The following is a 57,671-nucleotide window of genomic DNA, read 5'->3' as shown; positions in this document are numbered from 1 at the left end:
CGGCGTCGGCCGCGTCGACGGATGCCGGTCACGAGTGGGCGAGAAGCCGACTCCGCGTCAGCCCCGTCCGGTCCAGGTTGAGCGCCGGTTCGGGCGAAATCACCCAGCTGTGGTCCGGCCATGCCGGTGTGCCGAGATAGGTGGGACGGTCGAGCAATGCCGTCCCGGGCGGGGGTCCGACTCATGAGATCTATGACCGAAGCGTCCAGTCACGGGCTTGTCGACTGCCGTTGCGGGATGGTGCCTGCTGTCACCGAGCCACAGGGCGTGTCCCCATAGGGGCCTTGCCGAGTTTCGGGCACCGTCACGGTTCAGACCGCCCAAGCGGGCCGGTGCCATTCCACCCAGCACGTCACGCGCGGGAAAGGCGAACCACCGACCAGGCGTCCTACTTCCTGTCGAAGATCGACCTCCGGCGGGGCAAGGCGCCGACGACGGCGCCCTGGCCCAAGCGGCTGTTCATCGCCACCTCCTGCATCACGGCCGACGCCGCCGAGTACCTCGGCCTGCCCCGTGACCGCACGGTCATCATGGGCTCACACATCGAGGTACAGACGCCCCGGTCGTCCGGAGACGCACGCCTCCAACGCGGCCAGGGCGGCGGGGATGCGGGACGGCGCCCTGGCACGGTGGCCAGGGAGACGCCGGCGATGCCGCAGACGCCGCGCAGGGGGCGTGCGGAGAAGCACGGTGGTCCCCTCGACGGTGCGCGTCGACGGCTCGGACTCGACGCGGTGCGCGCATGTCACCCCTGGCATGCGTAAGCGCCTCGTGCTCGGGCTGACCGAGCAGGGGGAGGTGTCGCTCGACGCGCGGCGGAAGAAGCGTCCCCGATCGTCTGGCGTCGTCTTGGACCGACTCCTCCGTGCCTGGTCAGGAGAGACCTGATGCCCGGAGGACCGCCTGCAGTGACTCGTCGTCGATGCGGTGGCCCAGCCGGTCCAGGACACCCGCCCCCTGCCGCAGCGTCCCGCGCTCCAGTGAGCGGCGCACACCCGTGTCGAGCTCGTGCCAGAGCAAGGGGTTGTCCGCAAGGATCCGCGGATCGAGTTCCAGGCGGTGGCCGTGGATGTCCCGCAGGACCAGGTGGGAGGAAGGGCCGTCGTACTGCCGTACCGCCGTCAGCGCGTCCGTGCGGACGACGTGCCGGCGCCAGGTTGTGCGTACCGCGAGCCAGCCGGGGCCCGCGCTCACCCGGGGCGGCAGCAGGACGGCGCCCACCGCCGTGGACAGGCTGACCCACAGCAGGGCGCGCAGGGCCGTGAGGCTCCCCGCGTCCCAGTCGACCAGCAGGGCCATGGCGCAGAACAGCAGGGCACAGCTCACCGCGAGCCGGGCGCTGCCACGCCAGTGGCGGTCACCGGCCGGGTCCGTCGGGCCGCTCCGCTGCATGGAGCCGACGCTAGAAGGCCCTGCCGACTCCGGCGACCGACGCTGACGGGGCCCTGACGCCGAACGGTTGAATCTTGACGGGATCCTGACGCCGCCGTCTGCTCAGCCGGTGTGGACGCGGGGGCGCCGCTCCCGGTCCGGTTCCGCCTCGCGCAGGACCTCGCGGGTGACCGGGGCGACCTCGCCCTGGCCGAAGAGGAAGAAGCGCAGGAAGTTGGCGAAGGGGCCGCCCTCGGTCCATTCGAAGTAGATGTGCGGCGTGCAGCCGGTGCTGTCGCGGACATGGAGGACAAGCGCGGCCAGGGCGTTGGGGATGGAGGCGGACTCCAGGGTCAGCACGCGGTAGCGGTCGTGCAGGACCTCACCGCGCACCGTCAGGCTCGCCTCGAACTCGGAGGGGTCGGTGACCGTGACCTCGACGAAGACGAAGTCCTCCTGCTCGGGCATGTCGTTGTCGGCCCGGATCTGCTCGATCTTGTCGCGGTACTCGGCCTTGTCCCGCAGGCCCGGGTCGTTGGCGATGAAACGGATCCGGCGGTGGGCCATGTCCCGGACGAACCGTTCTGCCATGTCGTCCAGCTCGACATGGGTGACGCGCAGTTCGAAGGCGCGGGCCAGGCGGGACAGCAGCGAGACCAGGATGATGCCCGCGATGAAGCAGGCACCGATCTTCACGCCGTCGGGGCGCTCGATCACGTTCACGACGGTCGTGTAGAGGAACACCGCCGAGATCACGCCGAAGGCGATGGTCCAGCCGCGCTGTCCCGCCTTGCGCGCCGCTATGGTCACCGCGATCGCCGCGGAGCTGATCAGCACCAGCACACCGGTGGCGTAGGCGCCGCCCTGGGCGTCGACGCCGGCGTCGAAGATCCAGGTGACCAGGAAGGCGATGAGCGTGAAGACGATGACCATCGGGCGGACCGCGCGGGCCCAGTGCGGAGCCATGCCGTAGCGGGGCAGGTAGCGCGGCATCAGGTTCAGCAGGCCGGCCATGGCGGAGGCGCCGGCGAACCACAGGATGGCGATGGTCGAGATGTCGTAGACCGTGCCGAAGGCGCCGCCGAGGTACTCGTGGGCGAGGTAGGCGAGCGCGCGGCCGTTGGCCTGGCCGCCGGTCTTGAACTCGTTCTCCGGGATGAGCAGGGTGGTGATGAAGCTGGTGGTGATCAGGAAGCCGCTCATGATGACGGCGGCGCTGGTGAGCAGCTTCTTGGTGTCCCGGATCCGGCCGGTGGGCCGCTCCTCGGTGTCGCTGTCGTCGCCCTGGACGTGGGGCATGACGGCGACGCCGGTCTCGAAGCCGGACAGGCCGAGGGCGAGCTTGGGGAAGACGATCAGAGCCACGCCGACCATGGCGAAGATGTTGCCGTGCTGGGTCGTCAGGGCGCTACTCCAGTCGGTGATCACGTGCCCGGCGGTGACGATGTGCCACAGGCCGACGATCACGACGACGAGGTTCAGGGCGAGATACACACCGACCAAGGCGACGGCGACGCCGATCGCCTCCATGAAGCCCTTGAGGAAGACCGCGCCGAGCAGCGCCACCAGGAACAGCGTGATCACCATCTGGTGGCCGCGCAGGGTGCTCGTGAGGTGCGGGTTCTCCACCAGGTGGGTGGAGGCGTCGGCGGCGGAGAGGGTGATGGTGATGAGGAAGTCGGTGGCCGCGAAGCCCAGCAGGGTCAGGACGAACAGCTTGCCCTGCCAGAAGGAGAGCAGCCGCTCCAGCATGGAGATGGAGCCCTCGCCGTGCGGGCTTTCCTCGGCCACCCGCCGGTACACCGGGAGGGCGCCGGCGAGGGTGACTATGACGAGCACGATGGTCGCGATCGGGGAGAGCAGTCCGGCTGCCAGGGCGGCGATGCCGGGCTGGTAGCCGAGGGTCGAGAAGTAGTCGACGCCGGTCAGGCACATCACGCGCCACCAGCGCTGGCCCTTGTGAGCGGGCTCCGGCGCGGCATGCGGTCCGGTGTGACCGCCGTGCTTGCCCATGTCGGACAAGCCTTCCAGCATCCACGTCCGCAATCGGCTCGGCGGCGGTTGTTCGGTGGTGGTGGCCATCGAGGTGCTCTCCTGATGTGCGGCTCAGCGTGGGTGTTCCGGCCATCACGCGGACGGAGGCACCAGCGTAAGCAGCAGGAGACGCATGGGCCCGTGAGCGATTTCACCGCGTGCGTCAAGCTTCCGTTAAGACCGGCCGGGTGAACGTCGGCGGCACATCAGGATCAAGAAGTGACCATTGCCCGGGCGCGGATCGGGCTGTATAGGAGTAACGCGCCGGTCAGGACAGGGGTTGGGGGCGGAGGGCCAGCGTCATGTCGTACGGCGTCTCCTTGCCGCCGCGCAGCCAGGTGATGCGGACCCGCAGGCTGCTCGCCTCCGGATGCAGGGCCGGATGCCCGCTGAGGCTGCCGTCGGTGCAGGTGCCGTCCGGATGGGTGCCGTAGGCACCGCCGCGGTCGTCGTACTCGTTGCCGAGGTCGTCCACGGCCTCCAGCACCGGGAGTACGAGGGCGTCTCTGCCGGACTCGGGCAGCGGTGGCGTGATCCGGTAGTGGAGGGTGAAGGAGTCCTCGCCGCGCTTCAGCCGGGTGATCGTGAGTTCGTGGCTGCCTTTAGGGATCGGGAGGGTGAGGAGCGGGGGTTTCCTGGTCTTCTTGGGCACGGGCGTATCCCTCTTCAAGCTGCTAAGCGCTGAGCGAGCGATGGTGTGCCACCGGGCTTCCCACCGCGTAGTGGACGTGCTCGCGGACCAGACGGAAGCCGGCGTTCCAGGCCAGGAGACGGCTGGTGCGGTTGTGGAGCGAGCAGTTCCAGCTGGGGGTGTGGCCGCGGAAGGTGATGTCCGTGCACAGGGCGGTGACGCAGGCCAGCGTGAGGTGGTGGCGTCTGTGGTCGAGGGCGGTGCAGACGGCCACGTCCTCGTAGCCGGTGCCGCGGAAGTAGGTGCAGGCCACCGCCTGGATGCGGCCGGTGCGGCCCACAGCGGCCCAGGCGTGGCCGGAGGAGGCGAGGCCGCGCGGTCCGCCCCAGCTGGCCGAGAGCCAGGAGGCGTCCGGGCCGAATTCCTGCACCGCGTCGGTGTCCGCAGGTTCCAGGCGCCGTACCGTCACCCGGTGTGGGACGGTTGCGGGCTGGGGTGTGGCCTGGAGCGTCCAGATCATGCGCTCCCACGGGGTGAGCCGGTCGAAGGCGGTGCCCAGGGCGGGCAGGAACCGTGCCGGGGCTTCGACCCGGTTGCCGGCCGGCGGGGCGAGGACGTCCGGCGTCAACTCCTCCGGGCTGCCACGCAGTACGACGTGGCCGGCGCAGGAGACGGCCACAGTGTTCGGCTGGACGGGCCGGTCGGCCCACCAGCGTCCGATGCCGGTGGCCAGCACGTGTTCGCCGATGGTGGCGGGGCCGGGCGAGTGAGTGGGGAACCAGCGCGCGAGCGCCCGTGGGTCCGGCGGGGAGACCTCGACCATCGATACCTCGTGGTGTTGGTGAATGCGGACGGGGCGGGCGGACGGGGATCGTTGGCCCCTGTCGCCCGCCCCCTCCGGCGCTGGTCAGCTCTGGCCGGCCTTGCTGCCGTGGTTGGCCTTCTTCTTGCGGCGGTCCTTCTTCTTGCGGGCGCGTTTGGACATGTACGGCAACTCCCTCTGCTCGGAATGTTCTTCAGGCGGCGATACGGCCGACCAGCAGGTCCGCCAGCTTGTTGAGGCGCCTGACCGTGCGGTCCTCGGTCGCGGCCGGGGCCGGGTCGACGCGCTCGTCGCGGTCGTAGTAGGCGCCGTTGACGATCTCGACGGCCGGGTCGCAGAGCCGGACCACGTGCGCGGCGCCTTCGGCGGGGGTACCTGCGCCAGTGGGGCTGCGGCCACGGTTGGCCGAGTTCCGCTGAGCTGCCACGGCCAGCTGCCCTCACCCCGTCGGGCCAGGGCACGTCAAGGCGGTGTCAAGGTCCCCGGCACCGCCGCCAAGAATTCGCTAACACGCGCGCCGAACGCTCCGTGAAGCGGCTTTCTTGGAGGAGGAGCTTTCCCGAGCAGGGGAGTTGGATCAGTGAGCGGAGCGCGTCGACGGCGATGAGTGACGTACGGTCCGGACGGCTGAAGGTCTACCTCGGGGCAGCCCCGGGAGTCGGCAAGACGTACCGGATGCTCGACGAGGGGCGGCGCCGTGCCGCCCGCGGTGCGGACGTGGTGGTGGGCTTCGTGGAGTGCCACGGGCGCCCGCACACGCAGGCGATGGTCGACGGCCTGGAGGTTGTCCCCCGGGCCTGGTGCTCCTACCGCGGCGGTGACTTCGAGGAGATGGACCTGGCCGCGGTGCTGGCGCGCCGCCCGCAGGTGGCGATCGTCGACGAGATAGCCCACAGCAACGTTCCCGGCGAGGGCCGCAACGCCAAGCGCTGGCAGGACATCGAGACCCTGCTCGACGCCGGCATCGACGTGATCACCGCGGTGAACATCCAGCATCTGGAGTCCCTCAACGACGTGGTCGAGAAGATCACCGGGGTGCCGCAGCACGAGACCGTACCGGACGAGGTGGTACGGCGGGCCTGGCAGATCGAGCTGGTGGACATGCCTCCCGAGGGCCTGCGCCGCCGCATGGCACACGGCAACATCTACGCCCCCGAGAAGATCGACGCCGCCCTCGCCCACTACTTCCGGCCGGGCAACCTCACGGCCCTGCGGCAGCTGGCGCTGCTGTGGGTGGCCGACCGGGTCGACGAGGCACTCCAGGAGTACCGCTCGCAGCACGGCATCGGCGGGGTGTGGGAGACCCGGGAGCGGGTCGTCGTCGCCCTGACCGGTGGCCCGGAGGGGGACACCCTGGTCCGGCGAGCGGCCCGGATCGCGGACCGGTCGGCGGGCGGAGACCTGCTGGCGGTGCATGTGGCCCGCAGCGACGGTCTGGCCGGTGGGGTTTCGGCGGCCTCGCTGGCCCGGCAGCGCCGGCTCGTTGAGGACCTGGGCGGCAGCTACCACTCGGTGGTCGGCGACGACGTGGCCACCAGCCTGGTGGAGTTCGCCCGCGCCGAGAACGCCACCCAGCTGGTGCTCGGCACCAGCCGCCGCGGTCGGCTGGCCCGTTTCCTCACCGGGCCCGGCACCGGGGAGACCGTGACCGAGCTGTCCGGTGACATCGACGTGCACCGGGTCACCCACGAACGGGCCGGGCGCGGCACCCTGCTCCCGTCCCGGCGCCGCACGCTGTCGACGGCCCGGCTGATCGCGGGGCCGGTGGCCGGACTGGTGCTGCCGGTCCTCCTGACCGCCGTCCTCGCCCAGCTGCGGGGCACGCTGAACCTGACCAGCGAGGCCCTGCTGTTCCTGCTCGCCGTGGTGGGCGTGGCCTGCATAGGCGGGGTCGCCTCCGCGGTGATCGCGTCGGTGACGGCGTCCCTGCTGCTCAACTACTGGTTCATCCCGCCCATCGGCTCCTTCACCCTGGACGACCCGAACGCATTGCTGGCCCTGACGGTGTTCGCGGTCGTGGCGGCCACCGTCGCCGCGGTCGTCGACCGCTCCCTGCGCCTGGCTCGCCGCTCCGCCCGGGCGACTGCCGAGGCCGAGACCATGTCGTCCCTGGCCGGAAGCATCGTCCGCGGCGAGGCGACCATCCCCGCCCTGCTGGAGCGGACCCGCGAGACCTTCGGCATGGAATCGGCGGATCTGCTGGACGAGCCGCCCGATACGGCCGGGGCGACGGCCGTTCCCGCGGGCCCCGGCGCCTACCTCGTGCTGCGCGGCCGTACTCTCTCCTCCTCCGAGCGGCGGGTGCTGGCCGCGTTCGCCGCGCACGTCGGCTCAGCGGTGGAGCGGGCCCTGCTCGCTGAGGCGGCGGCCGAGGTGGAGCCGGTCAAGGCCGCCGACCGGCTGCGTACGGCGCTGCTTCGGGCCGTCGGCCACGACCTGCGCACCCCGCTCGCGGCCGGCTGGGCCGCGGTCACCTCCCTGCGCAGCCGGGACGTCGAGTTCTCCCCGGAGGACCGCGAGGAACTTCTGGCCACCGCCGACGAGTCCATGGCCAAGCTCAACCGGCTGGTGGAGAACCTTCTCGACCTCAGTCGCCTGGAGGCCGGCGCTCTTACGCTGAACCTGCGAGAGACCTCCTTGGAGGAGGTGCTGCCGATGGCGCTGGCGGACGTGTCGGAGGTCGAGGTGGCGAACGTGGAGGACATCCCGGCGGTGCTGGCCGACCCGCCGCTGTTGGAGCGGGTGATCGCCAACCTGGTCGGCAACGCCGCGCGCCACAGCCCGCCCGGGAAGAGGGTGCTGGTCACCGCCAGTGCCCTGGCGGGCCGGGTGGAGTTGCGAGTGGTGGACCGGGGGCCGGGGCTTCCCCCCGACGGCCGGGAACGGCTCTTCGAACCGTTCCAGCGACTCGGCGACACCGACAACACCACAGGTCTCGGCCTCGGCTTGGCCCTCGCCCGCGGCCTGACCGAGGCCATGAACGGCACCCTCAGCCCCGAGGACACCCCCGGAGGCGGACTGACCATGGTCGTCTCACTGCCGTTCGCGGCAAGGACGGTGGGTGCCGAACCGACCGAGCAGAGCGTAGGAGGTGCGTGATGAGCACTGTGCCCGGCACCTGGAAACTGCACCGCACGCGAGGAAGCCGGGCTGCGCGGCCCTTGCCGCTGCGGGACCGGCTCGCCCTGACGGCGGGCCTGGCCGTCCCGTTCCTCGTGGCCCTGGCCCTCGTCCCGCTCCGTACGAACCTCACGCACACGAACGCCGCCCTCGTCCTCGTCGTCGTGGTCGTCGCCGTGGCCGCTCTGGGCAGCCGTACGGCGGGCGTGGTCGCGGCGCTGTCGGCGGCGGCCTGGTTCGACTTCTTCCTCACCCGGCCGTACGAGACCTTCGGCATCACCGCATCCGCCGACATCGAAACGGCAGTGCTGTTGCTGGTCGTCGGCGTGATCGTCGCCCAGCTCGCGGCCCGTGCCCGCCGGCTGGAGGTCATGACGGTGACCGACGCGGACCACCTGGCGCGGATCCACCGGACGGCCGACCTCGTGCAGTCCGCCAATTCGGCGGACATCGTGGTCGACCACGTCCGAGGCGAGCTGACCGGCCTGCTCGGCCTGCGAGCCTGCCGCTTCGAGTACGGCACGCTCCTGGGCCGCCCGCCGCGCCTGGAGAAGGACGGCAGCGTGACGGTGGGCCGCCGCACCTGGAACCCGGACACCGACGGGTGGCCGGAGGGCGAGATCGAGCTGCGCGCGTACGGCAACGGCCACTACCTCGGCCGCTTCATGATCACCCCCGGCCCCGGACCGGTGCCCCCGCTCCAGGCCCGGCTGGTCGCGGTGACCTTGGCCGACCAGACGGGTGCCGCGCTGGACACGGCTGGGCCGGTACGTGGGGGATGAGGCCGGACACCGCGGAAACAGCACGGAGGCGATGAAACCGGGCGCGCGGCGGATTCCCTGACGCGATCCTGACGCCGGACCGGCCGCCCGGCGGAACGGCGCCGGGTCTCCCGCCGTTCCTTTCCGGTGTGACGTCAACTCTCCATCTCCGCACGGAACTTGGCCAGCGCTCCCAGCATATGGTGATCTTCGGTGACGACGGACTCGCGCACCGGCTCGCGCTCGAACTGGACGCGGTGTGCGGCGAGGTCGTCACCGTGGTGGTGCCGTCCCGGGACGACGAGTACGGCGCCCAGATCTCCGCGCTGCACGAGGACCCGCGCTCGCCGGTCGAATTGCTCGTCTCCGCGCGCCCGGACGAGCGGACCCTGCGGGCCGCCGGGGTGGAGCGGGCCGCCGCGCTCGCCCTCACCTGCCGCGACGACCAGGTCAACATGACCGCCGCCCTGCTGGCCCGCACCCTGAACCCGTCCGTGCGGTTGGTGGTGCGGATGTTCCACCGTGAGCGAGGTCGGCACCTGGAGCGGTTGCTGGACCGGGCCGCCGGTCTGTCTCCTGAGGCGGCGCAGGACACCTCCACCACCGTGCTGTCGGACGCCGACACCGCCGTACCCGAACTCGTGGCGGCAGCCGCCGTCGGCCACGGCCACACCCTCCAGGTCGAGGACAAGGTCTTCCGCGGTGTCGTCCGCCCGGCCGGCACCCCGTCGCACACCACCGACCCGGCCACGCTCGCCGTACTGTCCGGCGCCCACCAGGACGACCCGGCGAGCCAGGACAGCCCGGAGACGCCCGGCGAGGAGGGCACCCAGCTGCTGCCGGACACCCGGACCGCGTATCACCGCCAGTTCACGCACGGCCGCTTGATGCTGGAGGAGGTCACCCATCATCACGGGCCCGAACCGGCCCGCCGCAGTCGGCGCGGTCGCACCGGGGCCTGGCTGCGGGCCCGGTTGGCGCACCTGCCGTGGAAGGTGTTCCTCTCCCGAGAGCTCACCGCTGTCTTCGGCGCGCTCGGGGCGATGGTGCTGGCCCTGGCCGCCGCCACGGCGCTGTTCGCGGACGAGCACCCGTGGTGGAAGAACCTGTACCTGCCGATGCTGGACATCTTCACGATGGGCGACCCGGCCACCAACGAGTCGGTCGCCCGCCGCATCCTCCAGCTCGTCGCAGGTTTCGTCGGCCTGGCCGTGCTGCCGCTCGTCGTGGCCGCCACGCTGAACGCCACCGAAGCCTTCCGCGCCGCCTCCGCGAGCCATCCGCCGGACGAGGACACCAGCGGCCACATCGTCCTCGTCGGCCTGGGGAAGATCGGCACCCGGGTGCTGGCCCGCTTGCGCACCACTGACCACCAGGTCGTGGTGATAGAACGCGACCCGCACGCGCGCGGTGTCGCGTTCGCGCGCGAACTCGGCCGTACTGGGCCTGATGCTGATCGGCCTGTCGGTGCTGATCGGCCGCTTCCACCTCCAGCCGGTCGAGGGTGTCACGGTCCTCGCCCAGCTCGCGGACGCCGCGCTCGGCCACAACTGGGCCTTCTACGTCATCCAGTTCGCGACGATGATCCTGCTGGCGCTGTCCGCGAACACCTCCTTCGGAGGGCTGCCCGTGCTGCTGAAGCTGCTCGCCCGCGACAACTACGCGCCGCATGTCTTCGCGCTGAAGGCCGACCGTCAGGTGCACCGGCACGGTGTCCTGGCGCTCGCCGTGGTCTCGGCCGCGTTGCTGGTCTTCTCCGGCGGTGACACCAACACCCTGGTGCCGATGTTCGCCATCGGTGTCTTCGTCGGCTTCACGATCGCCCAGGTGGGCATGGTCCGGCACTGGCGGCTCGAAAAGGGCGTCGGCTGGCGCGGGAAGGCGCTGCTCAACGGGTTCGGGGCCGTCCTCACCGGGGTCGCCGCGGTCGTGGTCACCGCGAGCAGGTTCACTGAGGGAGCGTGGCTGATCGTCGTCGCGCTGCCGCTGCTGGTGGTCGCGTTCGAGATCGTGCACCGCGCCTACGGCCGGATCGGCGAGCGGCTCGGGCTCGGCCGGATCCCGGAGGTGCCCCGCCGCGACCGTTCGCTGGTGGTCGTGCCGGTGTCCTCGCTGTCCCGGCTGACTTCGGAGGCGCTGACCGCGGCCGCCTCCCTCGGCGACGAGGTCCGCGCGGTGACCGTCTGCTATCCCGACCCGGAGGATCGGGCGCATCTGCACGCGCTTGAGCGTTCCGGGGCGGAGTGGGATCCGGGGGTGGAGCTGGTGCGCCTGTCCTGCGCCCGGCGCAGTCTGGGCCGTCCCATCGCCGCGTACGTCCGTGAGCTGGCCGCAGCCGAGCCCGGCACCCGCGTCACCGTGCTGATCCCGGAGACCGAGCCGGAGCGGCTGTGGCAGCGGCTGCTGCAGAACCAGCGGGGTGCGGTCGTCGCGCACGCCGTGCGGCGGGAGACGGACGCGGTGATCTGCCGACTTCGCTTCCGGCTGCCGTGAGCTGAGCCACCTACTGTCACCGACTCCTGCTTACCGGTACGAGCCAGGAGCCGTAAGAGTGCCGTCAAAGGTTCCGGGTCCGCCGTAAGAGGGTCGTCAACGGGCGACCAGAACCGGCCAGAGAGGCGCTTTCCTCTAATCGTCCGATTCAACCGAACCTCACTCCAGGAGTTCGCGATGGCCGATCTGGCCTTCGTCGTCACCGTGCTCGCGGGTTTCGCGCTGGTGGCCCTTGTCGCCAAGGGGGTGACGAAGCTGTGACCGTCGAAAACGTCGTCGGCCTGGTCGTGGCCGTCGCCCTGCTGGGCTATCTCGTCCTCGCCCTGATCTTCCCGGAGAGGTTCTGAGACACGACATGAGTCCCGTCCTCGCAGGCTTGCTCCAGCTGCTCGCCCTCATAGGGGCACTGGCGCTCGCCTACATCCCGCTTGGCAATTACATGGCCAAGGTCTACTCCTCGAAGAAGCACCTGCGGGTGGAGAAGTGGATCTACCGGGCCATCGGTGCCAACCCCGACGCCGAGATGACCTGGCCCGCGTACCTGCGCGGTGTGCTGGCCTTCTCCGCCGTCAGCGTCCTCTTCCTGTACCTGCTGCAGCGGCTGCAGGGCGTGCTGCCCGGGTCGATGGGCTTCTCGTCGGTCAATCCGGCGCAGTCGTTCAACACGGCCGTGTCGTTCGTGACGAACACGAACTGGCAGTCGTACTACGGCGAGCAGACCATGGGGCACGTCGTGCAGACCGCCGGTCTGGCCGTGCAGAACTTCGTGTCCGCCGCGGTGGGTATCGCCGTCGCGGTCGCTCTCGTCCGCGGTTTCGCGCGCTCGCGCACCGGTGAACTGGGCAACTTCTGGTCGGACTTGGTGCGCGGCACGCTGCGGATCCTGGTGCCGGGTGCCGCGATCGCGGCGATCGTGCTGGTGGCGTGCGGTGCGATCCAGAACTTCTCCAGCATCCACGAGGTCGGTCAGTTCATGGGCGGCTCGCAGCAGTGGAACGGCGGCGCGGTCGCCTCGCAGGAGGCCATCAAGGAGTTCGGCACGAACGGTGGCGGCTACTTCAACGCCAACTCTGCCCACCCCTTCGAGAACCCCACGCCGTTCACGAACCTGTTCGAGATCTTCCTGCTCCTGGTGATCCCGTTCTCGCTGACCCGCACCTTTGGCGTGATGGTCGGCAACGTGAAGCAGGGCTACGCGATCCTCGCCACGATGTTCACCATCTGGCTGGGCTTCACCGCGCTGATGATGTGGACCGAGTTCGCCCACCACGGCGCGGCGCTCCAGGCGGCGGGCGGTGCGATGGAGGGCAAGGAGGTCCGCTTCGGCGTCGGCGGTTCGTCGATCTTCGCGGTGGCGACCACGCTGACCTCGACCGGTGCGGTGGACTCCTTCCACTCCTCCTTCACCGGCCTCGGCGGCGGCGTCACCATGCTGAGCATGATGCTGGGCGAGATCGCGCCGGGCGGCACCGGCTCCGGCCTCTACGGTATCCTGATCATGGCGGTCATCGCGGTGTTCATCGCGGGTCTGATGGTCGGCCGTACGCCGGAGTACCTGGGCAAGAAGATCGGCGGCCGCGAGATGAAGCTCGCCGCCTGCTACATCCTCATCACCCCCGCCCTGGTCCTGGTCTTCACCGCGGCCTCCATGGCGCTGCCGACTCCGCCGCACTCGATGCTCAACTCCGGCGCGCACGGCTTCTCCGAGGTCCTCTACGCCTTCACCTCCGCGTCGAACAACAACGGCTCGGCCTTCGCCGGCCTGAACGCGAACACCGACTGGTACAACACCATGACGGGACTCGCGATGCTGCTCGGCCGCTTCCTGCCCATGATCTTCGTGCTCGCCCTGGCCGGCTCGCTCGCCGAGCAGACGCCGGTACCGGTCACGGCGGGCACCCTGCGCACCGAGAAGCCGCTGTTCACCGGCCTGCTGGTCGGCGCGATCCTGATCATCACCGGTCTGACCTACTTCCCGGCCCTGGCGCTGGGTCCGCTCGCCGAGGGGCTGGCGTCATGACCACTGGCATAGACAAGCAAGAGGACTCGATGTCCACAGCCACTCCCACCCGGGCACCGCACAGCGACGTCCCCACTGGGCACAAGCCCGACGAGGGCCGTGTCGGCGCGGGCCTCTTCGACCCCAAACAGCTTCTGAAGTCCCTGCCGGAGGCGTTCCGCAAGCTCGACCCGCGGGTGATGGTCAAGTCCCCCGTGATGTTCGTGGTGTGGATCGGATCCATCCTGACCACGGTCTTCTCGTTCCAGCACGCGAGTGACTGGTTCGGCTGGACCATCAGCGCGTGGCTGTGGCTGACCGTGATCTTCGCCAACCTGGCGGAGGCGGTCGCCGAGGGCCGGGGCAAGGCGCAGGCGGACACCCTGCGCAAGGCCAAGACCGACACCGTCGCGCGCCGGCTGCTCGCGGACGGAACCTCCGAGGAGGAGGTTCCCGGTACCGCGCTGACCATCGGTGACCTGGTGGTCTGCGAGGCCGGTGACATCATCCCCGGCGACGGTGACGTCGTCGAGGGTGTCGCCTCGGTGGACGAGTCGGCCATCACCGGCGAGTCGGCCCCGGTCATCCGCGAGTCCGGCGGTGACCGTTGCGCCGTGACGGGCGGTACGAAGGTGCTGTCCGACCGGATCGTCATCAAGATCACGACGAAGCCCGGTGAGACCTTCATCGACCGGATGATCAACCTGGTCGAGGGTGCCGCCCGGCAGAAGACGCCCAACGAGATCGCGCTGAACATCCTGCTGGCGTCGCTGACCATCGTCTTCCTGCTGGCGGTGGCCACCCTGCCGCCGTTCGCCACGTTCGCGGGCACGCACCTGACCATGGTCGTGCTGGTGGCTCTGCTGGTCTGCCTGATCCCGACCACCATCGGCGCCCTGCTCTCCGCGATCGGCATCGCGGGCATGGACCGTCTCGTCCAGCGCAACGTGCTGGCGATGTCGGGGCGTGCGGTCGAGGCCGCCGGTGACGTCTCCACGCTGCTGCTGGACAAGACCGGCACGATCACCCTCGGCAACCGTCAGGCTGCCGAGTTCGTGCCGGTGAAGGGCACCACCGAGGCCGAGGTCGCCGACGCGGCCCAGCTGTCCTCGCTGGCCGACGAGACCCCCGAGGGCCGCTCCATCGCCGTCCTGGCGAAGGAGAAGTACGGGCTGCGCGAGCGGCACCAGGGCGAGCTGGTGGGCGCTGAGTGGATCGAGTTCACCGCCCAGACCCGCATGTCGGGTGTGGACGTCGACGGCCGTAGAGTCCGCAAGGGCGCGACCGCCTCGGTCATCGCCTGGGTCGAGGAGCAGGGCGGGACGGTCGCCAAGGACGCGGACGCGATCGCGAACCGCATCTCCGAGGCGGGTGGCACCCCGCTGCTGGTCGCCGTGCACGACGACAAGGGCGCCCGCGTGCTCGGCGTCATCTACCTGAAGGACGTCGTCAAGGAGGGCATGCGGGAGCGGTTCGAGGAGCTGCGCCGCATGGGCATCAAGACGGTCATGATCACGGGTGACAACCCGCTGACCGCGAAGGCGATCGCCGAGGAGGCGGGCGTCGACGACTTCCTCGCGGAGGCGACTCCCGAGGACAAGATGGCCCTCATCAAGCGGGAGCAGGCGGGCGGCAAGCTGGTCGCGATGACCGGTGACGGCACGAACGACGCGCCCGCGCTGGCGCAGGCGGACGTCGGCGTGGCGATGAACACCGGTACGTCGGCCGCCAAGGAGGCCGGCAACATGGTCGACCTCGACTCCAACCCGACCAAGCTCATCGAGATCGTGGAGATCGGCAAGCAACTCCTGATCACCCGGGGCGCGTTGACCACGTTCTCCATCGCCAACGACGTCGCGAAGTACTTCGCGATCATCCCGGCGCTGTTCGCCGCGGTCTACCCGGGCCTGGACAAGCTCAACATCATGCACCTGTCCTCGCCCAACTCCGCGATCCTGTCCGCGGTCGTCTTCAACGCGCTGATCATCATCGCCCTGGTGCCGCTCTCCCTGAAGGGCGTGCGGTACCGGCCCATGAGCGCCGACAAGATGCTCCGCCGCAACCTCGGGATCTACGGCATCGGCGGACTGATCGCGCCGTTCATCGGCATCAAGATCATCGACCTGCTCATCTCCCTCATCCCCGGAATCGGCTGATCGCCATGAACAACTCGGTTACCAACAGCGCCCGGTTGCTCGTGGCGGGCCTGCGTGCCCTCCTCGTGCTGACCCTGGTGACGGGCGTCATCTACCCGCTGGTCGTCACCGGCATCGCCCAGGCCCTGTTCAACAACAAGGCGAACGGCTCGGAGATCAAGGCGGACGGCAAGGTCGTCGGCTCGTCCCTGATCGGGCAGTCGTACAACCTGCCGCTGAAGAAGGGGCAGCAGACCCCGGACCCGGACCTGAAGTGGTTTCAGGGCCGGCCGGCCAACGGCCTCGGCGCCAACAGCGTCAACACGCAGTACAAGCTGATCCTGTCCGGCGCCACCAACCTGTCCGCGGACAGCGGTGCGGTGAACGGCAAGTGCCCGGACCAGCCGGCGGACAAGACGCTCTGCGCCCAGGTGCTCGCCGCCAAGGACGCGGTCGTCAAGGACAACTCGGTCCCCGGCTACACGGTCAAGCCGTCCGACGTCCCCGCCGACGCCGTCACCTCGTCCGGCTCCGGCCTGGACCCGGCGATCTCCCCGGAGTACGCCGAACTCCAGGTCCACCGGGTTGCGGTGAAGAACGGGCTGTCCGTCGACCAGGTCGAGAAGCTGGTCAAGGACCACACCCAGGGGCGCACCCTCGGTTTCATCGGCGAGCCGCAGGTGAACGTCCTGGAACTCAACATCGCGCTCAAGGACCTCGCAGCGAAGAAGTGAAGGCCTTACGCGATCCATACGGGAGTCGGCGGTCCGGGAGGCATCCCGGACCGCCGGCTCCCGCAGCCGTGAAGTCGGCCGCCCCGCTTCCCGCGCCCACCGGCCCGACGCATGACAGGAGAGGCACACACCCATGACCAGGGTGCTCGTGGTGGAGGACGACCCGCAGCTCGTACGGGCCCTCGTCATCAACTTGCAGGCACGCCACTACGGCGTGGACGCCGCCCCGGACGGTGCCACGGCCCTCCGGCTCGCCGCGGCCCGCCGGCCCGATGTCGTCCTGCTCGACCTGGGCCTGCCCGACATGGACGGCGTCGACATCATCAAGGCACTGCGTGGCTGGACCCGCGTGCCGATCATGGTTCTGTCCGCCCGCCAGGCGTCCGACGAGAAGGTCGCCGCGCTCGACGCCGGCGCCGACGACTACGTCACCAAGCCGTTCAGCATGGACGAGCTGCTGGCTCGGCTGCGGGCCGCCGTACGCCGTACCGAGGACACCCCGCTCGTCCCCGAGACGACTCTGGTCGAGACGGAGCACTTCACCATCGACCTGCTCGCCAAGAAGGTCCTCCGGGACGGGAAGGACGTCCGGCTGACGCCGACCGAATGGCATCTGCTGGAGATCCTGGTGACCAACCCCGGTCGGCTCATCACGCAGAAGCAGTTGTTGCAGGAGGTCTGGGGTGTCTCGCAGAGCAACAAGACCAACTACCTGCGCGTCTACATGGCCCAGCTCCGCCGCAAACTGGAGACGGACCCCTCCCACCCCCGCTATCTGATCACTGAGCCCGGCATGGGCTATCGCTTCGAAGGATGACATGGCACGCGGCAAGCTCCGGATCTACCTCGGCGCGGCACCCGGCGTCGGCAAGACCTACGCGATGCTGTCGGAGGCGCACCGCCGTATCGAGCGGGGCACCGACTGTGTCGTGGCCTTCGTCGAGCATCACCACCGGCCGCGCACGGAGGTGATGCTCCACGGCCTGGAACAGGTGCCGCGCAAGGAGATCGAGTACCGGGGCGGCGTCTTCACCGAGATGGACGTCGACGCCGTACTGCGGCGCGCCCCCGCCGTCGTCCTCGTGGACGAACTGGCGCATACCAACATCCCCGGCTCCCGCAACGCCAAGCGGTGGCAGGACATCGAGGAACTGCTCGCCGCCGGGATCGACGTGATCTCCACGGTCAACATCCAGCACCTGGAGTCACTGGGCGACGTGGTCGAGTCGATCACCGGCATCCGCCAGCAGGAGACCGTTCCGGACGAAGTCGTACGGCGCGCCGACCAGATCGAACTGGTCGACATGTCCCCGCAGGCCCTGCGCCGCCGCATGGCGCACGGCAACATCTACAAGTCGGACAAGGTCGACGCGGCCCTGTCCAACTACTTCCGGCCCGGCAATCTGACGGCGCTGCGGGAGCTGGCCCTGCTCTGGGTGGCCGACCGGGTTGACGAGTATCTGAACGAGTACCGCCGTGAGCACCGCGTCTCGACCATCTGGGGTTCGCGCGAACGGATCGTGGTCGGGCTGACCGGCGGCCCCGAGGGGCGCACCCTGATACGGCGTGCGGCCCGCCTGGCGGAGAAGGGCGCCGGCGGAGAAGTCCTCGCCGTCTACATCTCCCGCAGCGACGGCCTCACCGCCGCCTCCCCGAAGGAACTCGCCGACCAGCGCACCCTCGTCGAGGACCTCGGCGGCACCTTCCACCACGTCGTCGGCGACGACATACCCGTCGCGCTGCTGGACTTCGCGCGCGGCGTCAACGCCACCCAGATCGTCCTCGGCGTCTCCCGCCGCCGCAGCTGGCAGTACGTCTTCGGACCCGGCGTCGGCGCCACCGTCGCCCGGGACTCCGGCCCCGACCTCGACGTCCACCTCATCACCCACGACGAGGCGGGCAAGGGCCGCGGACTGCCAGTGGCGCGCGGCGCCCGCCTCGGACGCTCGCGGGTCACCTGGGGCTGGGCTGTGGGCGTGCTCGGCCCAGCCTTGCTCACTTGGCTGCTTACCAGCGCCACCCCTGACGTCGGCCTCGCCAACGACATGCTGCTGTTCCTCACCCTGACGGTGGCGGCGGCCCTGCTCGGCGGACTCTTCCCGGCGCTGGCCTCGGCGGTCGTGGGCTCCCTCCTCCTCAACTGGTACTTCACCCCGCCCGTCCACACCCTGACGATCGCCGACCCGAAGAACATCGTCGCCATCGCAATCTTCGTCGGGGTCGCGGTGTCCGTGGCCTCGGTCGTGGACCTGGCCGCCCGCCGCACCCACCAGGCATCCCGGCTGCGTGCAGAGTCCGAGATCCTCTCCTTCCTCGCGGGCAACGTTCTGCGCGGCGAGACCACTCTGGAGGCGCTGCTGGAACGGGTCCGCGAGACCTTCGGCATGGAGTCGGTGGCCCTGCTGGAGCGCTCCGGCGAGACCGCTCCCTGGACCTGCGCCGGCAGCGTGGGACCCCGGCCGGCCGAGATCCCGGAGGACGCCGATGTCGACGTACCGGTCGGCGACCACATGGCCCTGTCCCTGCGCGGCCGGGTGCTGCCCGCCGCCGACCGTAGGGTGCTCGCCGCGTTCGCCGCACAGGCCGCCGTCGTCCTGGACCGCCAGCGCCTGCTGAGCGAGGCCGACCGGGCCAAGGAACTCGCCGAGGGCAACCGCATCCGCACGGCCCTGCTCGCCGCCGTCAGCCACGACCTGCGTACCCCGCTCGCCGGCATCAAGGCCGCCGTCACCTCCCTCAGATCCGATGACGTCGAATGGTCCGCACAGGACCAGGCGGCACTGCTGGAGGCCATCGAGGAGGGCGCCGACCGTCTCGACCACCTGGTCGGCAACCTGCTCGACATGTCCCGCCTGCAGACCGGCACGGTCACCCCGATCATCCGCGAGACCGACCTCGACGAGGTCGTGCCCATGGCACTCGGCGGGGTCCCCAACCCGGAGGAGTGCGTGGACCTGGACATCCCCGAGACCCTGCCCATGGTCCACGTCGACCGGGGGCTGCTGGAGCGGGCCGTCGCCAACGTCGTCGAGAACGCCGTCAAGTACAGCCCACCGGACGAGCGGGTCCTGATCTCCGCGAGCGCCCTCGCCGACCGGGTAGAGGTACGGGTCGTGGACCGCGGTCCCGGCGTCCCGGACGAGGCCAAGGACCGCATCTTCGAACCCTTCCAGCGGTACGGCGATGCGCCCCGCGGTGTCGGAGTCGGCCTCGGCCTCGCGGTCGCCCGGGGCTTCACCGAGGCCGTCGGCGGCACGCTGCATGCCGAGGACACGCCCGGCGGCGGTCTCACCATGGTGCTCGCCCTGCCGACGGCAGCGGGCCCCCGACCAGGACAGCCGGACATACCGGCGGCGGCCGCCACCTGAGCACACCTCAGGCGCTTGGCGGCACCGTCTCGAACTCCCTGCGTATGTCCTCGGTGTCCAGCCGCAGCCGCCAGATGTTGCGACGGTGCACGGCCGCCAGCGCGGCCTGCAGCGGCGACGGCGGCACCGCCAGGACGGGACAGGCTGCGCGGGAGAGGCAGTAGCGGCCGACCGACGGCGACAGCGCCCGGCGCAGCCGACCCCGCCGTCCGGCACCGACTACCAGGAGGTCGTCCTCCCGGTCTGCGATCCGTACGAGCACCGGTCCCGGGGCGCCCCGGGCGACGAGTGCCCGACCGGGCAGACCGGTGCCCGTGACGCCGAACACCTCGCGCAGCGCCCCGACGAGCCTCTCCCGCGCCGGCCGCTCCCACTCCGGGACCATCGCGGTCGCGGCCGGGGACCTGCGGGCCGTCGGGTCCCCACCCGGCGGCTCCCAGGCCAGCACCGGCCACAGCTCGGCCCCACGGCGCCGGGCCTCCTCGGCCGCCCGGCCCAGCGCGGTGAGGCTGCCCAGCGAGCCGCTCACTCCCACCACGACGCGCTCGGCTGAGGGCGGACGGTACTCGGACATGTCATTCACCGTTCTGCACACGCCGACGGAAGGGTTCGCGGTCGGCGATTCTCCTGGGAAACGCCCCCATCTCACCTCGGCGCAGGGGCTTTCGAACAGTCCGTACGTCAGTTCTTGGCGCCCTTCTGACGACCTCTTCCGTGCCCTCTGACCTGCGGCGTCAGCATCCCGTCAAGGTCGCCCCGATCGTCGTCAGCGTCCCGTCAGGGCATGCCCGGGACCCGGGGACACCGGGCATAACGTCGACGGCGAGCCCCGGTCCGCCTCCCCGCGTCCGGGGCATCCCGCATCCCTCGCTCCCTGCCCTTCGGGAGGCACCCCATGGCACAACTCCTGTACGGCGAAGACCCCGAGCCCTCCGATCGCTTCCCGGCCGGACCCCTGTACGTCCCGGTCCGGCCGGGCCTTTGCGGATGTGCCGCCCGGCTCTTCCGAACCCCGCTCGGCGAGCTAACCGCTGTCGGCTTCACCTCCGAGTGCCGGCTGACTGCCACTCTCGGCCCCGATCAGGCGTGGATCCGGCTCGCCGAGCCCGCCCTCCGTGCCCTGACCGCCCCGCTCGGCGTCACCGCCGTCACGGTGGACCCGCAGTTCACCGCCCCCGCCCCCACGCCGGTCGCCCACGAGATTCCCGCGCTGCGGATCGCAAGGATCGCCTGAGAGGGAAAGCCACCATGACCACGGTGCACGAACCCACCGCGACCAGCAGGTTCACCGATCTGTCGGTGTGGCCCGCCTCGACCACCGAGTCCGCCCACGGCCACCTCACCGTCGGCGGCGTACCACTCGCCGAACTGGCCGACCGCTTCGGCACCCCCGTCTACGTACTGGACGAGGCCGAGGTCCGCGACCGCTGCCGTACCTACCGGGACGCCTTCCCGGACGCCGAAGTCCTGTACGCCGCCAAGGCGTTCCTGTGCCGGGCCATGGCCCATTGGATGGACGAGGAGGGCCTGGGCCTCGACGTCTGCTCGGCAGGCGAACTCGAACTCGCCGTCGCGACCGGCTTTCCGTCCGAGCGGATCGTGCTGCACGGCAACGCAAAGTCCCCACGCGACCTGGACACCGCCCTGCGCCTGGGCGTCGGCCGGATCGTCATCGACAGCCCCTCTGAGATCGCGCGGCTGGCCGCCGCCGTCGGCCCGGACGGCCACCAGAAGGTGATGGTCCGGGTGGTGCCCGGGATCAGCGCGGGCGGTCACGAGAAGATCCGCACCGGTACGGACGACCAGAAGTTCGGCCTGTCCATCTCCGACGGCTATGCCCAGCACGCCATCGCCCGCATTCTCGACCAACCGCAGCTCGAACTCACCGGGCTCCACTGTCACTTGGGTTCGCAGATCGTCAGCGTCAAGCCGTACCTGGTGGCCGTACGCCGGATGGTCGGGCTGATGGCCCGGCTGCACGAGCAGCACGGCCTGATCCTGCCCGAGCTCGACCTCGGCGGCGGCCACGGCATCGCCTACCGCCCCGGTGAGGAGGCGTTGGACTTGACGGAACTTGCCCGCAAGGTCCGCGCGGAAGTCGCCGACGCCTGCGCCACCGCAGGACTTCCGGTACCCCGCCTGATCATCGAGCCGGGCCGGGCCGTCGCGGGCCCGGCAGGGGTCGCCCTGTACCGCGTCCTGTCCGTGAAGCACACGGGCGACCACGTCTTCGTAGCCGTCGACGGTGGCATGAGCGACAACCCGCGCCCCGCGCTGTACGGCGTGCGATATGCGCCGCGACTGGTGGGCCGGCACAGGGCCGCGGTCCCGGCCCGGGTGACCGTGGTGGGCCGGCACTGCGAGGCCGGGGACGTCCTGGCCGCCGACGCGGATCTCCCCGCCGACATCCGCCCCGGAGACCTGCTCGCCGTACCCGTGGCCGGCGCCTACCACCTGTCCATGGCCTCCGGCTACAACCTGGTCGGCCGCCCGCCGGTGGCCGCCGTGCGCGACGGCTTCGCCCGCCTCCTCGTACGAAGGGAATCCCTGGAGGACATCCGCAGCCGCGACGTGGGCCTGTAGCCGACTCGCAGCCCTGATCTCCCGGGCGGGCCGGTCTTCCCTCCCTCGCCGACCGACCCGCCCGGGCCGTACCGGCTGGGACCGGTCTCCATCGCCCGCTCCAGCGTCGTCGGCGCGCTTGGGGTCGGCGCCCAGGAGCGGGTGGAGGGGGTTGCCGTGCCAATGTTTCCCGGTCCGCGGGGCTGTACCTGAAACAGGGATCTTCCCGGAGGCTGAGAGCGACAGGGCGAAACGGCTCGGCGCCGGAGGCGGGCGCGGGGGCGGCGTGCTCGGCATCGCCGGTGCTACAAGGCCTTCAGCCGCCACAATCTCCCGCAGTAACGCGACCCGAGACTGCTTCAACGCATGCTGGACGATCTCGGGCCCACTCGACCCACCTTGGGCGGACCGCCAAGATCGAGCGAGGTGCTGGCGACTGTGCATCGTCCCCCGCAGGGGGCAAGTACCCGAAGCTGCCTCGACGGAGCGCCGGGACTGAGTACACGGCCATATTCAGCTCTGGAAGCCCATCTAGTGGGCCGGTCGCTTCCTGCTCGTGACGCTCGTTTGACGCTCCAAGGCCCCGGCCACCCTCGCGAAAGGCCGAGAAACACCGTCTGACCTGGTGCTTCTCCACCCAAATGATGCGACGTGTTTTCGATAACCCACCACGTCGGTGTGCCGCGAATCTTGAACTGGCCGCGCAGAGCTCCTGAACTGCGGTTGCGTGTGCGCCTGATGTGCGGTGCGGGCGTTCAGTAGGTGGGGCCGTAGGGGCTCCAGTGCCCGAGGAAGGGTTTCAGATCGTCGGCTCTTGGCTTGGGAATGCCGGGTAGCCGGGGCGGTGTGCTCAATGGGTCGAGGCGGTCCATGGTGGCTGCTGCCCAGCTGATCCAGGCTTCGGCTTCGGTTCTGGACTGCCCGGGAGGCATGGCCTCAACGCGTGTGCGTACCGCGCTCACGTACTCGGTCAGTCGGGTGGCGTGACGCCATGCCGCTTCCTGGGCTTCGAGGTGCCTGACGCGGTACGCCTCCGCGTACCGGATGCGGGCTTGTTCCATGGCGGCTTCCCAGCGGATGCGCTTCTGGCGTGCCGCTTCGGCCTCGTCCTGGCGTCTGCGCTCGGCGGCTTCGCCGCGAAGCGTGACCTCCTGTGCGATCTCGGCGAGCTGCTCTTCGAGGGCGCGGCCGGGAGCGTCGGCCCATTCGCTCGCCCGGTGTGGCTGGCCGCCGCTGAGGATGATGCGGAGGCGTTCGGACGGGGTGTAGTCGAAGCGGGGGATTCTGACCCAGGAGTGCTTCTTGGCTTCGGCGAGTTCCTTCTCGGTGGCGACGTGCTCGGTCCGGTCCTGTTCCTGGAGGACGAGGAACCCCACGGGCTGGCCCTGTGCGGTGATGGTGAAGTGGGGATTTGCCCTGCGGCGGCGATGGGACGGAGGTGCGTAGCCGGTGTGCCCGGCCGAGCAGGTGTGTCCTTCGGCCTCGGCGGTGGTGATCAGTGCCTGGATGAGTCGTAGAGCGCGTCCTTGGAGGGGCTTGGTCAGGCCGAGCGGCTGGCGTTCGTTCTGCTCAGCGGCGTCGCTGGTCGGCCCGCAGCTCGAAGTCTCCGTAGCTGTTGTCGACCGGGTTGACCGTGACGCCCGGGGCGACGATCTCGTCGATGGCGTCGAGGACGTCGGAGGAGAGGGTGATGTCGGCGGCGGGCAGGAACGCCTCCAGCTGCTCCATGGTGCGCGGTCCGATGATCGCCGAGGTGACGCCGGGGTGGTTGATGACGAAGGCGACGGCGAGTTCGATCAGGGTGAGGCCGGCCTTCTCCGCCAGGACGGCGAGTTGTTCGACGGCGTCGAGCTTGCGCTGGTTGGCGGGGGTGTTCATGTCGAAGCGGGCCTGGGGGCGGGCGGCCGAGGCCGGTCCCTCGGTGGCGTTCTTGCGGTAGCGGCCCGAGAGCCATCCGCCGGCGAGTGGGCTGTAGGTGAGGGTGCCCATGCCGTGGCGGCGCACGGTCGGCAGCACGTCCTCTTCGATGCCGCGGACGAGGATCGAGTAGGGCGGCTGCTCGGTGACGAAGCGCTCCAGGTTCCGCTCGCGCGAGGTCCACTGGGCTTCGACGATCTGGGAGCCGGAGTAGGAGGAGGAGCCGATGTAGCGGACCTTGCCCTGGTGGACGAGATCGGTGAGGGCGCCGAGGGTCTCCGAGACGTCTGTGTCGGGGCTGGGCCGGTGGACCTGGTGGAGGTCGATGTGGTCGGTGCCGAGCCGCCGCAGGGAGTTCTCGACCGCGCGGATGATCCAGCGGCGCGAACCGCCCCGCTGGTTGGGGTCGTTCTGGTCCATGGGCATGAAGAACTTGGTGGCGAGGAAGACGTCCTCGCGGCGTCCCTTCAGCGCCTTGCCGACGATCTCCTCCGAGACGCCGGCGGAGTAGACGTCTGCGGTGTCGACGAAATTGATGCCCGCGTCGAGGGCGCGGTGGATGATCCGGATGGAGTCGGTCTCGTCCTCGTTGCCCCAGGGGCCGAACATCATTGCGCCCAGGCACAGGGGGCTGACCTGGACGCCGGTACGGCCCAGCGGTCGGTACTGCATGGAGTGGTTCTCCTCTTCCGTGTGGGGGTCAGTCGTTGCCGGAGGGCACGACCGTGCCGGTGGTCGTCCAGCTCGCGAGCAGGTTCAGGGCCTGCTGTTCCGGTGAGTCCGGCTCGGGTGTGTAGAAGTTGAGGCGCAGGCCGGGGTCGGAGGGCAGTTCCATCGCCTCGTAGGGCAGGGCGAGATCGCCGACGAGCGGGTGGTGGAGGTTTTTCAGTCCGGAGCGGTGGAACTTCACGTCGTGCCGTGCCCACCTGCGGGCGAAGTCGCTGCTGCGGGTGGTCAGTTCGCCGATCAGGTCGGTGAGGGCCTTGTCGTGCGGCGCGCGGCCCGTCTCGGTGCGCAGGAAGGCGACGGCATCGTCGGCGCCCTTGTCCCAGTCGACCCAGAAGTCCTGGCTGGCGGGGTCGAGGAACAGGAAGCGGGCGCTGTTGACCGGCCCGCGCTGCGCGAACAGCGGTGAGTCGAACAGCGGCGCGTACAGCGCCCGGCCCAGTGCGTTGGCGGCCATGATGTCGAAGCGGGCGTTGCGGACGAACGCCGGCACGCCGGTCATCGAGTCGAGCAGCCGCAGGATCGTCGGCCGGACGCGGGAGGAGGTCACCGCCGGCCGCCGGCCGGACGGGCTGGCGGCGCGGGCCAGATCGTAGAGGTGGGTGCGTTCGGCCTCGTTGAGCTGCAGGGCGTGCGCGAGGGCTTCGAGGACCGAGTCCGAGGCACCGGCGAGGTTGCCGCGCTCCAGGCGGACGTAATAGTCCACACTCATGCCTGCCAGCAGGGCGACCTCTTCGCGCCGCAGCCCCGCGACACGGCGGTTTCCGCCGTAGACCGGCAGCCCGGCCCGCTCGGGGGTGATCCTGGCCCGCCGGGTGCCGAGGAACTCCCGCACCTCGGCGGCCACGTCCTTCTTGGTGTGGTCGGTCATGCTCATTTCCTGATGTCTTTGACTGTCGCGCCCGTGGCGGACAGCTCCCGGCGCGAGCCGTCACGCAGGAAGCTCATCTCGGACGTCGCCCGAACGCTGGCTGGCACAGCGGTCCGGGAGCGGGGGCCCGGCTCTGACCGGGCTTGTCGCGTCGGCCGCCGGGCCGGACCCGACCTTGAGTAGAGGGGCACGGCGGACTCCTCTCGATCGGCCTGCTCGGTGTGCCGGCTCATCCACGGTAGGTCGGCCTGGAGAGACCTGCGAGGTACTGCCAGTACCTGGAAGAGCAGTGACTCCCACTGTCCCCTCGAGGTGCCGTTACCTGGAAGACGCCACAGACTGGCGGCCCGGGATCGGGCCGCACTCCCGATCGACGCGAGGAAGACCGTGCGCACAGCAGCCACCCACGACACCGGCGACGCCCCCGCCGGGCCGGTCGCCGACTCGATCCGTCCGGGCGGGCCGAGCGGCGGCAGGACCACCGCCCCGCGCCACCAGGCGCAGCGTGCCTCCGGGGGCCCGGCCCATTCGACGCTGATCCTGGCGATCATCTGCATCAGTTACTTCATGGTCATCCTGGACAACTCGATCGTGTTCACCGGGCTGCCGCAGATCCGCTCCGACATGGGCTTCTCCGAGACGGGCCTGTCGTGGATCACCAACGCCTACGTACTGGTCTTCGGCGGGCTGCTGCTCCTGGGAGCGCGCGCCGGTGATCTTTTCGGCCACCGCAAGGTCTTCCTGTACTCGCTGGTGGTCTTCTCGCTGGCCTCGCTGCTGGTGGGCGCCGCCCAGAGCGCCTGGTGGCTGATCGCGGCCTGGGCGCTGCAGGGCGTCGGCGCCGCCGTTCTTGCTCCGTCCGCGCTCTCCCTGCTCACGCGCAGTTTCGCGGAGGGCAAGGCCCGCAACCGGGCCATGGCCGCCTACAGCGCAGTGGCCGGACTCGGCGCGGCGTTCGGGCTGGTCGTCGGGGGTCTGGTCGCGGACCTGATCTCGTGGCGGGCCGGGTTCTTCCTGAACGTCCCCATCGGCATCGTGATGATGGTGCTGGCGGTGCGGTTCCTGCCCGAGACCGAGCGTCGCGGCGGCCGGTTCGACGTGGCCGGGGCGCTGCTGGCGACGATGGGATCGACCGCGCTGGTGCTGGGCATCGTCGACGCGGCCGACGACGGCTGGACGGCACCGGTCACCCTGCTGCCCCTCGCCGCGGGCGCGGTGACGCTGGTCTTGTTCGTCGGGGTGGAGCGGCGGGCCGCGCAGCCGATCGTGCCGCTGCGGCTGTTCGCGAGCCGCGAGCGGTCCGGCGCCTACGTCACCCGGATGCTCTACATGGGCGCGATGATCGGGTTCTTCTTCTTCACCGCGCAGTTCGTGCAGAGCGTCTACCACTGGACACCGCTGCAGGCCGGCCTGGCCTTCCTGCCGATGACGCTGGTCAACTTCGTCTTCGCGATCCGCGTACCCCGGCTGCTGGAGGGGTTCGGCAGGCCCCGGGTACTCGCCGCGGGGGTCGTGCTGACGACCGTGGGCATGGCCTGGCTGAGCCGCCTGGACCTGCGCACCCCCTACCTGACCGGAGTGGCCCTGCCAATGGTGATAATCGGCGCCGGCCAGGGCCTGACGCTGGCCCCGGTGACCTCCAGCGGCGTCGACGGCGTCGCACCCGAGGACGCGGGGGCCGGCTCGGGCCTGGTCAACACCGTGCACCAGATCGGCAGCGCACTGGCCCTGAGCATCCTGACGGCCGCGGCCGCCACCGTCTCCACCGGTCACACGGCCATCGACATCGCGGCCCGCTCCGGCACCGCGCTGACGGGCTCTGCCGTCCTGCTCGTCCTGGCCGTCGCCGCCGTCCTCACCCTGATCGTGCCCGCACGGGCGTCCCGCAAGTAAAGGACCATGTGATGCAGACCCTCACCCTCAACAACGGCGTCGAGATGCCCGCCCTCGGCCTTGGCGTCTTCCAGACCCCGCCCGACGAGACGATCGCCGCGGTCACGGCCGCGCTGGAGCTCGGCTACCGGCACATCGACACCGCCGCCGCCTACGGCAACGAACGCGAAGTCGGCCAGGCCCTGCGCAACTCCGGCGTCCCGCGCAGCGAGATTTTCATCGAAACCAAGATCTGGATCAGCGACTACGGCTACGACGAGACCCTGCACGGCTTCGACAAGAGCGCCGCCAAGCTGGGCGTGGACCGCATCGACCTGCTCATCCTGCACCAAGCCCTGCCGTCCGAGTTCGACAAGACCCTGGACGCCTACCGCGCGCTGGAGAAGCTCCTGGCCGACGGCAAGGTCCGCGCGATCGGAGTCAGCAACTTCATGGTCGACCACCTGATCACGCTGCTCGATGCGACGTCCGTCGTGCCGGCGGTCAACCAGCTGGAGATCCACCCCTACTTCCAGCAGCGCTCCGTTCTCGACTTCGACGACGCCCACGGCATCCTCAACCAGGCGTGGTCCCCGATCGGGGGCATCACCTTCTACCCGGGCTACGGCGAGGACCGCCGAAGCGTCCTTCAGGACCCGGCCGTCACTGCCATCGCCGAGACGCACGGCAAGAGTCCCGCCCAGGTGCTGCTGCGCTGGGGCCTGCAGCAGGGCCGCTCGGTCATCCCCAAGTCCACCCGGCGCGAGCGGATCGCCGAGAACATCGACGTCTTCGACTTCGAGCTCACGGCGGACGAACTCACCGCGCTGGACGCGCTGGAGACCGGCCGGCGCGGCGGTCCCGAGCCCGAGAACGTCACTCTCGCCGCCTACGGCCGCGCCATCCCCGAAGCCTGACCTTTCAACCCGTACGACCTGCACGAAGGAACCACAGTGCCCACCACCGTCAGCGCGTTCGGCGCCCACGAGGCCGGCCAGCCGCTCGCTCCCGTCACCATCGAGCGCCGTGACGTCGGCCCTCACGACGTCAGGCTCGACATCCTGTACTGCGGGATCTGCCACTCCGACATGAACTTCGTCGACGGCTCCTTCGGCCCGCTCCCGGTCAGCCCGCTCGTGCCCGGGCACGAGATCGTCGGCCGCGTCACCGAGACCGGCTCCGCCGTCACCCGACATCAGGTCGGCGACCTGGTCGGCATCGGCTGCATGGCCAACTCCTGCCGCGAGTGCGAGAACTGCCGGGCCGGGCAGGAGCAGTACTGCCTGGGCGGGCATACCCTCGTCTTCGGCAGCTCCGACCCCGCCGAGCCCGGCGCCCACACTCAAGGCGGCTACTCCGAGGCGATCGTTGCCCCCGAGGACTTCGTCGTCCGCGTCCCCGAGACCCTCGACCCGGCCGCCGCCGCGCCGCTGCTGTGCGCGGGCATCACCGTGTACGCGCCGCTCAAGCGGTTCGCTGCCGGTCCCGGCACCAAGGTCGCGGTCGTCGGCCTCGGCGGCCTGGGCCACCTCGGCGTGAAGATGGCCAAGGCCATGGGGGCCGACGTCACCGTGCTGTCCCGGTCGGAAAGCAAGCGCGAAGCCGCCGCGGCCCTATCGCCCCTTTCACCTACAACGACGGCACCTGCCCCGCCTGTCGGGCTGGCTTCGAGTCCAACTGCGAGCACGGAGGAGCCTTCGGTGACGGCGATAGTGACGGCGGCCAGGGCGAAAAGGTCCGCGCACCCTACGCCGACGCGACCCTCGTGAAGGTCCCCGTGCCGACCGACGGGTTCACCGACGCCCAGCTCGCCTCCTTCACCGCCCTCTCCGACGTCATGTGCACCGGCTACCACGCCGCCGTGAGCGCGGGCGTGAAGCAGGGCGACACCGTCGCCGTCGTCGGTGACGGCGCAGTCGGCCTCTCAGCCGTGCTGGCTGCCAAGCTCCTCGGCGCCAGCCGGATCATTGCGCTCAGCCGTCACGCCGACCGGCAGGCTCTCGCAAAGGAGTTCGGCGCCACCGACATCGTCGCCGAACGCGGTGACGACGCCGTCAGGGCCCGGATCAAGGAGGGCAAGACCCGGCGCGAAATCGTCCGATGCCTCAAACGCTACGCGGCACGGGAGGTCTTTCACCTGGTCAGACAGCTACAGTCAGGAACCCGCTCATAGGGGCAGTCGTGAGACGTGAGAGGGTCTGGGGCGTGAGTGAGACACCCCCGAACACCCTGCAATACCGCTTTGACGGGCCAGAAGACGCTCCGGTCCTGATCTTGGGTCCCTCACTGGGTACCACATGGCACATGTGGGACCGCCAGGTCCCGGAGCTGGCGCAGCAGTGGCGGGTCTTCCGGTTCGACCTGCCGGGGCACGGCGGCGCCCCCGCATACCCGGCCGGCTCGGTCTCCGAGCTGGCCGCCCGGCTGCTGGCCACCCTGAACGGGCTCGGCGTGCAGCGTTTCGGCTACGCGGGCTGCGCGCTGGGCGGCGCGATCGGCATCGAGCTGGCCCTGCGCCACCCGGAGCGGATGGCCTCGCTCGCGGTGGTCGCCGCCTCGCCCCGGTTCGGCACCGCCGACGAGTTCCGCCAGCGCGGGGTGATCGTCCGCAGCAACGGCCTCGACCCGATCGCCCGGACCTCGCCCGACCGCTGGTTCACCGGGGGATTCGCCGCCGCGCAGCCCGCGATCACCGAGTGGGCCGTACAGATGGTCCGCACCACCGACCCGGGCTGCTACATCGCCGCCTGCGAGGCCCTCGCCGGGTTCGACGTACGGCCGGAGCTGGGCCGGGTCGGCGTCCCGACGCTGGTCCTGGTCGGTTCCGAGGACCAGGTCACCGGCCCGGCCGAGGCCCGCACCCTGGTCGCCGGCATCCCGGACGCGCGGCTCGCGGTCGTCCCCGGTGCCTCCCACCTGGTCCCGGTCGAGCAGCCCGGCGCCGTCACCGACCTCCTCGTACGGCACTTCTCCACCGCCTGGCAGCAGCCCTTCGAGTCCGCCACCGGCCAGACGGCCATTCCGGCGGCCCCCCTCAAGCCGGTGCTGGCCGTCGCGCCGCAGGCCGCGCCGGTCGCCGAGATCGCCCCGGCCGTCGTACCGCCGCAGCCCCTCGCGCGGCCCGACCGGTACGAGACGGGGCTCAAGATCCGCCGGGAGGTGCTCGGCGACGCCCACGTGGACCGGGCACTGGCGCAGGCCGACGGCTTCTCCGGGGACTTCCAGGAGTTCATCACCCGCTACGCCTGGGGCGAGATCTGGGACCGGCCCGGCCTCGACCGCCGCACCCGCAGCTGCGTCACCCTCACCGCGCTGGTCGCCGGAGGTCACCTGGACGAGCTGGCCTTCCACACCCGGGCCGCGCTGCGCAACGGCCTGACCCCGGCCGAGATCAAGGAAGTGCTGCTCCAGGCGGCCGTGTACTGCGGGGTACCGGCCGCGAACAGCGCGTTCAAGGTGGCCCAGCAGGTCATACGCGAGGAGACCACGCCCGACGAGTGAGCGGGCGGCGCCCGGCGGGGTGAGGGCGGACGGGCGAGGGCAGAATGGAGAACCATGAAGCTCACGAAGATGTCCCACGCCTGCGTCCGTCTGGAGAAGGACGGGCGCACGCTCGTCCTCGACCCCGGAGGCTTCAGCGAGCAGGACGCCGCGGTCGGCGCGAACGCGATCCTGATCACGCACGAGCACCCGGACCACTTCGACGAGGGCCGGCTGCGGGCGGCCATGGAGGCCGATCCGGCCGCCGAGATCTGGACCCTCGCCGCCGTGGCCGAGCAGATCGCGGCGGCCTTCCCGGGCCGTGTGCACACCGTCGGCCACGGTGACACCTTCACCGCCGCCGGCTTCGACGTCCAGGTGCACGGCGAACTGCACGCGGTGATCCACCCGGACCTCCCGCGCACCACCAACGTCGGCTACCTGATCGACGGGGGCAAGGTCTTCCACCCGGGCGACGCGCTCACCGTCCCCGACCAGCCCGTCGAGACGCTGATGCTGCCGGTGATGGCCCCCTGGAGCAAGCTCTCCGAGGTCGTCGAGTACGTCCGCGAGGTGAAGCCGCAGCGCGCCTACGACATCCACGACGCCCTGCTCACCGACCTCGCCCGGCCGATCTACGACCGTCTGGTCGGCGCCCTGGGCGGCGCCGACCACCAGCGGCTCGCGCCGACGGCCTCGACGGAGGTCTGAGACCGCGTTGTCAGACCCGGCGGGTAGGTTGTGAGACATGCGCATCGCGACCTGGAACGTCAACTCGATCACCGCCCGTCTGCCGAGGCTGCTGGCCTGGCTGGAGAGCAGTGGCACCGATGTGCTCTGCCTCCAGGAGGCCAAGATCGCCGAGGAGCAGTTCCCGTTCGAGCAGCTGCGCGAGCGGGGCTACGAGGCGGCGGTCCACGCCACCGGCCGGTGGAACGGGGTGGCGGTGCTCTCCCGGGTCGGCATCGAGGACGTCGTCAAGGGCCTGCCCGGCGACCCCGGCTACGACGGCTCGGTGGAGCCCCGCGCCATCTCCGCGACCTGCGGCCCGGTCCGCGTCTGGTCGGTGTACGTGCCCAACGGCCGCGAGGTGGAGCACCCGCACTACGCCTACAAGCTGCAGTGGTTCGAGGCGCTGAAGGCGGCCGTCGCCGGTGACGCGGGCGGCGGCCGTCCCTTCGCGGTGCTGGGCGACTACAACGTGGCGCCGACCGACGACGACGTCTTCGACGTGGCCGCCTTCGAGGGCAGCACCCATGTGACCCCCGCCGAGCGCGCGGCCCTCGCCTCCCTGCGCGAGGCGGGCCTGGCCGACGTCGTCCCGCGCCCGCTGAAGTACGACCACCCCTTCACGTACTGGGACTACCGCCAGCTCTGCTTCCCCAAGAACCGCGGCATGCGCATCGACCTGGTGTACGGCAACGCGCCGTTCGCGAAGGCGGTGAAGGACGCGTACGTGGACCGTGAGGAGCGCAAGGGCAAAGGCGCGTCCGACCACGCGCCGGTGGTGGTCGACCTGGACGTCTGATGCCAGGCTGGGTCCATGAACATCCCCTTCCTGGGTCCCAGGCACAAGCAGAGCGGTGACGCGGCGCTCCCCACGGACCCCGAGGGGATCGCCGCGCTCCTGTCCGAATGCGACCTGCTGCGCGAGCAGGCGGCCCGGGCGGGCGTCCGGCTCGACGACACACCGGCGTCCCTGGAGGCCCTGGACCAGCTGCTGCCGCGCTGGCGCGACGACGCCGAGACCCTGCCCTGGCTCGGCAACGACGCCGGGCTCTACCTCGGCACGGTCATCGTGCGCACCGTGCCCGGCGCCGTCTGGGAGATCCGGGCCGACGGGCAGCCCGTCGTACGACTCCTGTCCGGACGCGAGTTCGAGGTCGCCGCGTCCGGGCAGGAGTGGGCCGCGAGTGGTGCCCCCGAGCTGTCCCAGCTGTACGCGGAGGTCGCCGAAGCGTAGCGGTAAATACGGCTAATGACCGAAAGGTGCGTGTCGTATGTCAACTCCCGCCCGGTCTGGATAGTTTGCGGCAACCGACACAACTGAGAATGTTCGCCTCGAACCTCGACTACGATTTGCCGTTCATCCAGTTCACACGGGCCGGGCCCGCCCGGCGGCAGCCGGAGATCACTGCTCGCGCAGGGGGACGGACACGTATGACGGGTCGTCCGCCGGTGAGGAGAAGGTCAGCTGCGCGCCGGACGGGTTGTGCTCGATGTAGAGCGGATCGACCGTGTCGACCACCAGTGCGAGCCGATGTCCGGCCGGTACGTCGTAGGCCGTGGAGAACAGGTCCAGGTTCACGCCGAACGGCTCGCCGGGCGTCCGTCCGTGCCAGGTGTACGGCGCGTTGGTGACCAGCTTGCCGAGTCCGAGCGGACCCACGTCGTACAGATAGGCGATGAGGGTGCCGCTCTCCTTGGTGGGGGTGAGGGTGGTGTGCAACCGGGCGGTCCCGCGGACCTGTTGCGCGGTGCCGTACCTCTCCGACTGCCACACCGCGGCCCACCGGCGGGGCAGCAGCGGGACGGCGGCCACCGGCGGCAGCTGGGCGACCTGGTCCAGGATGCTGGAGAGGAACACGATCCCGCCGTCCGCGCCCGAGTCGACGTTCGCGTGGATCGTCGTCGACCCGGCGAGCGCGAGCTTCCTGCGGGTCGCGCCGACCGATTTCCAGTCCGGGTAGCCCTCGTAGCCGCCCGAGGTGCGGGACTTGAGCTGTACGGGCTGCTCGCGGTCGATCCCGTTGTCCGCGCCCTTGAGGTAGTGGTCGAACCAGCGCGTGGTGTCCGTCCACACGTCGTTGGGCAGCCCGAACAAGCCGGTCAGTTCGGCGGTCGCGTGGTCGCCGGGGCGGAACTCCAGTCTCTTCGGGCCGGTCAGCTTCTCGTAGAAGTCGGCGTACTGGTTGGCCGGGAAGACGGTGTCGCCCCAGGCGTTGGCCAGCATGACGGCGGCGCCGTTCTTGTTGAGCTGATCGACATAGGTATCGGCGGAACGTTTCTTCCCCCAGTCGATCATGTCCTGTTCCTTGGCCAGGTTGGAGGAGTACAGGTTGTCGAAGATCTCGCGGAGCTCGGGGCTCTCGCGGCCGGTGAGGGTGGCCGCGCCGTCCAGTACGGCCGCCGTCTGCACGTGCTGGGTGCGGCCGGAGTAGATCGAGTCGATCAGATCGGCCCATCCGCTGAGCGCGGCGACCGCCTTGATCCGCCGGTCGTGGGCGGCGGTGAGCAGGCTGATCCCGGCGCCGTAGGAGACGCCCGCCATGCCGATGTGCGCGGGGTCGGCCGGGGTGTGGGCGAGCGCCCAGTCGATCACCTTGGAGGCGTCGGCTATGTCGGGCGGCCCCGCCACTTCTATCTCGCCGCCGGACTGCCAGAAGCCGCGCACGTTGTAAGTGAGCACGATGTAACCCGCGTCGGCGAGTTTCTGGGCCTGGGCGAGATACTCGACCTGGGGCAGGCTCCAGCTGGTGGGCAGCACGACGAGCGGGTAGCGGCGCGAGCCGTCGGCGCCCGAGGGCGTGACGACGTTCGCCTTCAGGACCGTACCGCCGTCGCCGGTGATGTCGACGAAGCGGACGGAGGGGGCGGCCTCGGCGGCGGGCGCGAGGCCCACGACCGTACCGGCGATCAGGGCCGCCGAGACGACTCCGGCGGCGGAGGTGCGCAAGGTGGTGCGACGGTGCCCGCCCGTCTCCCACCACCCTGTTCGAAGGCGCTTCGCGCCCCTTTGGCTCACGGGTCACTCCTCACTCGTGTCAGTGCAAAGTGACCGAACGGTAACCGCAGCCTCTTACCGCAAGTAACCCGTCGGTAAGTTAGGTGCCGGTAAAGATTGTTGGCCGGTGCAGGAATCTAGGAGGCCCGGTGTGAGGTGGGTGGAGTCTCCGGCGTGGGTGCCGGTGCCTGTGCCTGTGCCGCCCGAGTCACATCGGCGACCAGTTCGACGACATCGGGGCCGTAGGCCTGCGAGTTGATCACCTTCAGCAGCAGGACGAAGGAGTTCCTGCCGTACTTGCGGGCCAGCCGCTCGTGGTTGCGGGCCAGATAGCGGGTGGCCGCCTGGTTGGTGATCGCGCGCTGCCCGCAGAAGAGGAACACCGGCCGCTCGTCCCGGCGTCGGCCCGCGGTGAGCCGGGCCAGCAGCACGTACTCGTTCCCGCCCGGCTCCAGCCGGTAGCGCTCGCCGCCGACCTGGAACTCACCGCGCTCCGGACCGGGTTCGGCGTCCACGTTCACCCTGACCCCCGGCAGCAGGGACATGAGATGCGCCGCCGTACGCCGGTTGGACGCCGGACCGCCGACGCAGAACTCGGTGCGCTCGCCGAACCCCTGCTGAGCCGCGTCGTGCGCGACGACCCGCGCGTTGGCGTGGCAGTCCTTGATCAGCGCGGCCAGCTCCAGCAGCGCGAACACGTCGTGCCGCATCACCGCGAGGTCGGTCCCGCCCGCCTCGCGGTTCACCACCAGCATGCACTCGGAGTTGTCCGGCAGGCCGAAGAAGGCCTGCTTGCGCCCCAGACGGCGGTGCGACAGGAGGGTGCGGGCCAGCCAGCCGAGCGCACCACTGACCGCGGCCGCCAGCACACCCAGGACGATGTTGCGCACGTCGTCGTTCATGGGCGCGCATGCTAGCGGGCCCGGGCCCTCGGTACGCATCCGTGTTCGATGTGTGTCGTTCGTATGGCGACGGCCCGATGACTACTGTCGGGGCGTCAGCAATCTGGTTACGCTGCGCGGACGGTCCTGAGCTGGAGGTGCGGATGCGTCGCCCTGTCGCGCGGAAACTGACGGTCCTGGCGGTCTCGGCCGCCGTCGTGGCGGTGGGGGCGGCGGCCCCGCCGGCCCCGGCGAGCGGCACCCCCGCGAAGGTCCCGGTCGCCGTCGGCTACGGCGGCGCGGTGGCCAGTGTCGACGCGGACGCCTCCGCCGCCGGGATCGAGGTGCTGAGGAAGGGCGGCAACGCCGTCGACGCCGCCGTCGCCACGGCCGCCGCGCTCGGCGTCACCGAGCCCTACTCCTCCGGCGTCGGCGGAGGCGGCTACTTCGTCTACTACGACGCCAAGTCCCGTACGGTGCACACCATCGACGGCCGGGAGACCGCCCCGCTGACCGCCGACTCCCATCTCTTCGAGGAGAACGGCAAGCCCCTCGCCTTCGCCGACGCCGTCAGCAGCGGCCTGAGCGTCGGCACCCCCGGCACCCCCGCCACCTGGCAGACGGCGCTGGACGAGTGGGGCAGCAGAAAGCTCGGTACGGTCCTCGAGCCCGCCGAGCGGATCGCCCGTGACGGCTTCACCGTCGACGACACCTTCCGCTCGCAGACGGCCGCCAACGAGACCCGGTTCCGCTACTTCCCGGCCACCGCCAAGCTGTTCCTGCCCGGCGGACAGCTCCCCGCCGTCGGCTCCACCTTCAAGAACCCGGACCTGGCCCGCACTTACGAGGAACTGGCCAGGAAGGGAGTCGGCGCGATCTACCGCGGCGACCTCGGCAAGGACATCGTCTCCACGGTGAACAAGCCGCCCGTCGACCCCGGTTCGGGCTGGAACGCCCGTCCCGGCAAGCTCTCCGCCCAGGACCTGGCCGCCTACCGCGCACGGCTCCAGGAGCCCACGAAGACCTCGTACCGCGGGCTGAAGGTGTACTCCATCGCACCCTCCTCCTCGGGCGGTACCACGGTCGGCGAGGCGCTCAACATCCTGGAGAGGACCGACCTCTCCAAGGCGAGCGAGGCGCAGTACCTGCACCACTACATCGAGGCCAGCCGCATCGCCTTCGCCGACCGCGGCCGCTGGGTCGGCGACCCCGCCTTCGAGGACGTCCCCACCCGGCAGCTGCTCTCGCAGAAGTACGCCGACTCGCGTGCCTGCCTGATCAAGGACGACGCGGTCCTCACCAGCCCCCTCGCCCCCGGCGACCCGCGCCACCCCGCGGCCTGCGGGGCCGGCGGCACGGCCGCCCCGACGACGTACGAGGGGGAGAACACCACCCACCTCACCGTCGCCGACAAGTGGGGCGACGTCGTCTCCTACACCCTCACCATCGAGCAGACCGGTGGCAGCGCCATCACCGTCCCCGGCCGCGGCTTCCTGCTCAACAACGAGCTGACCGACTTCTCCTTCACACCGGCCAACCCGGCCGTCCACGACCCGAACCTGCCCGGCCCGGGCAAGCGGCCGCGCTCGTCGATCTCGCCGACCATCGTCCTCGACCGGCACAACCAGCCCGTCGTGGCCCTCGGTTCACCCGGCGGCGCCACCATCATCACCACCGTGCTGCAGGTCCTCACCGAGTTCCTCGACCGGCACCTGCCGCTGGTCGACGCCATCGCCGCCCCCCGCGCCAGCCAGCGCAACGCGACCAGGACGGAACTCGAACCCGGCCTCTACAACAGCGACCTGAGGACGAAACTGGAGGCCATCGGCCACTCCTTCTCGCTCAACCCGGAGATCGGCGCGGCGACGGGCGTACAGCGGCTGCCCGGCGGCAAGTGGCTGGCGGCGGCCGAGACGGTACGACGCGGCGGCGGCTCGGCGCAGGTGGTGCGCCCGGCGCCGTAGCCGGCCGGCCGGGCGGCGGCGCTCACCGCCCGGCGGCGCAGGTCGCGGTGCTCACAGCTCGGGGGCGGGCGGCTGCTCGGCCGTGCCACCCTCGGCCTCGCTCTCGGCCTTGGCCTCGGCCCTCGCCTCGGTACGGAACGCCAACTGTCCGTCGGCCGTGTCCACCGTCACCCGGCTGCCCTCGCTGATCCGGCCCTCCAACAGGAGGCGGGAGAGCCGGTTGTCGACCTCGCGCTGGATGGTGCGGCGCAGCGGGCGGGCGCCGTACTCCGGCTGGTAGCCGCGCTCGGCCAGCCAGTCGACTGCCGCGTCGGTGAAGTCGATCGCGATGCCCTGGGCGTGCACCAGCCGCCGGGTGCCCTCCAGCAGCAGGCCGGTGATCCGCCGCAGCTGGTCGCCCGTGAGCTGCCGGAAGACGACGATCTCGTCGATGCGGTTGAGGAACTCCGGCCGGAAGTGCTCACGCAGCGGCCGCAGGATCTGCTCCCGGCGCGCCTCCTCGTCCGCCACCCCGTCACCCGGCCCGAAGCCGATGCCGGCGGCGCGCCGGGTGATCGCGTCCGAGCCCAGGTTGCTGGTCATCACGATGACCGTGTTGGTGAAGTCCACCGTCCGGCCCTGGGAGTCGGTCAGCCGGCCGTCGTCCAGCACCTGGAGAAGGATGTTGAAGACGTCCGGGTGCGCCTTCTCCACCTCGTCGAGGAGCAGCAGCGAGTACGGGTGACGCCGTACGACCTCGGTGAGCTGGCCCGCCTCCTCGTGGCCCACGTACCCGGGCGGGGCACCGACCAGCCGGGAGACGGTGTGCCGCTCCTGGTACTCGCTCATGTCCAGCCGGACCATCCGGTCGTCGCTGCCGAACAGGGCGTCGGCCAGCGCGCGGGCCAGCTCGGTCTTGCCGACGCCGGTCGGACCGAGGAACAGGAAGCTGCCGATCGGCCGGGCGGGGCTGCCCAGCCCCGCCCGGGAGCGCAGGACCGCCTCGGCCACCACGGCGACCGCCTCGTCCTGTCCGACGACCCGCTGGTGCAGATGTTCTTCCAGGCCCAGCAGCCGTTCCTTCTCCTCCTGGGTCAGGCGGCTGACGGGGATGCCGGTCTGCCGGGACACCACCTCGGCGACGGCCTCGGCCGTCACCTCCAGGTGCTGGCCCTCGTCGGCCTCGTCCGGGTGCGTGGTCTCCTCGATCCGCCGCTTCAGCTCGGTGATCCGGTCCCGCAGCTGGGTGGCCTGCTCGTACTGCTCGTCGGCCACCGCCTGGTCCTTGTCCCGGACCAGCTGCTCGACCTCGCGTTCCAGGGCGCGCACGTCCGTGCCCTTCGTACGGGCGCCGAGCCGCACCCGGGCGCCCGCCTGGTCGATCAGGTCGATCGCCTTGTCCGGCAGCCTGCGGTCGGTGAGATAGCGGTCGGACAGCTCCACGGCGGCCAGCAGCGCCTCGTCGGTGTAGCGGACCTGGTGGTGGGCCTCGTAGCGGTCGCGCAGTCCGCGCAGGATCTCGATCGCGTCCGCCACCGTCGGCTCGGGCACCAGGATCGGCTGGAAGCGGCGGGCCAGCGCCGCGTCCTTCTCGATCTTGCGGTACTCCTCCAGCGTGGTGGCGCCCACGATGTGCAGCTCGCCCCGGGCCAGCGCGGGCTTGAGGATGTTGCCCGCGTCCATCGCCCCGCCCTCGCCGCCGCCCCCGGCTCCCACGACGGTGTGCAGCTCGTCGATGAAGACGATCAGCCGGTCGGAGTGGGCGCGGATCTCGCCGACGATGGTGTTGAGCCGCTCCTCGAAGTCGCCGCGGAAGCGGGTGCCGGCCACCACACCGGCCAGGTCGAGGGCGAACACCCGGCGCCCGGTCAGTACGTCGGGCACGTCGCCGTCGGTGATCCGCTGGGCGAGCCCCTCGACGATCGCGGTCTTGCCGACGCCCGCGTCCCCGATCAGCACGGGGTTGTTCTTGCCGCGCCGGGACAGCACCTCGATGGTCTGCTCGATCTCCTGGTCCCGTCCGATCACCGGGTCGATGCCGCCCTGCCGGGCGAGATCGGTCAGATCCCGGCCGTACTTGTCCAGGGTCGGTGTCGAGGTGGCCCGCTGCCGCTGCTCGGAGCGGCCCTGGACGGCCTCCGGGGCCTCCGGGGGCAGGCTGCCGGCGGAGGCGAACCGGGCCGCGTTCAGGATGTGCCCGGCCGCCGAGTCCGGGTTCGCGGCCAGCGCGCTGAGCACGTGCTCGGGGCCGATGTAGCCGGCGCCGCGCGCACGGGCCAGCTCGTGCGCGTCCAGCAGGGCCCGCTTGGCGGCCGGCGTCAGGGACAGCGCGGTCGGCGGCGGTCCCTCGCCCGGCGGGTGCTGGACGGGCCCGGAACGGTCGTCGATCTCCGTGGCCAGCGAGTCGGGGTCCGCGCCGGCCCGGCTGAGCAGGCTCCGGGTGGGCTCGGCGGACAGCGCCGCGCGCAGCAGGTGCTGGGTGTCGAGGTCCCGGCTGCCGTGCTCGGCCGCGTACTGGGCGGCGCCCTTGACGAGCTCCCTGGCGGGTTGGCTCAGCAGGCGGCCGATGTCGATCTGACGGGGGGCCCGGCCCGCTCCGGCTCCGCCGAAGAAGCGGGCGAGGAACTCGCCGAAGGGGTCGCCCTCCGGGCCGATGAAGCCGCTGGTCATCGTTTCGGTTTCCTTCGCAGACGACTGGCACCGCCGGGTAACCGGTTTGGGACGGCTCATGCCACGATGACATGTTCTGCGGCCCGGGGCATGTTCGCGGCGCCGCGTCAGGCCGGCTGCCGCGCCGTGAGGATCCTGGGGCCCTCGGTGGTGATCGCCACCGTGTGCTCGGCGTGGGCCGCCCGGGACCCGTCCGTGGTGCACAGGGTCCAGCCGTCCGGGGCCGCGTAGTAGTCGTCGGTGCCGCCCGCGGTCAGCATGGGTTCGATCGCCAGGACCATGCCGTGCCGCAGGGGCAGGCCGCGGCCGGGGCGGCCCTCGTTCGGGACCGAGGGGTCCTCGTGCATACGGCGCCCGATCCCGTGGCCGCCGAAGCCGTCCGGGATGCCGTAGCCGGCCGCCCGGCAGACCTGGCCGATCGCGTGGGCGATGTCGCCGATCCGGTTGCCGACGACCGCCGCCTCGATGCCGGCCGCCAGGGCGCGCTCGGTGGCGTCGATCAGACGTACGTCCGCCGGGCGCGGCCGGCCCACCGTGAAGCTGACGGCCGAGTCGCCGACCCAGCCGTCGAGTTCGGCGCCGCAGTCGATGGAGACCAGGTCACCGTCGCGCAGCCGGTAGCGGCCGGGGATGCCGTGCACGATCGCGTCGTTGACGGAGGCGCAGATGACCGCCGGGAAGGGGGTGGGGGCGAAGGAGGGGCGGTAGCCGAGGAACGGGGAGGAGGCGCCGGCCTTCCGGAGTACCTCGCGGGCCACCTCGTCCAGCTCCAGCAGCGTGACACCGACGTCCGCGGCCCTCCGTACGGCCGTCAGGGCCTGTCCCACGACCTGTCCCGCCCGGTGCATCGCGTCGATCGACGTGTCCGTCTTCAGTTCAACCATGCCAATTAATATACCGGCTTCTTAGACCGGTTTAGTCGACCGGATTAGAATGAGGGCATGGTACGTACCCCCCTCACCCCCGAAGAACGTGAACGCGGCGAGCGGCTCGGGCGGTTGCTGCGGGCCGCGCGGGGTGGCCGGAGCATGACGGAGGTCGCCGCCGAGGCGGGCATCTCGGCCGAGACGCTCCGCAAGATCGAGACCGGGCGGGCGCCGACCCCGGCCTTCTTCACCGTGGCCGCGCTGGCGCGGGCCCTCGGGCTGTCGATGGACGAACTGGTGGAGCGGTGCGTGCTGGTGGTGGCATGACCGCGGTCGCGTCCGGAAAACTTCCTGTAGCCCGTTCGTAACACGGCTGGTGTTCGCTACGGACCGGAGTGCTCCGGTCTGGCGGGAGTTGACGGATGGCTGTGGAACAACTCCCTGGCGGCGTGCGGGAGTTCACGAACTATCTGCACGGTGTCCTGGCACGCCTGGACCAGGGCGGCGGCTGGTGCGGGGTGTTCTGGCAGCGCGATCCGGAGGGCATGCAGGCCTGTCTCGACGGCCGCGAGGTCCCGCCGTGGGACGTGGTGGAGGCGCTGCTGCAGGACCTCGCGGCGGCATACGGCCCCGCCGCCGCACGGGCCGACAGGGAGCGGGCCCGGACCCTGCACGCGGCCGCGCTCGCCGCGTACGACGACCTGCCCGGCGCCCGCGACGCCCTCGGGGACCGGCTCGACGTCATGCTCCGCGAGCAGCGGTACGCCGCCGAACGCCAGGCTGAGCTGAGCCGCTCGCTCGCCTCCGTGACCTCCCGCGAGGAGTCCGACGCCCTCCGCCTCGACCTCGCCTGGGCCCACGACGACCACGAACGGGCCACTGCCCGGTGCCGGGAACTCCGCGCACGGATGGCGAGGCTCGACCGCCGGCCGACCGGGGCCTGGGGCACGGGGCCGGGCGGACACGGGGGTGTCCTGCGGGTGGGGGAGCCGCCGTCCGGAGGGGGGCCGGCACCCGAAGACCGGGGACCACGAGAACAGACCCTGCCCAGGGGACAGGTGCACATGCAGGGGCAGGGGCAGGGGCAGGGGCAGGGGCAGGGACAAGGACTGGGGCGCCCGGCTTACGGTTCCGCTGCCACGGCCCCCGGCCACAGCAGCCGTTCGGTTTCGACCGCGCCGGACGACTCGGTCTTCGGACCCGCCCCCACACCCCCCGGCCACACCGCTCGGCCGACACCAAACCCCGACCGCCCGACTCACGACCCGGCTCCCACGTCCCTGGACTCCGGGGGCCCGCTTTACCCGGCCGCTCCTGATCACTCGGCTCCTGGTGCAGCTCTGACGTCCCTGGGCTCTGGGGGTCAGCCCTTTCCGGCCGCCGTCGACCGCCCGGCTGACGGTCCGGCCTTCACGTCCCTGGGCTCTGGGGGTCAGCCCTTTCCGGCCGCCCCCGAGCACCCGGCTCACGGTCCGGCCTCCACGGCCCCGGGTCCCGGGGGCCGGCCCTATCGGGGCGCCCCCGAGCAGTCCGTCCCCGACCGTCCCGCTCAAGGCCCAGCCCCCGGTCCCGAGGGTCGCGCCGGGGTCGCCCCCCTTGCCCCTGCCGCGTCCGCACACGGCCCCGCCCCCGCGTCCCCCGGCGCCCACTCCCGCCCCGCTCCAGCCGCCCCCGCCAAGACCCGTAAGCGTCGTCGTGGCAGTGCCCGGTTCGCCGGTATGGGGGCGGAGGAGGAGGCACCGGCGGTCGTGCCGCAGGCCGCCGCCCCCGTGGTGGCCGCCGCCCCTGGGCGTCGTACCCCGCGAGGGGCCCGGTTCGCCGGGGCGGAGGAGGCGGCCCAGCCCGTCGAGGTGCCGGTCGAGCGGGTCGACGCCGGGGCCGGCCAGGCCGTAGCGGGAGCCGTCGCGAGCCTGGTGCGGCTGCGCACCGAGGGGCGCAGCGGTGAGGCGCACGTCCTGCTGGTGGAGATCACCCACTGGCCCGCCCCCCGTTTCCCGCTGCTCGCGGACGGTCTGCAGCGCGCCGGGCTGGAGGCCGACTGGGCCACGCTGCTGTGGGAGGCCGCCTCGCTGCCCGCCGGACGGCTGGTCGCCGCCGCCGACGCCCTGGTCGCGGCGGGCCGCGCCGCCGACGGCCGGCAGATGCTGCGCCAGGGCGTGGCCCGGCCGGCCGTGGACGTCGGGGAGGCCGTACTCGGTCTGGAGGCCGAGGGGCACAGCCGCGAGGCGGAGGTCCTCCTGGACGCCTACGTCCGGGTCCGCCCGCCGGAGGAGGCGGCCCGCAGCGTCGCCCCCGACCCCGAACGCCTGGTCCCGCTGCTCCTGCGGGCCGCGCGGGGCGTCTCGGAGGAACGCCACTGGGACCTGGTCCATGCCCTGCGCGTCGCCGGTTTCACGGCCTGACCGCCCGCTTGCCCGCTCACCCACCGGAGTGTGAAACGTGATCGACTCCGCGGGTTGACGACGATGGTCTTGGCAAGGAACTTCCGGGAGGCTTACTTTCGTGCCTCTACCACCTGTTTCTACGTGCGTAGAGGCTCTGACGTCCCGCCGAAGGAGCAGCTCATGGCCAACGTCGTACGTGCCGCTCTGGTCCAGGCCACCTGGACCGGCGACACCGAGTCCATGGTGGCGAAACACGAGGAGCACGCCCGTGAGGCGGCCCGCCGGGGCGCGAAGATCATCGGGTTCCAGGAGGTCTTCAACGCCCCCTACTTCTGCCAGGTCCAGGAGCCGGAGCACTATCGCTGGGCCGAGCCCGTGCCCGACGGGCCGACGGTGCGCCGTATGCGCGCGCTCGCCCGCGAGACCTGCATGGTCGTCGTCGTACCGGTCTTCGAGGTCGAGCAGTCCGGCTTCTACTACAACACCGCGGCCGTGATCGACGCGGACGGCTCGTACCTCGGCAAGTACCGCAAGCACCACATCCCGCAGGTCAAGGGCTTCTGGGAGAAGTACTACTTCAAACCCGGCAACGCCGGTTGGCCCGTCTTCGACACCGCCGTGGGCAAGGTCGGCGTCTACATCTGCTACGACCGCCACTTCCCGGAGGGCTGGCGGCAGCTCGGCCTCAACGGCGCCCAGCTCGTCTACAACCCCTCCGCCACCCACCGCGGCCTCTCCTCCCACCTCTGGCGCCTGGAGCAGCCGGCCGCGGCCGTCGCCAACGAGTACTTCGTCGCCGCGATCAACCGGGTCGGGGTGGAGGAGTACGGCGACAACGACTTCTACGGGACGAGCTACTTCGTCGACCCGCGCGGCCGGTTCGTCGGTGACGTCGCCAGCGACAGCAAGGAGGAACTCGTCGTCCGCGACCTCGACTTCGACCTCATCGAGGACGTGCGGCAGCAGTGGGCGTTCTACCGCGACCGCCGCCCCGACGCCTACGAAGGGCTGGTACAGCCGTGAACGACCTCTACGCCCGCCACCGCGGCGTCCTGCCCGACTGGCTCGCCCTCTACTACGACGACCCGCTGGAGATCACCCACGGCGAGGGCCGGCACGTCTGGGACGCGAGCGGCAGGAAGTACCTGGACTTCTTCGGCGGCATCCTCACCACGATGACCGCGCACGCGCTGCCCGAGGTGACCAAGGCGCTGACCGAGCAGGCCGGACGGATCATCCACTCGTCCACCCTCTACCTCAACCGGCCCATGGTCGAACTCGCCGAGCGAGTCGCCCAGTTGAGCGGAATCCCGGACGCCCGGGTCTTCTTCACCACCTCCGGCACCGAGGCCAACGACACCGCCCTGCTGCTCGCCACGACCTACCGGCGCAGCAACACCGTCCTGGCGATGCGCAACAGCTACCACGGCCGTTCCTTCAGCACCGTCGGCATCACAGGCAACCGCGGCTGGTCCCCGACCTCCCTGTCCCCGCTGCAGACCCTCTACGTCCACGGCGGCGTCCGCACCCGTGGCCCGTACGCCGGACTCGACGACCGCGCGTTCATCGCCGCCTGCGTCGAGGACCTGAGGGACCTGCTCGGCCACACCCGCCCGCCCGCCGCCCTGATCGCCGAACCGATCCAGGGCGTCGGCGGCTTCACCTCCCCGCCCGACGGCCTCTACGCAGCCTTCCGCGACGTCCTGAAGGAGCACGGGATCCTCTGGATCGCCGACGAGGTGCAGACCGGCTGGGGCCGTACCGGGGAGCACTTCTGGGGCTGGCAGGCGCACGCGGCCTCGGGGCCTCCCGACATCGTCACCTTCGCCAAGGGCATCGGCAACGGCACCTCCATCGGCGGGGTCGTGGCCCGCGCCGACATCATGAACTGCCTCGACTCCAACAGCATTTCGACCTTCGGCGGCACCCAGCTCACCATGGCGGCCGGCCTCGCGAACCTGAACTACCTGCTGGAGCACGACCTGCAGGGCAACGCCCGGCGCGTGGGCGGGCTGCTCATCGAGCGGCTGCGGGCGGTCGCCGCCCAGCTGCCCGGCGTCCGGGAGGTGCGCGGGCGCGGACTGATGATCGGCGTCGAGCTGGTCAGGCCCGGGACCGACCAGGCCGATCCGCAGGCGGCCGCCGCCGTCCTGGAAGCGGCTCGCGCGGACGGCCTCCTGATCGGCAAGGGCGGCGGCCACAACACCAGCGCCCTGCGCATCGCCCCGCCCCTCTCCCTCACGGTCGCCGAGGCCGAGGAGGGCGCCGACATCCTCGAACGGGCCCTGCGGAGCCTCACGTAGCAGTGCGCAGAGCAAGGGAAGACCGCCATGACCACCACCTTCGGGACCTTCGAACCGGCGCTGTCGGTACGCCAGGTCCTCACCCTGGAACGGGTCCTCGCCGGGGAACCCGAGGTGGTGGCCGGCGCGGGCCAGCTCGACCGGGCCGTGCGCTGGGTGCACGTCGCCGAGGCGCCCGACGTGGGCGTGATGCTCACCGGCGGCGAGATGGTCCTCACCACCGGCGTGCTGCTGGCCGGCGACGAGGAGAAGCAGGCCGAGTACATCCGGTCCCTGCACCGCGCGGAGGCCGCCGCCGTGGTGCTGGGACTCGGGCGCGCCTTTCCGGCGCCCCCGGACGTGATGCGCCGGGCCGCCGAGCGGTGCGGGCTGCCGATGGTGGTCCTGCACCGGCCCTTCCCCTTCGCGGAGCTGACCGAGGAGGTCCAGTCCCGGCTGGTGCGGCGGAAGTTCGCCGCCGTGAGCCTCTCGGAGTCCGTGCGCACGGCGCTGACCGGGCTCATCACCGCGGGCGCCCCGCTGCAACACCTGCTCGACGAGATCGCCCAGCACAGTGCCTGCCCGGTCGTCGTCACCAACCTCGCGCACCGCGTTCTCGCCACGGCGGGGGAGCGGCCGGCCGTGGACGACGTGCTGCGCGACTGGGAGCGCATCGCCCGGCAGGCCGGCGGCAGCGAGGGCGACGGCTGGATCCGCGCCGAGCTGGGCGGGCGCGGCGAGCGCTGGGGCCAGATCACGCTGTGCGGGTATCGAGGGGACACCGCCACCGGACGGCTCCTCGCCGACCGGGCCGCCGAGGCCCTCGTCCTGCACCGCATGCTCGGCGGCAACTCGGCCCACTCCTGGGAGGAGCAGTCGGCGCAGGGCCTGCTGACCGACCTGGTCAGCGGAGTCGTACCGGCGAGGCAGCTGCTGCCCCGCGCGCGGGCCGCGGGGCTGCCCGTCAACCGGCGCACCTTCGTGCCGCTGGTCGTGCGCGACGGCGAACCGGCCCAGCTCGACCGGGTGCTGAGGATGCTGGGGCTGCCCGGTCTCGCCGCCGAGCTGGCCGACGGAGCCACCGCCGTGCTGCTCAGCCTCGCCCGCGACCAGGACGCGCCCGCGCTCACCGCGCACTTCGCGGCCAGGCTGCGTACCGAGTCAGGGTCGCCGAAGGCCGTGGTGGCCGCCGCCGATCCGCGCATCGCCTGGGACGACGTGCCGGCCGGTCTGCGTGAGGCCCAGCACGTCGCCGACGCCGTGGCCGACTCCTCGGCCGTCCTCGACCTCCCGGCCGTCGTCCGCCTCAAGGACGTGCATCTGCGTGGCCTGATACGGCTGCTGCGGGACGATCCGCATGTGCAGTCGTTCGCGGAACGGGAGCTGGACGGGCTGCTGTGCGCGACCGACGACGGCCTGCTGTCCGTGCTGCGCACCTACCTCGCCACCGGCCGCAACAAGTCCCGCACCGCCCAGCTGCACCACGTCTCCCGCCCGGCCCTCTACCGCCGTCTGGAGGCCATACAGGGCCGCCTCGGCGTCGACCTCGACGACTTCGAACAGGCCGCCTCGGTGCACATCGCGCTCCTCGCGCATGACGCGCAACAGGCCTGAAACACGTTACGACCTGGGAAAACGGCGGTGAAACATGGGCTCGCGACAGGGTGACACCGTGCCACGCCGCACGCCCTCAGACGTGACACCGTGCAACTCAAAGCCGGTTTTCGGACTTCCTAGTCTTCTGGGGCGGGCGTCGGATGTGCCGTCTGCCCCGCGACACCCGGCACGCACTCTCGCCGCACCGCACGCAAGCCCAAGTACATCCAGTACGAGGACTTGCGCGCGGCACGCCGAGAGCACGCACCGGACGCCGCAGGGCCCGCCCTTCGGGCGGACGACGGCCCATCCGACGCCCGCCCCAGCACCCCGAGCGACCGGAGGTCCCGATGAGCAGAGTGATCCGTGCCGCCCTCTTCCAGACCGCGTGGACGGGCGACAAGGAGTCGATGATCCAGGTACACGAGCAGGCGGCCCGGGACGCGGCGGCGCAGGGTGCCCAGGTCCTGTGCTTCCAGGAGCTGTTCTACGGGCCCTACTTCTGCCAGGTCCAGGACAAGGCGTTCTACGAGTACGCGGAGGCGATCCCGGACGGCCCGATCGTCCAGCGCTTCCAGGCGCTCGCCAGGGAGCTGGGCCTCGTCCTGATCCTGCCGATGTACGAGGAGGAGCAGCCCGGCGTCCTCTACAACACCGCCGCCGTGATCGACGCGGACGGCTCGTACCTCGGCAAGTACCGCAAGCACCACATCCCGCAGGTACCCGGCTTCTGGGAGAAGTTCTACTTCCGCCCGGGGAACGCGGGCTGGCCCGTCTTCGAGACCGCCGTCGGCAGGATCGGCGTCTACATCTGCTACGACCGCCACTTCCCCGAGGGCTGGCGCGCCCTGGGGCTCGGGGGTGCCGAGATCGTCTTCAACCCGTCGGCCACCTCGCGCGGGCTCTCCGCCTACCTGTGGCAGCTGGAGCAGCCCGCGGCGGCCGTCGCCAACGAGTACTTCGTCGGGGCGATCAACCGGGTCGGCGTGGAGGACCTGGGCGACAACGACTTCTACGGGACGAGCTACTTCGTCGACCCCGAGGCCCAGTTCGTCGGCGAGGTGGCCTCCGACAAGGAGACCGAGCTCGTCGTCCGGGACCTGGACCTGGCCAAGCTCCGCGAGGTCCGCGACCGCTGGCAGTTCTTCCGGGACCGCCGCCCCGACGCCTACTCGCCGCTGACCGCACCCTGACCGAACCGATCACTCTGGCAGGAGAGGGACCATGAGCAGCCGTACCGTCATCCGCGGTGGCCTCGTCATCACCGCGTCCGACGAGATCCACGCCGACGTGCTGATCGAGGACGGCCGCATCGCCGCCCTCGCCGCCTCCGGCACACCCGCCGCCGGGACCTTCAGTGCCGAGCGGGTGATCGACGCCACCGGGAAGTACGTGATCCCCGGTGGCGTCGACGCCCACACCCACATGGAACTGCCGTTCGGCGGTACCTTCGCCTCCGACACCTTCGAGACCGGCACCCGCGCCGCCGCCTGGGGCGGTACGACGACCATCGTGGACTTCGCGGTGCAGAACGTCGGCCACACCCTGCGCGAGGGCCTGGACGCCTGGCACGCCAAGGCCGAGGGCAACTGCGCGATCGACTACGCCTTCCACATGATCGTCTCCGATGTGAACCAGGAGACGCTCAAGGAGATGGACCTGCTCGTCGAGGAGGGCGTCACCTCCTTCAAGCAGTTCATGGCCTACCCGGGCGTCTTCTACTCAGACGACGGCCAGATCCTGCGCGCCATGCAGCGCTCCGCCGACAACGGCGGCCTGATCATGATGCACGCGGAGAACGGCATCGCGATCGACGTGCTCGTGGAACAGGCCCTGGCCCGCGGCGAGCGGGACCCCCGCTACCACGGTGAGGTGCGCAAGGCCCTGCTGGAGGCCGAGGCGACCCACCGGGCGATCAGGCTCGCCCAGGTCGCGGGCGCCCCCCTGTACGTGGTGCACGTCTCCGCGCGGGAGGCGGTCGCCGAGCTGATCCGGGCGCGCGACGAGGGCCTGAACGTCTTCGGCGAGACCTGCCCGCAGTATCTGTTCCTGTCCACCGACAACCTCGCCGAGCCCGGCTTCGAGGGCGCCAAGTACGTGTGCAGCACCCCGCTCAGGCCGAAGGACCACCAGGCGGCCCTGTGGAAGGGCCTGCGCACCAACGACCTCCAGGTGGTCTCGACCGACCACTGCCCCTTCTGCTTCGAGGGCCAGAAGGAGCTGGGACGCGGCGACTTCTCCAAGATCCCCAACGGTCTGCCGGGCGTGGAGAACCGGATGGACCTGCTCCACCAGGCCGTCGTCGACGGGCACATCTCCCGGCGCCGCTGGATCGAGATCGCCTGCGCCACCCCGGCCCGGATGTTCGGCATGTACCCGAAGAAGGGCACCATCGCCCCGGGCGCCGACGCCGACGTCGTCATCTACGACCCGCACGCCGAGCAGGAGATGTCCGCCGCGACGCACCACATGAACGTCGACTACTCGGCCTACGAGGGCAAACGCGTCACCGGCCGCGTGGAGACCGTTCTGTCGCGCGGCGAACTCGTCATCAGCGAGCGTGAGTTCACCGGACGCGCCGGTCACGGCGTCTACACCCCGCGCTCCACCTGTCAGTACCTCAACTAGGAGTGGCGCCCATGGACTTCGGACTCGTCCTGCAGACCGACCCGCCGGCCTCCCGCGTCATCAGCCTGATGAAGCGGGCCGAACGCAACGGCTTCCGCTACGGCTGGACCTTCGACTCCGCCGTGCTGTGGCAGGAACCGTTCGTGATCTACAGCCAGATCCTCGCCCAGACCACGACGCTGACGGTCGGCCCGATGGTCACCAACCCGGGCACCCGCACCTGGGAGGTCACCGCCTCCACCTTCGCCACCCTCAACGACATGTTCGGCAACCGCACCGTCTGCGGCATCGGCCGCGGCGACTCCGCGATGCGGGTGGCCGGCCGCAAGCCCAACACCCTGGCCCGGATCAGCGAGGCCATGAAGGTCATCCGGGCACTGGGCCGGGGCGAGGAGGCGGACCTCGGCGGCACGGTGATCAGGTTCCCGTGGATCAAACCGGGCGCCGAACTTCCCGTCTGGATGGCCGCGTACGGCCCGAAGGCGCTGAAGATGACCGGCGAGGAGGCCGACGGGTTCATCCTCCAGCTGGCCGACCCGTATCTGACCGAGTACATGGTCAAGACGGTCCGGGACGCGGCCGTCGCCGCCGGGCGAGACCCCTCGGAGGTGAAGATCTGCGTCGCCGCCCCGGCCTACGTCACCGAGGACGACTCGCCCGAGGCGCTCGCCCACGCCCGCGAGCAGTGCCGCTGGTTCGGCGGGATGGTCGGCAACCACGTCGCCGACCTGGTCGCCAAGTACGGCGAGCACTCCGCCGCCGTTCCCGAGGAACTCACGGACTACATCAAGGCCCGTGAGGGGTACGACTACGCGCACCACGGGCGCGCCGACAACCCCGACACCCAGTTCGTCCCCGACGAGATCGTCGACCGGTTCTGCGTCATCGGACCGGCCGAGAAGCACATCGAGAAGCTGAGCGCCCTGCGCGAGCTGGGCGTCGACCAGTTCGCCGTCTACGACATGCACGACGCGCAGGAGGCCACGATCGACGCGTACGGCGCGACGGTCATCCCGGCCGTCAACTCCTGACCCCCGAAATCCCCACCCCCCACCCTTGTCACCCCTCCCCGCCGTCCCGGGGGAGGGGCCCGGGGCCCCCGCACGGCCTTTCCCGACCCACCTCATCGATTGGCCTGCCATGACCGACACCGCTCCCTCGGCGATACCCGTGTCCGACCAAGTGAACCTGCCCGACGGGCGCGTGGAGCTCCTCCCCGGCTCCCCGCCACCGAGCGGTCCGTACGCCAACGAGGACCTGCTCCCGGTCCCCGTCGACAAGCGCACCTGGACCACGTACAACTTCTCCGCGCTGTGGGTCGGCATGGCCCACAACACGGCCTCCTGGACCCTGGCGTCCGGGCTGATCGCGGTGGGCATGGACTGGAAGCAGGCCGTGTTCACGATCGCCCTGGCCAACCTGGTCGTGCTGGTGCCGATGCTGCTCACCGGGCACGCCGGACCGAAGTACGGCATCCCCTTCCCGGTGTTCGCCCGTGCCTCCTTCGGTGTGCGCGGCGCAAACCTGCCTGCCGTGGTGCGGGCGTTGGTGGCCTGCGGCTGGTTCGGCATCCAGACCTGGATCGGCGGCGAGGCGATCTACTTCCTCGCCGGGAAGCTGATCGGCGGCAGCTGGTCGAACGCCTCGCACATCGGCGGCTACGCCTGGACCATGTGGCTGTCCTTCGCGATCTTCTGGGTGATCCAGGTCGCCATCATCTACCGGGGCATGGAGACCATCCGCCGCTTCGAGAACTGGGCGGCGCCCTTCGTCCTCGTCGGCGCCTTCGTGATGCTGTGGTGGATGAGCAGCAAGGCCGGCGGCCTCGGCCCGCTCTTCGACCAGCCCTCGAAGCTGGGCTGGGGCGGCGGATTCTGGAAGCTGTTCTGGCCGTCCCTCATGGGCATGATCGGCTTCTGGTCCACCCTGTCCCTGAACATCCCGGACTTCACCCGCTACGGCAGGAGCCAGAAGGCACAGACATGGGGCCAGGCCCTCGGCCTGCCGACCACCATGACGTTGTTCGCCTTCCTCTCCGTGCTGGTGACGTCCGGTTCGCAGGCGGTGTACGGCAAGCCGATCTGGGACCCGGTCCAGCTGGCCGCGAAGACCGACAACGTGGTGGGTCTGCTGTACGCCCTGGTGACCGTCCTGGTGGCGACCCTCTCCGTCAACATCGCCGCCAACCTGGTGTCGCCGGCCTTCGACTTCTCCAACATCGCGCCCCGGAAGATCAGTTTCCGTACCGGCGCGCTGATCACGTCCGTCCTCGCCGTACTGATCTTCCCCTGGAAGCTGTACTCCGACCCGCAGGGCTACATCTTCACCTGGCTCGGCCTGGTGGGCGGCCTGCTCGGCACGGTCGCCGGCATCCTCATCGCCGACTACTGGATCCTGCGCCGCACCCGCCTCGACCTGGCTGACCTGTACCGCACGGGCGGCCGCTACTGGTACGACGGCGGCTGGAACTGGCGGGCGGTCGTCGCCTTCGTCGCGGGCGGTGTCCTCGCGGTCGGCGGCGCCAGCTTCAAGCCGCTGATCGACGGCCGGCCCATCCCGGCACTGTCCCCGCTCGCCGACTACGGCTGGGCGGTGGGCCTGGGCACCTCGCTGGTGCTGTACCTGGCGCTGACACTGCTGACCGGGGCGGGCGCCGGGCGCGAGGAGGCGGAGCGCGCCTGACGCCGGGACCTGCCGTGGGGCGGTCAGTTCTTCTGACCGCCCTCCAGCGCGGCCACCGCGTCCCTGGCCGCCTTGATGGCACCCGTGTTGATCAGCTGCGTGTCGGGCGCCTGCTTCGTCTCGAAGTTGCTGCCGTTGTACGTGACGATCACCAGGGCGTTGGCGACCCGGATCAGCACCACACCCTCGCGGGTCTGCTGCTTGTCCTCGGTGGTGAGGTTCACCACCGAATAGCCGGCGTCGCCGACGCCCGGGACGTCCCCGCCGCCGCTCTTCTCCGAGACCCGCTGCTGGTACTCCTTCTGCGCCGCCTGGTTCGACTCCGTGATCTCGAAGGAGACGTCCAGCCAGCGGTAGTCGTAGCCCTTGAGGGCGTTCCAGGAGCAGGTGCGGCGCAGCTTGGTGTCGGTGGACGGGATCTCCTTCCCGGCCGTAGGGGCCCCCGGGACCAGCGACTTGACGGTGTTCGCCGTCACGCCGGCGCAGGGCGCGGGCGTGCTGGAGTACGTCTGCGACACCGCCGTGGAGGAAGGGGCGGAGGCGGACTGGGTCTGCGTCTTCTGGCCGGCCTTGGACGCGGCGCTGTCCTGCGGTGCGGCGGGCCCGGACGACATGGCCCAGCCGGCGCAGGCGAGCACGGCGACCGGGGTCAGCCGCGCGGCCAGGGCGAGCGGCAGAGGAAGAGAACGCACGGCGCACTTTTCGTGGGGGACGGTACGGGGGTGTCCACACTGCGGACGGGACGCCAGTGTCACACGAGTCCCGGTGGGGCGGAAGTGGGAACTTGTTCCGTCCCTGTGCGATGACGGTGAAGCGCTGTGGAGGGGCGGTGACGCAACCCGGAGTCACCGGGACGTCAGTGGTCGACCGCCTCCGGGAAGGCGGCCGTCGCCGCGTCGACCACGCGGGACGGGGCCTCGGTAGTCTGCTGCCGACGCACTCGAACACCGAGGTGAGGGATGCAGTTCACCACCCGACCCACCCTCCAGGGCACCTTCGGCATGGTGTCCTCCACCCACTGGCTCGCCTCCCAGTCCGCGATGGCGGTGCTGGAGGACGGGGGCAACGCCTTCGACGCCGCCGTCGCCGGGGCGTTCGTGCTGCACGTGGTGGAGCCGCATCTGAACGGGCCCGCCGGGGAAGTGCCCGCCGTCCTCGCTCCCGTGGGCGGCGAGGTGCGGGTGCTGTGCGGACAGGGCGTGGCACCGGCGGGCGCCACCGTCGCGCACTACACGGCACTCGGTCTGGATCTCGTACCCGGCACCGGACCGCTGGCGGCGGCCGTTCCGGGAGCCTTCGACGCCTGGATGCTGCTGCTGCGCGACCACGGCACCAGGTCCCTCGACGAGGTCCTGAAGTACGCCATCGGCTACGCCGAACACGGGCACCCGCCCGTGGACAACGTCGGGGCGACCGTGGAGAGCGTACGGCGGCTGTTCGAGACGGAGTGGACCTCGTCCGCGGAGCTGTACCTGCCCGGCGGCAGGGCGCCCAAGCCCGGTACGCCGCTGCGCAATCCGGCCCTCGCCGCCACCTGGAAGCGGCTGCTCGCCGAGACCGCCGGGGCCGGGGACCGGGAGGCCCGGATCGAGGCCGCGCGCGAGGTGTGGCGGCGCGGGTTCATCGCCGAGGCGCTGGTACGGCAGGCCGCGCGACCCACCCTGGACACCAGCGGCGAGCGGCACAGCGGCACGCTCACCGCCGACGACCTCGCCGGCTGGTCCGCGACCTACGAGACCCCCGTGACGTACGACTGGAACGGCTGGACGGTGTGCAAGGCCGGCCCCTGGAGCCAGGGACCGGCCCTGCTCCAGCAACTCGCCCTGCTGCCGCCCGAGCTGCCCCCCTACGCCTCCGCCGACTACGTCCACCTGCTGACCGAGGGCTGCAAGCTCGCCATGGCCGACCGTGAGGCCTGGTACGGCGACGCGGCCGAAGTACCGCTCGCCGAACTGCTGTCCGACGCCTACAACGCCGGGCGCCGGGCGCTCGTCGGCGAACGGGCCTGCTACGAGCTGCGCCCCGGCAGCCCGGGCGGACGCGCCCCCCGCCTCCCCGCGCACGCGCGCGTGGTGGCCGGCGCGGACCCGGGGTTCAACCCGACGGGCGCCGGTGAGCCGACCGTCGCCCGGATCGAGGGCGCGGCGGAGGTGGCGGCCGACGGGACCACTCGCGGCGACACCTGCCACCTCGACGTCGTGGACCGCTGGGGCAACATGATCGCGGCCACCCCGAGCGGCGGCTGGCTCCAGTCCAACCCGGTCGTGCCGGAACTGGGATTCCCGCTCGGCACCCGGCTGCAGATGACCTGGCTGGAGGAGGGCCTGCCCAACTCCCTCACCCCCGGACGCCGCCCCCGTACGACCCTCACCCCGTCCCTCGCGCTGCGCGACGGCACACCGGTCATGGCCTTCGGCACGCCCGGCGGCGACCAGCAGGACCAGTGGCAGCTGCACTTCTTCCTCGCCGTCGCCCTGCGCGTCCCGGTCCGCGGCGGCCTCGACCTCCAGGGCGCGATCGACGCCCCGAACTGGCACAACGACAGCTTCCCCAGCTCCTTCCACCCGCGTGGCCGGCGCCCCGGCAGCGTGAGCGTCGAGTCGCGCACGGACCCCGGCGTCGTCGAGGAGCTGCGCCGGCGCGGCCACGACGTCACCATGGTGCCGGCCTGGTCCGAGGGGCGCCTGTGCGCGGTGGCCCGGGATCCGCGGACCGGCGTCCTGTCGGCCGCCGCCAACCCGCGCGGCATGCAGGGGTACGCCGTCGGCCGCTGAGCGAAGACCACCCGGGCCGGCACCGGAACCGGTTCTTCATCCCGATTCCACCCGGAGTGCACCGGGCGGGCGGGGATTGTCAGTGGCGCGTGCTCTCATGGAGGGCATGATCGAAGAGACGGAAACCATCGACGGGTTTCTCGCGCGCCGCTCGGCCGACGTGGAGGAAGCGGTCCGCGAGGCGGCCGCACAGGAGATCCTGCCCCGCTTCCGCCGCCTCGCCGCGCACGAGGTGGACCAGAAGAGCGGGCCGCACGACCTGGTGACGGACGCCGACCGGCTGGCCGAGGCGTACCTGACCGAAGCCCTCGGCGCCCTGCTGCCCGGCTCCGTGGTGGTCGGCGAGGAAGCGGTGCACGCCGACCCGGTCACCTACGAGGCGCTCCAGGGCGACGCGCCGGTCTGGATCGTCGACCCGGTCGACGGCACCCGGCAGTTCGTGCGGGGCGAAGACGGTTTCTGCACCCTCGTCGCACTCGCCCACCGGGGCGTCCTGCTCGCCTCCTGGACCTATGCCCCGGTCCGCGACCAGCTCGCCGTCGCCCTACGCGGCCGCGGCGCTTTCCTCGACGGCGAGCGGCTCCTCGCCGGCCCGCCGACGCCCGGCCGGGACCTGGCCGTCGCCACCTCCCACCCCGACTACACCACCGACGGGCAGAAGCAGGCGCTGCGCGCCCTGTGGACCGAGGGCGTCGCCCCACGTCCCTGCGGCTCGGCGGGCCTGGAGTATCTCGCCATAGCCAGGGGCGAGTTGGACGCCACCGTCTTCAGCTGGGAGGCCGCCTGGGACCACGCGGCGGGCCTGCTGCTCGTCGAGGAGGCGGGCGGCGCACACCTCACCGTCGACGGCGAGCCGTTCCGGATCACCGGCGGCAACGCGCTTCCGTTCACCACGGCCCGGGACACGGCCACGGCCCACCGGGTGGCGGAACTGCTGCGCCCGGCCGGCTGACGCCTCCCGGTCGTTCCCGGTCGCTCCTGGCCGGCGCCCCGCGCGGTTCCGGCCGACGGCCCCGCGCAAGGGGAGTGTCAGACCGGCGGCATATCCTGATGCAGAGTGGCCAGCCGGCTGACGAAGGGGTCCGAAGGTGCCGTCGATGCTCGATGCGGTCGTGGTGGGTGCGGGGCCGAACGGACTGACGGCCGCCGTGGAGCTGGCCCGGCGCGGCTTCTCGGTCGCCCTCTTCGAGGCCCGGCCCACCGTGGGCGGCGGGGCCCGCACCGAGGAACTGACGCTCCCCGGCTTCCGGCACGACCCCTGCTCCGCCGCGCACCCCCTCGGCATCAACTCCCCGGCGTTCCGCGCCATGCCGCTGGAGCGCTACGGGCTGGAGTGGCTGCACGCCGACCTCCCCATGGCGCACCCCTTCCCGGACGGCACCGCCGCCGTGCTGGCGCGGTCCGTGGCGGAGACGGCCGCCTCCTTCGGCCCCCGCGACGCCGGGTCGTACCGCAGACTCGTCGAGCCGTTCCTGCCCAGATGGGACGCCCTCGTCCGGGACTTCATGTCGCTGCCGTTCACCGCCCTGCCCCGCGACCCGGTCACCCTCGCCCGCTTCGGCCTGACCGGCCTGCCGCCCTCGACCTGGCTGATGCGCCGCTTCCACGACGAGCGGGCCAAGACCCTCTTCGCCGGCCTGGTGGCCCATGTCATGGCCCCCCTCGGCGGCCTCGCCACCGGCGCCATCGGCCTGGTCTTCGCGCTGGCCGCACACGCCCGAGGCTGGCCGGTGGCGCGCGGCGGCTCCCAGTCGATCTCCGACGCCCTGGCCGGCTACCTCACCGACCTCGGCGGCGCGGTCCACACCGACTACGAGGTCAAGCGCCTGGACGACCTGCCGCCCGCGCGCGCCTACGTCTTCGACACCTCGCCCACCGCCCTCGCCCGCATCGCCGGCTTCGGCGGTTACTACGACGGCTACCGCTACGGCCCCGGCGTCTTCAAGGTCGACTACGCCCTGGACGGCCCCGTTCCGTGGACCGCTCCCGAGGCCCGCGCCGCCGGCACCGTACAGATCGGCGCGAGCCGGGCCGAGATCGGCACCGCCCTGCGCGCCGCCTCCCGCGAGGGCCGCGCCCCCGACCGACCCTTCATGATCACCGTGCAGCCCAGTGTGGTCGACCCCACCCGCGCCCCCGACGGCAAACAGGTCTTCTGGGCGTACGGCCATGTCCCCAACGGCTGGACCGGGGACCTCACCGACGTCATGGAACGCCAACTGGAGCGCTTCGCCCCCGGTTTCCGCGACCGTGTGCTGGCCCGCGCCATCGCCGGCCCGCCCCAGATCGCCGCCCGCAACGCCAACTACGTCGGCGGCGACATCGGCTCCGGCGCGGTGTCCGG

46 protein-coding genes and 3 pseudogenes (1 of these 49 cut by a window edge) are annotated in these 57,671 nt (G+C 71.1%); 34 read left to right on the top strand and 15 right to left on the bottom strand.

Translation table 11 applies throughout. From position 1 onward, the window contains the following. The first annotated feature begins 332 nt into the window (after nt 1–332). Nucleotides 333–764, top strand: a complete 432-nt coding sequence (locus tag ACFYMM_RS09650; RefSeq protein WP_388385257.1) for a hypothetical protein — start codon at nt 333–335, stop codon at nt 762–764. A 109-nt stretch (nt 765–873) separates the two neighbouring features. On the opposite strand, the gene ACFYMM_RS09645 is transcribed toward ACFYMM_RS09650, so the two are convergent. From ACFYMM_RS09645 to ACFYMM_RS09620, 6 genes and pseudogenes are all read right to left on the bottom strand, one after another. Further along, complete coding sequence (locus tag ACFYMM_RS09645) at nt 874–1,392, bottom strand: hypothetical protein (protein ID WP_388385256.1); 519 nt, start codon at nt 1,390–1,392, stop codon at nt 874–876. Between the two features lie 102 nt (nt 1,393–1,494). Then, nucleotides 1,495–3,453: an amino acid transporter gene (locus ACFYMM_RS09640; protein ID WP_388385255.1), complete on the bottom strand. Its 1,959-nt coding sequence runs from the start codon at nt 3,451–3,453 to the stop codon at nt 1,495–1,497. Nucleotides 3,454–3,673: 220 nt separating this feature from the next. Continuing rightward, nucleotides 3,674–4,057 carry a hypothetical protein gene (locus ACFYMM_RS09635; protein ID WP_388385254.1) on the bottom strand — a complete coding sequence of 128 codons (384 nt, stop codon included), beginning with the start codon at nt 4,055–4,057 and terminating at the stop codon, nt 3,674–3,676. 22 nt (nt 4,058–4,079) lie between these two features. Further along, nucleotides 4,080–4,859: a GNAT family N-acetyltransferase gene (locus tag ACFYMM_RS09630; RefSeq protein ID WP_388385253.1), complete on the bottom strand. Its 780-nt coding sequence runs from the start codon at nt 4,857–4,859 to the stop codon at nt 4,080–4,082. Between the two features lie 84 nt (nt 4,860–4,943). Further along, nucleotides 4,944–5,021: a 50S ribosomal protein bL37 gene (locus ACFYMM_RS09625; RefSeq protein ID WP_373310759.1), complete on the bottom strand. Its 78-nt coding sequence runs from the start codon at nt 5,019–5,021 to the stop codon at nt 4,944–4,946. 31 nt (nt 5,022–5,052) lie between these two features. After that, a pseudogene (locus ACFYMM_RS09620) lies at nt 5,053–5,232 on the bottom strand (short-chain dehydrogenase); the annotation flags it as partial. 230 nt (nt 5,233–5,462) lie between these two features. On the opposite strand from ACFYMM_RS09620, the gene ACFYMM_RS09615 reads away from it, so the two are divergent. From ACFYMM_RS09615 to ACFYMM_RS09570, 10 genes and pseudogenes are all read left to right on the top strand, one after another. Continuing rightward, nucleotides 5,463–7,958, top strand: a complete 2,496-nt coding sequence (locus ACFYMM_RS09615) for an ATP-binding protein (RefSeq protein ID WP_388385252.1) — start codon at nt 5,463–5,465, stop codon at nt 7,956–7,958. Further along, entirely contained in the window at nt 7,958–8,761 is an 804-nt protein-coding gene (locus tag ACFYMM_RS09610; protein ID WP_388385251.1) for a DUF4118 domain-containing protein, read from the top strand. Before ACFYMM_RS09615 ends, ACFYMM_RS09610 begins: the two co-directional genes overlap by 1 nt. Before the next feature lie 179 nt (nt 8,762–8,940). Next, a pseudogene (locus tag ACFYMM_RS09605) lies at nt 8,941–9,279 on the top strand (NAD-binding protein); the annotation flags it as partial. Between the two features lie 886 nt (nt 9,280–10,165). Beyond that, nucleotides 10,166–11,233, top strand: a pseudogene (locus ACFYMM_RS09600) (amino acid permease); the annotation flags it as partial. A gap of 257 nt (nt 11,234–11,490) precedes the next feature. Further along, a complete protein-coding gene (kdpF, locus tag ACFYMM_RS09595; RefSeq protein WP_037770757.1) occupies nt 11,491–11,580 on the top strand; it encodes a K(+)-transporting ATPase subunit F in 90 nt (29 codons plus the stop codon). Between the two features lie 8 nt (nt 11,581–11,588). Then, complete coding sequence (kdpA, locus tag ACFYMM_RS09590; protein WP_388385250.1) at nt 11,589–13,253, top strand: potassium-transporting ATPase subunit KdpA; 1,665 nt, start codon at nt 11,589–11,591, stop codon at nt 13,251–13,253. Next, on the top strand, nt 13,250–15,388 hold the full coding sequence (kdpB, locus tag ACFYMM_RS09585; protein ID WP_388385249.1) for a potassium-transporting ATPase subunit KdpB: 2,139 nt from the start codon (nt 13,250–13,252) through the stop codon (nt 15,386–15,388). The genes kdpA and kdpB overlap by 4 nt, the downstream gene beginning before the upstream one ends. Before the next feature lie 5 nt (nt 15,389–15,393). Next, nucleotides 15,394–16,101: a potassium-transporting ATPase subunit C gene (locus ACFYMM_RS09580; protein WP_388385248.1), complete on the top strand. Its 708-nt coding sequence runs from the start codon at nt 15,394–15,396 to the stop codon at nt 16,099–16,101. A gap of 133 nt (nt 16,102–16,234) precedes the next feature. Next, nucleotides 16,235–16,918 (top strand): response regulator, encoded by a 684-nt coding sequence (locus ACFYMM_RS09575; protein WP_388385247.1) that lies wholly within the window; start codon nt 16,235–16,237, stop codon nt 16,916–16,918. Between the two features lies 1 nt (nt 16,919). After that, on the top strand, nt 16,920–19,469 hold the full coding sequence (locus ACFYMM_RS09570; RefSeq protein WP_388385246.1) for a DUF4118 domain-containing protein: 2,550 nt from the start codon (nt 16,920–16,922) through the stop codon (nt 19,467–19,469). 7 nt (nt 19,470–19,476) lie between these two features. Here the strand turns inward: ACFYMM_RS09570 and ACFYMM_RS09565 are convergent, their stop codons facing one another. Beyond that, nucleotides 19,477–20,043 carry a universal stress protein gene (locus ACFYMM_RS09565; protein ID WP_388385245.1) on the bottom strand — a complete coding sequence of 189 codons (567 nt, stop codon included), beginning with the start codon at nt 20,041–20,043 and terminating at the stop codon, nt 19,477–19,479. A 321-nt stretch (nt 20,044–20,364) separates the two neighbouring features. Here ACFYMM_RS09565 and ACFYMM_RS09560 point away from each other — a divergent pair, with 321 nt between their 5' ends. After that, nucleotides 20,365–20,703, top strand: a complete 339-nt coding sequence (locus ACFYMM_RS09560) for an SAV_915 family protein (protein ID WP_388385244.1) — start codon at nt 20,365–20,367, stop codon at nt 20,701–20,703. A gap of 14 nt (nt 20,704–20,717) precedes the next feature. Beyond that, on the top strand, nt 20,718–22,052 hold the full coding sequence (gene lysA, locus ACFYMM_RS09555) for a diaminopimelate decarboxylase (protein WP_388385243.1): 1,335 nt from the start codon (nt 20,718–20,720) through the stop codon (nt 22,050–22,052). A 734-nt stretch (nt 22,053–22,786) separates the two neighbouring features. Here the strand turns inward: lysA and ACFYMM_RS09550 are convergent. The 3 genes from ACFYMM_RS09550 to ACFYMM_RS09540 all read right to left on the bottom strand — a co-directional run bounded on the left by ACFYMM_RS09550 (nt 22,787) and on the right by ACFYMM_RS09540 (nt 25,545). Next, nucleotides 22,787–23,407, bottom strand: a complete 621-nt coding sequence (locus tag ACFYMM_RS09550; protein ID WP_388385242.1) for a hypothetical protein — start codon at nt 23,405–23,407, stop codon at nt 22,787–22,789. 193 nt (nt 23,408–23,600) lie between these two features. Next, nucleotides 23,601–24,620, bottom strand: coding sequence for an aldo/keto reductase (locus ACFYMM_RS09545; protein ID WP_388385241.1), 1,020 nt, complete (start codon nt 24,618–24,620; stop codon nt 23,601–23,603). Between the two features lie 28 nt (nt 24,621–24,648). Next, nucleotides 24,649–25,545: a helix-turn-helix transcriptional regulator gene (locus ACFYMM_RS09540; protein ID WP_388385240.1), complete on the bottom strand. Its 897-nt coding sequence runs from the start codon at nt 25,543–25,545 to the stop codon at nt 24,649–24,651. Between the two features lie 387 nt (nt 25,546–25,932). Between ACFYMM_RS09540 and ACFYMM_RS09535 the strand changes: the two genes are divergently transcribed. The 8 genes from ACFYMM_RS09535 to ACFYMM_RS09500 are packed head-to-tail and all read left to right on the top strand — an operon-like array spanning nt 25,933 to nt 32,860. Then, nucleotides 25,933–27,438: an MFS transporter gene (locus ACFYMM_RS09535; RefSeq protein ID WP_388385239.1), complete on the top strand. Its 1,506-nt coding sequence runs from the start codon at nt 25,933–25,935 to the stop codon at nt 27,436–27,438. An 11-nt stretch (nt 27,439–27,449) separates the two neighbouring features. Next, nucleotides 27,450–28,334: an aldo/keto reductase gene (locus ACFYMM_RS09530; protein WP_388385238.1), complete on the top strand. Its 885-nt coding sequence runs from the start codon at nt 27,450–27,452 to the stop codon at nt 28,332–28,334. 36 nt (nt 28,335–28,370) lie between these two features. Next, entirely contained in the window at nt 28,371–29,186 is an 816-nt protein-coding gene (locus tag ACFYMM_RS09525) for an alcohol dehydrogenase catalytic domain-containing protein (protein ID WP_388385237.1), read from the top strand. Between the two features lie 8 nt (nt 29,187–29,194). After that, the gene (locus tag ACFYMM_RS09520; protein WP_388385236.1) at nt 29,195–29,590 is read left to right on the top strand and encodes a zinc-binding dehydrogenase; all 396 of its coding nucleotides are present in this window, start codon (nt 29,195–29,197) and stop codon (nt 29,588–29,590) included. A gap of 32 nt (nt 29,591–29,622) precedes the next feature. Then, nucleotides 29,623–30,918: a 4-carboxymuconolactone decarboxylase gene (pcaC, locus tag ACFYMM_RS09515; RefSeq protein ID WP_388385235.1), complete on the top strand. Its 1,296-nt coding sequence runs from the start codon at nt 29,623–29,625 to the stop codon at nt 30,916–30,918. Nucleotides 30,919–30,972: 54 nt separating this feature from the next. After that, nucleotides 30,973–31,608: an MBL fold metallo-hydrolase gene (locus tag ACFYMM_RS09510; RefSeq protein WP_388385234.1), complete on the top strand. Its 636-nt coding sequence runs from the start codon at nt 30,973–30,975 to the stop codon at nt 31,606–31,608. A gap of 37 nt (nt 31,609–31,645) precedes the next feature. Next, nucleotides 31,646–32,425 carry an exodeoxyribonuclease III gene (locus ACFYMM_RS09505; protein WP_388385233.1) on the top strand — a complete coding sequence of 260 codons (780 nt, stop codon included), beginning with the start codon at nt 31,646–31,648 and terminating at the stop codon, nt 32,423–32,425. A 15-nt stretch (nt 32,426–32,440) separates the two neighbouring features. Then, nucleotides 32,441–32,860: a DUF6278 family protein gene (locus ACFYMM_RS09500; protein ID WP_388385232.1), complete on the top strand. Its 420-nt coding sequence runs from the start codon at nt 32,441–32,443 to the stop codon at nt 32,858–32,860. A 168-nt stretch (nt 32,861–33,028) separates the two neighbouring features. Here the strand turns inward: ACFYMM_RS09500 and ACFYMM_RS09495 are convergent, their stop codons facing one another. Continuing rightward, nucleotides 33,029–34,573: a CocE/NonD family hydrolase gene (locus tag ACFYMM_RS09495; RefSeq protein WP_388385231.1), complete on the bottom strand. Its 1,545-nt coding sequence runs from the start codon at nt 34,571–34,573 to the stop codon at nt 33,029–33,031. 185 nt (nt 34,574–34,758) lie between these two features. After that, a complete protein-coding gene (locus ACFYMM_RS09490; RefSeq protein ID WP_388385230.1) occupies nt 34,759–35,523 on the bottom strand; it encodes a hypothetical protein in 765 nt (254 codons plus the stop codon). Nucleotides 35,524–35,666: 143 nt separating this feature from the next. Here ACFYMM_RS09490 and ggt point away from each other — a divergent pair, with 143 nt between their 5' ends. After that, nucleotides 35,667–37,466, top strand: coding sequence for a gamma-glutamyltransferase (ggt, locus tag ACFYMM_RS09485; protein ID WP_388385229.1), 1,800 nt, complete (start codon nt 35,667–35,669; stop codon nt 37,464–37,466). A 51-nt stretch (nt 37,467–37,517) separates the two neighbouring features. Here the strand turns inward: ggt and ACFYMM_RS09480 are convergent, their stop codons facing one another. After that, complete coding sequence (locus ACFYMM_RS09480) at nt 37,518–40,115, bottom strand: ATP-dependent Clp protease ATP-binding subunit (RefSeq protein WP_388385228.1); 2,598 nt, start codon at nt 40,113–40,115, stop codon at nt 37,518–37,520. Nucleotides 40,116–40,222: 107 nt separating this feature from the next. Then, nucleotides 40,223–40,999 carry a type I methionyl aminopeptidase gene (map, locus tag ACFYMM_RS09475; RefSeq protein WP_388385227.1) on the bottom strand — a complete coding sequence of 259 codons (777 nt, stop codon included), beginning with the start codon at nt 40,997–40,999 and terminating at the stop codon, nt 40,223–40,225. 57 nt (nt 41,000–41,056) lie between these two features. On the opposite strand from map, the gene ACFYMM_RS09470 reads away from it, so the two are divergent. The 9 genes from ACFYMM_RS09470 (at nt 41,057) to ACFYMM_RS09430 (ending at nt 52,553) form a co-directional block, all read left to right on the top strand. Next, complete coding sequence (locus tag ACFYMM_RS09470) at nt 41,057–41,308, top strand: helix-turn-helix domain-containing protein (protein ID WP_388385226.1); 252 nt, start codon at nt 41,057–41,059, stop codon at nt 41,306–41,308. A gap of 95 nt (nt 41,309–41,403) precedes the next feature. Then, nucleotides 41,404–43,383: a hypothetical protein gene (locus tag ACFYMM_RS09465; protein WP_388385225.1), complete on the top strand. Its 1,980-nt coding sequence runs from the start codon at nt 41,404–41,406 to the stop codon at nt 43,381–43,383. Nucleotides 43,384–43,545: 162 nt separating this feature from the next. Beyond that, on the top strand, nt 43,546–44,388 hold the full coding sequence (locus ACFYMM_RS09460; protein WP_388385224.1) for a nitrilase-related carbon-nitrogen hydrolase: 843 nt from the start codon (nt 43,546–43,548) through the stop codon (nt 44,386–44,388). Then, complete coding sequence (locus tag ACFYMM_RS09455) at nt 44,385–45,668, top strand: aspartate aminotransferase family protein (RefSeq protein WP_388385223.1); 1,284 nt, start codon at nt 44,385–44,387, stop codon at nt 45,666–45,668. Before ACFYMM_RS09460 ends, ACFYMM_RS09455 begins: the two co-directional genes overlap by 4 nt. Nucleotides 45,669–45,695: 27 nt before the next feature. Beyond that, the gene (locus tag ACFYMM_RS09450) at nt 45,696–47,261 is read left to right on the top strand and encodes a PucR family transcriptional regulator (protein ID WP_388385222.1); all 1,566 of its coding nucleotides are present in this window, start codon (nt 45,696–45,698) and stop codon (nt 47,259–47,261) included. 332 nt (nt 47,262–47,593) lie between these two features. Then, a complete protein-coding gene (locus ACFYMM_RS09445; RefSeq protein ID WP_388385221.1) occupies nt 47,594–48,436 on the top strand; it encodes a nitrilase-related carbon-nitrogen hydrolase in 843 nt (280 codons plus the stop codon). Between the two features lie 31 nt (nt 48,437–48,467). Beyond that, entirely contained in the window at nt 48,468–49,871 is a 1,404-nt protein-coding gene (gene hydA, locus ACFYMM_RS09440; RefSeq protein WP_388385220.1) for a dihydropyrimidinase, read from the top strand. An 11-nt stretch (nt 49,872–49,882) separates the two neighbouring features. Continuing rightward, the gene (locus ACFYMM_RS09435; protein ID WP_388385219.1) at nt 49,883–50,902 is read left to right on the top strand and encodes a TIGR03842 family LLM class F420-dependent oxidoreductase; all 1,020 of its coding nucleotides are present in this window, start codon (nt 49,883–49,885) and stop codon (nt 50,900–50,902) included. Between the two features lie 109 nt (nt 50,903–51,011). Beyond that, nucleotides 51,012–52,553, top strand: coding sequence for an NCS1 family nucleobase:cation symporter-1 (locus tag ACFYMM_RS09430; protein ID WP_388385218.1), 1,542 nt, complete (start codon nt 51,012–51,014; stop codon nt 52,551–52,553). A 23-nt stretch (nt 52,554–52,576) separates the two neighbouring features. Here the strand turns inward: ACFYMM_RS09430 and ACFYMM_RS09425 are convergent, their stop codons facing one another. Beyond that, complete coding sequence (locus ACFYMM_RS09425) at nt 52,577–53,245, bottom strand: hypothetical protein (RefSeq protein WP_388385217.1); 669 nt, start codon at nt 53,243–53,245, stop codon at nt 52,577–52,579. A 267-nt stretch (nt 53,246–53,512) separates the two neighbouring features. Between ACFYMM_RS09425 and ACFYMM_RS09420 the strand changes: the two genes are divergently transcribed. The 3 genes from ACFYMM_RS09420 to ACFYMM_RS09410 form a co-directional block, all read left to right on the top strand. Then, the gene (locus ACFYMM_RS09420) at nt 53,513–55,327 is read left to right on the top strand and encodes a gamma-glutamyltransferase family protein (RefSeq protein ID WP_388385216.1); all 1,815 of its coding nucleotides are present in this window, start codon (nt 53,513–53,515) and stop codon (nt 55,325–55,327) included. Between the two features lie 106 nt (nt 55,328–55,433). Further along, nucleotides 55,434–56,279 (top strand): inositol monophosphatase family protein, encoded by an 846-nt coding sequence (locus ACFYMM_RS09415; RefSeq protein ID WP_388385215.1) that lies wholly within the window; start codon nt 55,434–55,436, stop codon nt 56,277–56,279. A 145-nt stretch (nt 56,280–56,424) separates the two neighbouring features. Beyond that, nucleotides 56,425–57,671, top strand: the 5' portion of a protein-coding gene (locus ACFYMM_RS09410) for a phytoene desaturase family protein (RefSeq protein WP_388385214.1). 163 nt of this gene lie beyond the right edge of the window; only the first 1,247 of its 1,410 coding nucleotides appear in the window; the start codon lies at nt 56,425–56,427; its stop codon lies off the right edge, out of view.

It is taken from the genome of Streptomyces sp. NPDC006739 (assembly GCF_042869815.1).
Lineage (GTDB): Bacteria > Actinomycetota > Actinomycetes > Streptomycetales > Streptomycetaceae > Streptomyces.
This window is presented reverse-complemented; position numbering and strand designations above follow the sequence as displayed.

Excerpts from the sequence above, each read along its gene's own strand:
- ACFYMM_RS09500 (WP_388385232.1), top strand. The coding sequence starts at position 32,441 with ATGAACATCCCCTTCCTGGGTCCCAGGCACAAGCAGAGCGGTGACGCG.
- ACFYMM_RS09415 (WP_388385215.1), top strand. The coding sequence starts at position 55,434 with ATGATCGAAGAGACGGAAACCATCGACGGGTTTCTCGCGCGCCGCTCG.
- ACFYMM_RS09580 (WP_388385248.1), top strand. The coding sequence starts at position 15,394 with ATGAACAACTCGGTTACCAACAGCGCCCGGTTGCTCGTGGCGGGCCTG.
- lysA (WP_388385243.1), top strand. The coding sequence starts at position 20,718 with ATGACCACGGTGCACGAACCCACCGCGACCAGCAGGTTCACCGATCTG.
- ACFYMM_RS09445 (WP_388385221.1), top strand. The coding sequence starts at position 47,594 with ATGAGCAGAGTGATCCGTGCCGCCCTCTTCCAGACCGCGTGGACGGGC.
- ACFYMM_RS09435 (WP_388385219.1), top strand. The coding sequence starts at position 49,883 with ATGGACTTCGGACTCGTCCTGCAGACCGACCCGCCGGCCTCCCGCGTC.
- ACFYMM_RS09505 (WP_388385233.1), top strand. The coding sequence starts at position 31,646 with ATGCGCATCGCGACCTGGAACGTCAACTCGATCACCGCCCGTCTGCCG.
- ACFYMM_RS09615 (WP_388385252.1), top strand. The coding sequence starts at position 5,463 with ATGAGTGACGTACGGTCCGGACGGCTGAAGGTCTACCTCGGGGCAGCC.
- ACFYMM_RS09645 (WP_388385256.1), bottom strand. The coding sequence starts at position 1,392 with ATGCAGCGGAGCGGCCCGACGGACCCGGCCGGTGACCGCCACTGGCGT.
- ACFYMM_RS09575 (WP_388385247.1), top strand. The coding sequence starts at position 16,235 with ATGACCAGGGTGCTCGTGGTGGAGGACGACCCGCAGCTCGTACGGGCC.
- ACFYMM_RS09510 (WP_388385234.1), top strand. The coding sequence starts at position 30,973 with ATGAAGCTCACGAAGATGTCCCACGCCTGCGTCCGTCTGGAGAAGGAC.
- ACFYMM_RS09625 (WP_373310759.1), bottom strand. The coding sequence starts at position 5,021 with ATGTCCAAACGCGCCCGCAAGAAGAAGGACCGCCGCAAGAAGAAGGCC.
- map (WP_388385227.1), bottom strand. The coding sequence starts at position 40,999 with ATGGTTGAACTGAAGACGGACACGTCGATCGACGCGATGCACCGGGCG.
- ggt (WP_388385229.1), top strand. The coding sequence starts at position 35,667 with ATGCGTCGCCCTGTCGCGCGGAAACTGACGGTCCTGGCGGTCTCGGCC.
- ACFYMM_RS09530 (WP_388385238.1), top strand. The coding sequence starts at position 27,450 with ATGCAGACCCTCACCCTCAACAACGGCGTCGAGATGCCCGCCCTCGGC.
- ACFYMM_RS09490 (WP_388385230.1), bottom strand. The coding sequence starts at position 35,523 with ATGAACGACGACGTGCGCAACATCGTCCTGGGTGTGCTGGCGGCCGCG.
- ACFYMM_RS09450 (WP_388385222.1), top strand. The coding sequence starts at position 45,696 with ATGACCACCACCTTCGGGACCTTCGAACCGGCGCTGTCGGTACGCCAG.
- hydA (WP_388385220.1), top strand. The coding sequence starts at position 48,468 with ATGAGCAGCCGTACCGTCATCCGCGGTGGCCTCGTCATCACCGCGTCC.
- ACFYMM_RS09630 (WP_388385253.1), bottom strand. The coding sequence starts at position 4,859 with ATGGTCGAGGTCTCCCCGCCGGACCCACGGGCGCTCGCGCGCTGGTTC.
- ACFYMM_RS09540 (WP_388385240.1), bottom strand. The coding sequence starts at position 25,545 with ATGACCGACCACACCAAGAAGGACGTGGCCGCCGAGGTGCGGGAGTTC.
- kdpA (WP_388385250.1), top strand. The coding sequence starts at position 11,589 with ATGAGTCCCGTCCTCGCAGGCTTGCTCCAGCTGCTCGCCCTCATAGGG.
- ACFYMM_RS09640 (WP_388385255.1), bottom strand. The coding sequence starts at position 3,453 with ATGGCCACCACCACCGAACAACCGCCGCCGAGCCGATTGCGGACGTGG.
- ACFYMM_RS09610 (WP_388385251.1), top strand. The coding sequence starts at position 7,958 with ATGAGCACTGTGCCCGGCACCTGGAAACTGCACCGCACGCGAGGAAGC.
- ACFYMM_RS09570 (WP_388385246.1), top strand. The coding sequence starts at position 16,920 with ATGGCACGCGGCAAGCTCCGGATCTACCTCGGCGCGGCACCCGGCGTC.
- ACFYMM_RS09480 (WP_388385228.1), bottom strand. The coding sequence starts at position 40,115 with ATGACCAGCGGCTTCATCGGCCCGGAGGGCGACCCCTTCGGCGAGTTC.
- ACFYMM_RS09465 (WP_388385225.1), top strand. The coding sequence starts at position 41,404 with ATGGCTGTGGAACAACTCCCTGGCGGCGTGCGGGAGTTCACGAACTAT.
- ACFYMM_RS09560 (WP_388385244.1), top strand. The coding sequence starts at position 20,365 with ATGGCACAACTCCTGTACGGCGAAGACCCCGAGCCCTCCGATCGCTTC.
- ACFYMM_RS09430 (WP_388385218.1), top strand. The coding sequence starts at position 51,012 with ATGACCGACACCGCTCCCTCGGCGATACCCGTGTCCGACCAAGTGAAC.
- ACFYMM_RS09470 (WP_388385226.1), top strand. The coding sequence starts at position 41,057 with ATGGTACGTACCCCCCTCACCCCCGAAGAACGTGAACGCGGCGAGCGG.
- ACFYMM_RS09460 (WP_388385224.1), top strand. The coding sequence starts at position 43,546 with ATGGCCAACGTCGTACGTGCCGCTCTGGTCCAGGCCACCTGGACCGGC.
- ACFYMM_RS09545 (WP_388385241.1), bottom strand. The coding sequence starts at position 24,620 with ATGCAGTACCGACCGCTGGGCCGTACCGGCGTCCAGGTCAGCCCCCTG.
- ACFYMM_RS09565 (WP_388385245.1), bottom strand. The coding sequence starts at position 20,043 with ATGTCCGAGTACCGTCCGCCCTCAGCCGAGCGCGTCGTGGTGGGAGTG.
- ACFYMM_RS09420 (WP_388385216.1), top strand. The coding sequence starts at position 53,513 with ATGCAGTTCACCACCCGACCCACCCTCCAGGGCACCTTCGGCATGGTG.
- kdpB (WP_388385249.1), top strand. The coding sequence starts at position 13,250 with ATGACCACTGGCATAGACAAGCAAGAGGACTCGATGTCCACAGCCACT.